The sequence below is a fragment of the Sorangium sp. So ce887 genome (genome assembly GCF_051521455.1).
Classification (GTDB): domain Bacteria; phylum Myxococcota_A; class Polyangia; order Polyangiales; family Polyangiaceae; genus Sorangium.
Genome location: NZ_CP150354.1, coordinates 12,592,965 through 12,650,441 on the forward strand (window position 1 = coordinate 12,592,965; position 57,477 = coordinate 12,650,441).

A 57,477-nucleotide genomic window follows, 5' to 3' on the forward strand; every position below is an offset into this window, starting at 1 on the left:
GCGCGCGGCCCGAGGCCGAGGCGGCGCTGCGCCGCGAGGCCGAGGCGTTCGGCGTCGCCGCGGAGGGCGGCGCGCACGAGATCGCCGGCGCGCTCTACGCGGCGTTCACCGCCGAGCGCTACCCGGAGGACCGGGCCTTCGCGATGATGGCCTGGGCCTTCGCGGGGTGGCGCGAGGACGAGCTCGCCGCCCTGGTCGACCGCGTGCTCGAGGAGAAGGGCCACGCAGGGCGGATCCGGCCGGCGCTCCTGCCGATCCTCGACTGGGCGCGGTCGCGCGGCGTCCCGGTGTACGTCGTGTCCGCCTCCCCGCGCGCCGTGATCGAGCGCGCCGTCCGGCGGCTCGGCATCGCGCCCGAGCGGATCGCCGCCATGACCCCGGCCGTCCGCGAGGGCCGGCTCGCCCCCGAGCTCGGCGCGGTCGCGACCTACGGCGACGGGAAGATCCGCGCCCTCGAGCGCATGTTCCCCGAGCTCGCGGTGCTTGCGGCCTTCGGCGACAGCGCGTACGACGCCGCCCTGCTGAGGACGGCGCGGGTGCCCGTCGCGGTCTCCCCGAGCCCGAAGCTGCTCGCGGTCGCGGACACGATCCCCGGGCTCGTCCTGCTCGCCACCTGAGCTGCCGCCATGGCCACCCTCTCGCTCCGCGGCCTGACCCGCCGCTTCCCCAACGCCGAGCGGCCCGCCCTCGCCGGTCTGGATCTCGAGGTCGAGGACGGCGAGCTGCTCGTCCTCGTCGGCCCCTCCGGCTGCGGCAAATCCACGGCGCTCCGGCTGATCGCGGGCCTCGACAGCCCCGACGGCGGCGCGGTCTCGATCGGCGGGCGCGACGTCAGCCGCGTCGCGCCGGAGGACCGCGACGTGGCCATGGTCTTCCAGGGCTATGCCCTGTACCCGCACATGATCGCGCGCGACATCCTGGGCTTCCCGCTCAGGATGCGCGGGGTCGCGCGCGCGGAGCGGGCGCGCCGCGTCGAGGAGGCGGCGGCGCTGCTCGGCATCGGCCACCTGCTCGACCGGCGCCCCGGCGAGCTCTCGGGCGGCGAGCGCCAGCGCGTGGCCATGGGCCGCGCGATCGTGCGCGCCCCCGCGGCGTTCCTCTTCGACGAGCCGCTCTCGAACCTCGACGCCGCGCTGCGCGCCGAGCTCCGGGTCGAGCTCGCGGCGCTCGTGCGCCGCCTCGGCACGACGTCGGTCTACGTGACCCACGACCAGATCGAGGCGATGACCCTGGGCGACCGCATCGCCGTGCTGCGCGCCGGCGAGCTCCAGCAGGTCGGCCCGCCGCGCGCCATCTACGAGGCGCCGGCGAACACCTTCGTGGCCGGGTTCCTGGGCACGCCGGCGATCAACCTGATCCCGCTCGAGCGCGCCGGCGATCGGTACGAGGGCGCGGCGCTCTCGCTGCCCGCCCCGCCGGGGATGGCGCTCCCCGACCGGGCCATCGCGGGCGTGCGGCCCGAGCACCTGCGCGTCGCGCCGGGGCCGGGAGACGCGGGGGCGTGGGGTGACGCCGGGGCCGCGGCGCGGGGCGAGGTGGAGGTCGAGGCGCGCGTCGTGATCGCCGAGCCGCTCGGCGCCGAGACGTACCTGTACCTCGACGCCGGCGGGACGCGGCTGCGCGCGAGGGCGCACGGCTTCGCGACGCCCGCGCCCGGCGAGGCGGTGCGCGCGCGGCTCGATCCGCGCGCCGTGCTCTGGTTCGACGCGGGCTCCGGCGCGCGGATCGCCCCGCCGCGGGCCGCGTCATGAGCGGACGAGGCCGCGCCGTGCGCGGGGAGGCCGCCTCGTGAGCGGGCGCGCGCGCGGCGCGGCGCGGTCCGGGGCGAGGGCCGCCTGCTCGCGGCGCGACGCGCTCCGGGCGCTCGCCGCGTCGATCGCCGTGGCCGCGTCCGGCGCGACCGGCTGCGCGCGGCGCGCGCCGGACGGGCGCATCGAGGCCTCGCTGTGGTTCGCCTACGGCGGCAAGAACCGCGAGGTGCTCCTGTCGCTCATCGACCAGTTCCACCGCGAGCAGGGCCGCTACCGCATCGACGCGGTGTACCAGGGCGACTACTTCGAGGCGCTCGCCAAGCTGCGGACCGCGCTCGCGGCGCGCGCGGCGCCCGCGCTGACGCACGTCGTCGGCGAGGTGGTGCCTTACCTGGCCGAGGCGGGCGTGCTCGAGCCGCTCGATCGGTTCCTCGGCGCGCCCGACGCCGGGCACGCCGACCTCGACGTGGTCGAGGCGCTCGGCCAGGCGGGGACGTTCGTCGGCGGGGGCGAGCGCCCGCTCGTGTGCCTGCCGTTCAACCGGTCGACGCCGATCGCCTATTACAACCGCGATGTGTTCCGCGAGCTCGGGCTGTCGCCGCCGTCGACCTGGGACGAGCTCCGCGCGGCGGCGGCGCGGCTCGTCGTGCGCGACGGCGTCGGCACGCGCCGGTGGGGGTTCGAGTGCCCGATCGACTGGTGGTTCTGGGCGGCGCTCGTGGGTCAGGCGGGCGGCGAGCTCCTCGGCCCGGACGGCGCGCCGGCGTTCGGCGGCGAGGCGGGCGTGCGCGCGCTCCGGTTCTGGCAGACGCTCGTGCACGAGGACCGCACGATGAAGCCGCCGCCGGGGCGCGACTACAACGCGTGGCAGGTGACGAACACCGACTTCCTCTCGGGCCGGGTCGCGATGATCTGGACCTCGACCGCGTTCCTCCGGTACCTGGAGGAGAACGCGGGCCAGGCGGGCGCGGGGAAGTTCGAGGTCGGCGCGGCCCCGCTGCCGCGCGACGTGCGCTCCTCGGTGCCCACGGGCGGGACGATGTTCGTGATGCCGCGGGGCGCGGCGCCGGCGGCGCAGGAGGCGGCGTTCGCGTTCCTGCGCTGGATGATGCAGCCGTCGCAGGCGAACGCGTGGGCGACGCGGACGGGCTACATGCCCGTCTCGCGGCGCGGCCTCGAGGAGCTCACGCGGGGCGGCTACTACGCCGCGCACCCGAACGACCGCGTCGCCGTGGACCAGCTCGCGCACGCGGCGCCCTGGCCCTGGTCTCCGGACCTGTTCCGCGTCCAGCGCGAGGCGGTGCAGCCTCGGCTCGAAGAGGCGGTGCTCGCCCAGCGCGACGCCGCCGAGACCCTCTCCGAGGCCGTCCGCGTGGCGCGCGAGCGATGAAGCCCAGGCACCCCTTCTCGCCTTATCTGCTCCTCCTGCCGACCGCGGCCTTCCTGGCCGTGTTCTTCCTGGTCCCGCTCCTGCTCGCGGCCAGGAACAGCTTCTACGCGTGGGACCTGCTCACGCCGCCGCGTTACGTCGGGCTGCGGAACTACGAGGTCCTCGCCGGGAGCGGCGAGCTCATGGGCACGCTCCTCCGCACGCTCGGCTACAGCGCCGTCGTGGTGACGCTCTCCGGCTCGCTCGGGCTCGCGCTGGCGGTGGCGCTCGATCGGCCGGGGCCTGTCTATGCCTTCGTGCGGGGCGCGGTGTTCAGCGCCTATGTCGTGTCGTGGGTCGCGGTGGCGCTCCTCTGGATGTGGATCCTCGACGCCGACGGGGTCTTCTCGGCGGCGCTCCGCGGGCTCGGTCTCCCGACGATGAGCTGGCTCGGCGACCCCCGGTCGGCGCTGCTCGCGCTGGCCGCGGTGAGCGTCTGGAAGATCACCGGGTATGCGATGGTCATCTTCCTGGCGGGCCTCCAGGACATCCCCCGCGCGCTGCACGAGGCGGCGGCGCTCGACGGCGCCGGCCCGTGGCGGCGGTTCCGCCACGTGACGTGGCCGCTGCTCCGCCCGAGCGCCGCCTTCGTGGCGACGACGAGCCTCATCCTCTCCTTCCAGGCGTTCGACGTGATCCGCGTGATGACGCAGGGGGGACCGGTCAAGTCGACGACCCTCTTCGTTTACGCCATCTACGAGCATGTCTTCGTGAACCTGCGGGTCGGCCGGGCGAGCGCGATGATCGTGATCTTCTTCGGGTTTTTGCTCCTCCTGACGGTCCTGCAGCTCTGGGCGCTCCGCGCGGGCGCGCCGCGCGAGGGGAGGCGGCCGTCATGACGGTGTTGCGCAGCGGCGGCGCGGCCGCGGGGCGCTCCGGTGCGCGCCGGCTCATCTCGGACGTCGTGCTCCTCGTGGTGGCCGTCGTGTGGCTCGGGCCGTACGCGTGGATGACGATCACCTCGCTGAAGACGCTGCCCGAGATCACCCGTGCTCCGGCGTACCCGCTGCCGCAAGCGATCCAGCTCGGCGCGTACCGCGAGGTGCTCCAGGCGGTGCCGGTGATGCGGTATTTCGTCAACACCGTGCTCATGGCGACGGCCATCGCGCTCCTTCAGATCGCGCTGGCGCTCCCGGCCGGCTATGCCCTCGCGAAGCTCCGGTTCGTCGGGCGGAACGCCGCGTTCGTCCTGGTGCTCTCGTGCCTGCTCATCCCGGCGCAGGTGACGTTCGTCCCCGTGTTCACGATGCTCGGCGCGGCCGGCCTCGTGAACACGTTCGCGGCGCTGATTCTCCCCTTCGGGGTCAGCGCGCTCGGGACGTTCCTTGTGCGCCAGGCGCTGCTCTCGGTCCCTGACGAGATCATCGAGGCGGCCAGGATGGATGGGGCGGGCGAGCTCAGGATCATCTATCTGATCCTCGGCCCGATGCTGCGGCCGACGCTCTCGGCGCTGTTCCTGTTCAGCTTCGTCTTTCACTACAACGATTACTTCTGGCCGCTCGTCATGACGACCGACGATCAGGTGCGCACGCTGCCGCTCGCGATTGCCCTCCTGCGGGAGCAGGGGACGGGGGTCCGCTGGCACCTCGTGATGGCCGGCAACGTCCTCCTGAGCCTGCCGGTGCTCCTCGTGTTCGCGGCGGCGCAACGGCAGCTCCTGCGCGCGGTGACGGCGCGGGTCTGAGCGGGTCTGGAGCGGACAGGCGCCCGGGCACGGCCGGCGCCGGAGGCCGTCGAGCGGCCGATGATAGCGCGGTTTGCCCGGCCGGCGTGTGCATCGACGTGGCAGTGAGCGGCCGGGCGCGATCGCACCTTTCATTGGCGCCGGCGATCGCCTCGCAGCGCAGCGCGCCTCGGCGCCGGATCGAGGGGAATCGCTGCGCTGTTTGTTCCCGTCCGGACGCCCTCGTTTCTGGCCCGGTCGTCGCACCGGCTCGCGGCGGCAAGCGCAGCGCCGGCCGGGCGCCGCGGAAGGAGATCCACGATGACGACGACCGAACCAATGATGAAAAAGGAAGAGGGCAGGGTCACGACGAAGATCGAGGAGAGGACCGGCAGGGTTCCGTCGGGCGCTTACCTCGGGCTGGCGATCGGCTCAATGCTCGTCTCCGCCGGCTTCATGCTGGCCGGCAAGAAGCAGATCGCGAACTTCGTCGGCCAGTGGGTGCCATCCCTGCTCGTGATCGGCCTGTACAACAAGCTGGTCAAGATCGAGCACGAGATGGGATTCGGCACCTACCGCTGACAGCGACCTCCGCAAGATCCGGAAGAAGACCGCCGAGACCGCCGGCGGCGCCGCCGCCGGGGGTGGCACGGGGAACGGCACCGCCGGCGACGGCGGCGCCGCGGCATGCCGCCGGACGAGGAGGATCCGCTCGAAGGCGACGACACGCCGATCTGAACCGAGAGCGCCCTCCGCCGGGAGCGCGCGCCGCTGCTCCCGGCACCGCCGGGTCGCACTCGGATCGCCCGCCGCCCGCGACGCAGCGCGCGCCCTCGTTCACACCACCCCCGAGAACACCCCTCCCGCTCCGGCCTCCGGCCTCCCGCTCCGGCCTCCGGCCTCCCGCTCCGGCCTCCGCGCAGCGCGCGCCGCCCGGTGCTTTCCGCCGTCGAAATCTCGACATATCCCTGGAATCCTTCTTGCTGAGCTCGCGCGCGCGACGAACGGAGGAACCCATGCGTCAGCCACGATCTCGTTCTCTTGTCCTGGTAGGGCTCGTGTCCACGAGCGCTTTCTCGTCATTCCTCGGGGCCTGCGGGTCGGAGGGCCCCGAACCGATGCCCAACTTCGGTATCGAGGGCTCTGATCCGCGGATCACGGTGACGGAGGTCCCGCCGCCGGCCATCAGCGGCGGGACGCTGCTCATCGCCCGCGACAGCCGCACGGCGGTGGCGGCGGACGCCGACCGCGACCGCGTCTGGATCGTCGATCTCGACGGCGGCGACGTGGCGGCGGTCGCGCTGGAGCGCGGCGACGAGCCGGGGCGGCTCGTCGAGGACGCGAGCGGCCGGGTCCACGTGGCGCTCCGGCGCGCCGGGGCCGTGGCGACCCTCGATATCGAGGCGCGGTCGGTCGTCGCGCGCAGGGAGGTCTGCCGCGCGCCCCGCGGGGTCGCCTTCGACGCCTCCCTCGACGCCGTCCACGTCGCCTGCGCCGGCGGTGAGCTCGTGACGCTCCCGGCCTCCGGCGGCCCCGCCGTCCGGAAGCTCCGCCCCGCCGCCGACCTGCGCGACGTCGTGGTCGACGGCGACCGGCTCCTCGTCAGCCGCTTCAAGTCCGCAGAGACGCTGGTCGTGGGCCCGGACGGCGAGGTGCTCTCGCGCCGCGCGCTCCCCGCCTTCCGCTCGACCGGGATCCGCTCCTCCGACTACGCGCCTTCCGTGGCCTGGCGCATGACGCCGCGCGCGGGCGGCGGCGCGATGATGGTGCACCAGCGCGCGATGTCGTCACAGGTCACCCTCGCGCCGGGCGGTTATTACCAGGCGGCCGACTGCGATGGGAACATCGTGCACGGCACGATCAGCAGCATCGACCCGGCGGACGCTCCCGACTCACCGACCACCGCGCCGCCCGCGGCCGCGATCCCGGGCGTCTCGCTGCCGGTCGATATCGCGGTCGCGCCCGACGGCGCGCGCCTCGCCATCGTGGGGGCCGGCAACAACGTTGTCGTGACCACGACGGTCGGCGACATGACGAACAGCTCCGCGACAGCCAACTGCAATCCCGAGGTCACCTCGCAGCCGCTGAGCGGGCAGCCGGTCGCCGTGGCGTTCGACGGCCGGGGCGCCGTCGTCGTGCAGCTGCGCGAGCCGGCCGCCCTGGAGGTGCTCGGCGGGCGCACCATCGCGCTGCCGGGCGAGAGCGTGAGAGACACCGGCCACGAGATGTTCCATCGCCCGCCGAACGGCTTCAGCGCCGTCGCGTGCGCGTCGTGCCACCCCGAGGGACACGAGGACGGGCAGACGTGGAACTTCGATCCCGTGGGCCTGCGGCGGACGCAGGCCATGGGCGGCGGCATCCTGAAGACGGCGCCCCTCCACTGGAGCGGCGATATGCAGGACCTCGCGGGCCTGATGGGCGAGGTGTTCGTCTCCCGCATGGGCGGCCCGAAGCCCGGCGCCCGGCGGCTCGACCTGATGGCCCGTTACATCGACAACCTGCCCGCCTTCCCGGCGTCGCCGCCCGAGGACGAGGCCGCCGTGTCACGCGGCGCGGCGCTCTTCCATGACAAGAAGGTGGCCTGCGCCGACTGCCACAGCGGCCCGATGCTCACCAACAACCGGAACGAGGATGTCGGGACCGGCGAGCTCCTCCAGGTGCCCTCGCTCATCGGCATCTCCGGGCGCGCCCCGTTCATGCACGACGGCTGCGCCGCGACGCTCCGCGATCGCTTCGATCCCGCGTGCGGAGGCGATGATCACGGCGACGTCTCCGGTCTGACCTCGGCGCAGGTCGACGATCTCGTCGCCTATCTCGAGTCCCTCTGAGCGCTCGCCCCGCCGCGCTCCCCGCGCGACACGATTGAGGCGTTCCTCATCACCCGGGGCCGATTGCCACGATCGCGCCCCGTGATCTTCCGACCAGCGCGACGCCAGCGCCGCAACCGACGGGAAATCCGGACGCGCGTCAGGGGACGTCGCGGCTCCCCCGGACGGCACAGCGGTTGCTCCGCCCTCGGGGCAGACACCGCGGTTCGATGGATCCGAGCCACAGGCACGGTCTTGTCTTCTGCTCACGACAGGGTGAGCCGGGGCTTCCAGCGGAGAAGCGGAACCGCGCGGAGGCGCGAGCTCGCAAGGAGGAGACCATGCCGAGAGGCGACAAATCCAGCTACACAGGCAAGCAGAAGCGACAGGCCGAGCACATCGAGGAGGGGTACGAGAAGCGCGGCGTGCCGGAAGAGGAGGCCGAGCGGCGGGCCTGGGCGACCGTCAACAAGATGACCGGCGGAGGGAAGAAGTCGGGCTCGGGGGTGGGCAAACCGGTGAACAAGGAGCCGGCGAAGAAGGGGGGCCGCAAAGGAGGCGCCGCGTCCAAGGCGCGGCCGGCCTCCGCGAGGAGCGCGGCGGCGAAGAAGGCGGCCGCGACCCGCAAGCGGAACGCCGCGGCGAGCGCCGGGCGGGGGACGGCCGCGAAGAAGGCGCCGAGGAGCGCGAGCGCGACGAGCGCGACGAGCGCGACGAGCGCGACGAGCGCGACGAAGAAGAGCGCCGCGACGAGCGCGCGCGCGGGCAGCGCATCGCGCAAGACGACGAGCCGCCGCGCCCGCGCGACGCAGGGCACGGCGCGCCGCAGCGGGGCAGGGGCCTCGCGCAAGACGACCTCGCGGCGGACCGGGACAGGCGCGCGGCGCGCCGCGAGCGGGTCCTGACCTCGGCGTGAGGAGGGGAGAGGGGACGAACATGCAGGAACTTCAGAGCAACGAGGCATCGGACGGCGAGGGCCGCGTGGAGGGCGACGAGTCCGGACCGCAGGAGGAGAGCCCGAGGGGGCGCACCTTCCTCGCAAACCTCGTCCGCGAGCTGTTCCAGACGGAGCGCTCGGCGAAGGCGCATCCGCTTGTCGAGGCGGAGCGTCTCGGCGATGTGCCGCCGGCGCACGCTCTCCGGGCGATCTCGGCCCACGCGGACGCCGTGCTGTCGGAGCTCCCCTCGCTCTTCGGCGAGCGCGGGCTGCCCGTCAGCGTGGGCGGGAGCGCGGTGGGCCAGGCCTTCTCGGTGCTGCGCGATCACATCGCCGATCAGCTGCTGAGCGCCGAGAGGTCCTACCGCGGCACGCTCCTCGGGATGCGCCACGGCGTCGACCTTGTCGAGCTGATCCAGTACGTCGCCGCGGCGGAGGGCGACACGCTCCTCGCGGCGTGGTGCGGGCGGTGGCTATCGACGCGCCGGCCCCTCGTCGAGGCGGCCGCGAGCGAGCTCGCGTGGTTCGCGGCGCGCCCGGCGCGCGCCACCCGGGCGGCGAAGGACTGCGCCGTCGCCCATCTGCTCCAGGGCCTCGTCCACGGCGCCGAGCTCGCGGCGCAGCAGCTCCGCCGCCTCGCCGCGCTCGCGAGGTGATCCCTGCCGGCCGCGCGAGCGCTACGTTCGGGCGCGGACAGCCTGTGCCCACGAGGTCCATCGAGAACATGCATTCGCAACAGACAAGGCGCGAGCCCGCCGAGCCGGTCTCGCCTTCGCTGGAGCCCGCGGCGGCAGAGCCCGCGCCGGTCCGGCGCACCGGGGCGGAGGACGCGCCGCTCGACCAGGAGCGCGACGCGCTGCGCGGGTCTCCTGCGGACTGCGCGCTGATCGACGCCTTCTTCCAGGCGACGACCGCCGGGCTCGGAGTGATCGACCGCGACCTCCGCGTCGTGCGGCTCAACCAGGCGCTGGCCGACATCAACGGGATCCCCCTCGAGGCGCACCTCGGCAGGACCCTGCCCGAGCTGCTCCCGGAGATGGGGGACGCGATCGTCGCCCCGCTCCGGCGCGCCCTGGAGACGGGGGAGGCGTTCACCGCCGAGGTGACGGGGAAGACGCGGGCGTCGGATCAGCCGCGCTCCTGGCTGGTCAATTACGCCCCTGTGCGAGCGAGGGACGGGCATGTCATCGGCGTCGGGACCGTCGTCCTCGACATCACCGAGCGCAAGCAGACCGAGGACCGGCTCCAGGAAGAGGGGGAGACGCTCGAGCTGCTCAATCGGGCGGGCAAGCAGCTCGCCGCCGAGCTGGATCTGGAGAAGCTCGTGCAGGCGGTGACCGACGCGGCCACGCGGCTGAGCGGCGCCCAGTTCGGCGCGTTCTTCTACAATGTCACGAGCGCCGAGGGGAAGAGCTACACGCTCTACACGATCTCCGGCGTGCCCCGGGAGCACTTCTCCGGGTTCCCGATGCCGCGGAACACGGACGTGTTCGCGCCGACCTTCAACGGAGAGGGCGTCGTGCGCCTCGACGATGTCACGCAGGATCCGCGCTACGGGAACAACCCCCCTTACAACGGCATGCCGAGAGGCCACTTGCCGGTCGTCAGCTACCTGGCCGTGCCGGTGGTCTCCCGTTCCGGGAGCGTCATCGGGGGGCTGTTCTTCGGGCACTCGGCGCGGGGCGTCTTCACCGAGCGGGCGGAGAGGCTGGTGGTCGGCCTCGCGGCTCAGGCCGGCATCGCGATGGACAACGCGCACCTGTTCCGGCGGGCGCAGGAGCTCATCCAGGCGCTGGAGCGGAGCAACAAGGAGCTCGACCGCTTCGCCTACGTGGCGAGCCACGATCTGAAGGCGCCGCTCCGCGCCATCGCGAACCTCTCGCAGTGGATCGAGGACGATCTCGTGGACAAGGCGTCGCCGGAGACGCGCCAGCACATGGAGCTGCTGCGCTCGCGCGTGGTCCGGTTCGAGGCGCTCATCGACGGGATCCTGCGCTACTCGCGCGCCGGACGCGTGCGCGACAGGCCCGAGAGCGTGGATGTCCGGAAGCTCCTCGACGACGTCCTCGCGCTGCTCACGGTCCCCGAGGGCGCCTCGATCGAGATCGCGGCGGGCATGCCGGCGCTCCTCGCGGAGCGGGTTCCCCTCGAGCAGGTCTTCCTGAACCTGATCGGCAACGCGCTGAAGTATGCCGATCGCCCCGACGCGCGCGTCGAGGTGCGGGGGCGGGATCTGGGCGAGCTATGGGAGTTCTCGGTGAAGGACAACGGGCCGGGGATCGCCCCGCAGTACCACCAGAAGGTCTGGGAGATCTTCCAGACCCTGAATCCGCGCGACAACATCGAGGGGACGGGGATCGGGCTCTCGATCGTCCAGAAGATCGTGCTCAGCAAGGGCGGCCGAGCGTGGGTCGAATCGGAGAAGGGCGCCGGAGCCACGTTCTTCTTCACCTGGCCGCGGAGCGAGCCGGACACCGGGAGCGGCGTACGCTGAGGAGGCCCGGCCGCAGCGCCGTGCGACCCAGCGGTGACCCGCGGCAGCCAGCGGCAGCCAGCGGCAGCCAGTGTGGCGATCTGCCACGCTCCGCGCCGCGTGAGGCGGCCTGGAGCGGCGCAGCCGGCCGGCGGCCGCATTCGCCGGCGCGATGAGCGGGGCGATGGGCGGGCAGGTCGGGCGCGCGGATTGCTTCGCAGCGGTGAACGTTGCGCGCGATCCGCTTCATCGAGGATCGGTGAGCGCGAGCGCTGGCCCTTTTGCTGGAAATGCGGTGGTGATGCCTCGATCCGTGGCTGTCCTGTTGAACTGTTCTTCCCGGTCGAACCGCGCGGCGGAGCAGCGCGTGCGGCTCGGGGAGCTCCTGAAAGAGAGCGGCTTTGACGCCGAGATGCTGTGCGCCGAGAAGGGCCAGCACATGGGGGAGCTCGCCCGCCGCGCGGCGCGGGGGCCTCATGACCTCGTCGTGGCGGGCGGCGGCGATGGCACGATGAACACGGTCGCCGCCGCGATCGCCGACACCGACAAGACGATGGGGGTCTTGCCGCTCGGGACGGTGAACCATTTCGCCAAGTACCTCGGCGTTCCGCTGACCCTCGAGGGCGCCGTGCGCACGCTGGCCGAGGGGCGGCGCGTCCGGGTCGACCTGGGCGAGGTCAACGGCCGTGTCTTCGTGAACAACTCGACGCTGGGCATCTATCCGAGCATCGTGCGCGACCGCGAGGCGCTCCGGAAACGGAGCGGGCTGAACAAGTGGCTCGCCCTGGCGCTGGCGACCGTCTCGGGGATCCGGCGGCACGAGGGCGTCCGTCTCCGGCTCCTCCTGGACGGGCAGGAGCTCCAGCTGGACACGCCGTTCGTGTTCGTGGCCAACAACGACTTCAAGCTCGGCGATGTCGATCTCGCCCGCCAGCGCCCGCCGAGCTCGGGCGAGCTCGGCGTGTGCGTCGCGCACGCGGACAGCCGCCTCTCCAGGGTCAAGCTCATCGCCAGCGCCCTCGCCGGGCGCATCCAGAAGGCGAGCGATTTCAGCGTCTTGCGCACGACGGAGCTCCGGGTGGAGGCGCCGCATCGGCGCCGCCTCCACGTGGCCGCGGACGGCGAGGTCCTCAAGATGACGCCGCCGCTGTGCTATCGCACGCGGCCTGAAGCGCTCAGTGTGATCGTGCCCCTGTCGTCCGACGTCAGCGCGGGCTCACGACGGCAGGGGGGATCATCGGATCATGTCGCCGCGCTGGGGGGATGATTCATCATGCGCACGCTCGTGCACCTGTCGGATCTGCACTTCGGCCGAGTCAACAAGGACATCCTCCGCCCGCTGATCCAGAGGATAGGGGGGCTCGAGCCGCACGTGGTCGTGATCTCGGGCGACCTGACCCAGCGGGCGCGCAGCGCCGAGTTCGCCGAGGCGCGCGCCTTCCTCGACGCGCTGCCCTCGCCGCAGATCGTGGTGCCTGGCAACCATGATGTCCCGCTCTACAACCTGTTCGACAGGTTCTTTCGCCCGCTGGACAGGTACCGGAGCCACATCACGGACGACCTCTCGCCGTTCCATCTCGACGCCGAGATCGCCGTCCTGGGCATCAACACCGCGCGCTCGCTGACCATCAAGGACGGGCGCATCAACGAACACCAGATCCAGGGGATCAAGGCGAGGATGTGCGATCTCGGCCCCGAGATCACGAAGATCGTGGTCACGCATCATCCGTTCGATCTGCCCGAGAGCTCGCCGCATGCGATCGTCGGGCGCGCGCGGCAGGCGATGGCGGCGATCGCGGGCTGCGGCGTCGACGTCATCCTGTCCGGTCATCTGCACCTGAGCCACACGGGGCACTCGGCGGAGCGCTTCGAGGCCGGCGGCCACTCGTCGCTCATCATCCAGGCCGGCACGGCGACCTCGACGCGCGGGCGCGGGGAGCAGAACGCGTTCAACGTGATCCGCATCGACGGGCGGAAGATCGCTATCGAGCGGAACTTCTGGCAGCCGGACAGCAGCGTCTTCGGGATCGCGAGCGCAGAGCATTTCGAGGAGACGCCGCGCGGCTGGGTGCGGGCGGCGTAGGCTTGGCGCGAGCGGCTCCTGCCGTGGAGCGGGCGGGATGCGCTTGCGACGTGAAATGGGCGATCTCTGAAGAATGCGCGCCGTCTCGTTCTTTGCGAGAGGGGTGAAGATGAGTTTTCCAAGCTGCCGGTTGTGCTGGGCGCAGATTGCAGTGCGAGCGTGGTAGCGCTGCCGAGCATTGACAGCGCACCGACCGCCAGCAAGATTCCTCTCGGACGGATGAACAGCGGGAACCGTCCAGAACGCGTGATGGCATCGCGTGCGCGTCGGTCGAGCGCAGGTGATCTGGGGGGAAGTCAAATCATGAAAAAGCTGGCGGTGGCCTGGCTGGTGATTTTCGTGCTCTTGCCGCCGGCCTGTGCGCAACCGACCGAGAGGGTCTCTCGCGAGGAGCGCGGGGAGGAGCGAGCCGCGATCATCGGCACTGGCGCCCGTGCCGACAATACGCACACGTCGGTCGTCGTGATGCGCGGGAAACGCGGCCAGGCGTGTAGCGGCACCATCGTTCACCGGAGCACTGAAGGTGGCAAGGTCCACGTGCTCACCGCAGCGCACTGCTGCAGGGACTCGTCTCCTCCCGAGCAAGTCCGGATTGGCTTCGATTACGACGATCCGTCGGTCATTCTCCCTGTCGACTCGTTCGAGCGTCATCCATGTTACGATGATCGCGCCGGAACGCTCTATGGCTATGATGTCTGTGTCGTGACGGCCAGAGGCTCTGGCGCGCTCAATGTCAGCCCGATTCCGCTCGCATCGGCGTCGGACGAGCTCACGGTCGGCAGCGCCGTCACTCTCGTAGGTTACGGCATCACCCCCGCGACGAACACGCTCCGCCGGAAGGTCGAAGCGCGGGTCAGCGAGATCGCGCCGCTCACGTTTCTCACCGATCAGGCGAACGATCGAGGCGGCCTGTGCTACGGCGACAGCGGCGGTCCAGCGCTGATCCCGCAAGGCGGCGTTGAGGTCGTCGCAGGTGTCATCACGTTGGTCGCCGGTGGCGAGCTCTGCAACGTCGCGGGCGGGTTCGCACGCGTCACCTTTCCTGGCATCCGCGACGAGTTCCTGGACAAGGTGCTTGCCGGCGAGAAATCGAGGCTAGAGGCCCGCTGGATCCAACGCAGTAGCGCCACCCCCGGCCCGGTCCGCGATACGTACATCGCGAGCGACCAGCCCGAGCAGAGCTTCGGCGAGCGCGCTGACCTGCTCGTTGGGACGCCGCCCAATACCGACGCGATTCGCAGCGCTCTGGTCCGCTTCGAGCTCGCCGCGGTCCCCCGAGGGGCCACGCTGCTCACGGTCCGCGTCGGGCTCAAGGTGGCGAGCACGAGCGGGCCGGGAACGATCAGCGTGCACCGCGTGGTGCGGGATTGGGAAGAGAGCGAGTCCTGGGCGTCCTTCGGACCGGACGGGTTCGACCCCACCCCGGTCGCGACCGCCGGCAACGAGACGGCCCGCGTGGAGGCTGAGGGGGGCCTCTCGTTCGATGTGACCGGGCTCGTGGCGAGCTGGCTCGGCGGCGAAACGGACGATCACGGGATCCTGCTCCGCGCGGACGACGGTGCGCAGACCCAGCTCCTCGCCAGCGATGCAGCCTTCTTATCTCACCGGAGCCGTCCGTGGATGCACCTCTGCTATCTGCCGGGGCCGCCCTGAGCGCTGTGCTGTGGCGGCCCCGAGGTCGTCACCCGATCAGGCGAGCTTCCCGAGCTCCCGGAACCGCCCGCGCAGGTCGTTGTAGAGCCCCCGGTACACCGCGTGGATCTCCCGGTACCGCGCCGCGCGCGCCGGATCCGGCGCGACGCGCGAGACGACATGGACGAACGCGTCCGCCGCCTCCTCGACCGACGAGAACAGCCCCGCGCCCGCCGCGCCGAGGAGCGCCGCGCCGTAGGCCGGCCCCTCGGTCGACGTGGTGATCGCCACCGGCGCCTCGAAGACGTCGGCCATCAGCTGGCGCCAGAACGCGCTGCGCGCCCCGCCGCCGGTCAGCCGGATCTCGTCGATCGTGACCGCCGCCGCGCCGTTCGTCTGCCCCACGCCGCGCATCAGATCCAGCGAGTCCGCGAGCCCGAACGTGATGCCCTCCAGCACCGCGCGCGAGACGTCGGCCTTCGTCGTCCGGGCGCTCAGCCCCACGAACGCGCCGCGCGCCGCCGCGTCGTTGTGCGGCGTGCGCTCGCCCATCAGGTACGGCAGGAAGACGACGCCGCCCGCGCCGGGGCGCGCCGTCGACGCCGTGTCGGCGATGATCTCGTACGGATCGACCTTGCGGATCTCGGCCGCCAGGCGCTCGCCGTCGCCGAGGACGTCGCGGTACCAGCGGAGCGCGCCGCCGGCGGCGAGCATCACCCCCATCAGGTAAAACCGGCCCGGGACCGCGTGGCAGAAGCTGTGGAGCCGCATCTCGGGCTCCACGATCCAGGAGTCGGTGTGCGCGAGGATCACGCCGCTCGTGCCGACCGACGCCATCGCCCGGCCGCTGCGCACGATGCCGAGCCCCACCGCGCCCGCCGCGTTGTCCGCGGCGCCTCGCACGACGAGCGTGCCCGCCGGCAGCCCCGTCGCGGTCGCGACCTCGGACGTGAGCTGGCCGAGCGGCGCGTTCGAGGGCGCAGACCGCGGGAACACCGCGCGCGGGACCCCGACCGCCCCGAGGAGCTCGGCGCTGAAGGAGCGATCCCCCGGCGAGAACGCCAGCGTGCCGCTCGCGTCGCTGTCGTCCGTCCCGAGCTCGCCCGTCAGCCGCAAGCCCACGAAATCCTTCGGCATCAGCACCGCGCGCACGCGGGCGAACGCCTCGGGCTCGTGCTCCCGCAGCCAGAGCAGCTTCGGCAGCGTGAACCCCTCGAGCGCGCGGTTGCCGACGAGGCGCGCGAGCCCCGCGTCGCCGACCTTCGGGTTCGCGCGGATCGCCTCGCACTCGGCCGTGGTGCGCGTGTCGCACCACAGGATCGCCGGCCGGATGACGGCCTGCTGCTCGTCCAGCAAGACCGCCGAGTGCATCTGCCCCGTCAGCCCGATCGCGCGCACCTCGTCCCGGCGCGGGCCGAGGGCGCGGGCGAGCTCGCCGAGGGCGCTCAGCGCCGCCGCGGCGAAGTCCTCGGGATCCTGCTCGGCCCACCCGGCGTGCGGCGTGGAGAGCGGGTATTCGCGGTGCGCCGACGCGACCGCCGCGCCGCGCTCCGTTTCGACTGCGATGGCCTTGAGGCCGCTGGTCCCGACGTCGATTCCGATCACGATGGCCATGAAGAGCGTCCTTTTTCGTAAAGTGAAAGTGAGCGGCTAGAACACGATCTGGAGCTTCATGGGCGCGGTGCCCTTCTTCATCATCTCCAGCCCGCGCTGGAGCTCCTCGACGGGCATCGCCTCGGAGAGGAGCCTCTTCACGTCGACGGCCCCGCGCTCCATCAGCTTGAATGCCCGGTCGTACGTCCTCCTGATCGCGAAGCTGCCGATGATCTCGAGATCGCGCCGGTACACCTCGAACGGCGAGATCTCGACCTTGTCGTGCGGCCCACACACGCCGAACACGAGGTACCGGCCGCCATTCTTGACGTACTGGAGCGAGTCGCCGAGGACCCGCGCGATGCCGGTCGCGTCGATCACGACGTCGAAGCCGTAGGGCGCGATCTTCTTGAGCTTCGCCGCGAGCGCGTTGTCGGCGAGGACCACCTCGGTCGCGCCGTGCTGGCGCGCCAGATCGAGCTTCGACTCGACGACGTCGACCACGGTGACCGCCGCCGCGCCGTTCGCGCGGCTCGCCTGGAGGTGGAGCTGGCCGATCGGGCCGGCGCCGAGGACCAGGACCTCCGAGCCGATCTCGATGCGCGCGCGATCCTGGCCGAAGACGACGCACGCGAGCGGCTCGCAGAACGCCGCCTCGGCGAACGAGACGCGCTCGAAGCGATAACAGTTCTTCGCGGGCACCCGGACGAGCTCGGCGAAGCCGCCGTCGCGGGTCACGCCCACGGCGTTCCACTTCAGGCAGTGGTTCTGCCGGTTGATCATGCAGAAATGGCACTCCTCGCAGGTCACCGTCGGGTCGACCATCACCCGATCGCCGGGCCGGAGGCCCTCGACCTCGTCGCCCACGGCGGCCACCTCGCCGGCGAGCTCGTGCCCCGGGATCAGCGGGAACGTCGGGAAGAAATCGCCCTCCCAGATGTGCACGTCGGTCCCGCAGATGCCGCACGCCTTCGCCCGGACGAGGACGTCGCGCGGGCCGATCTGCGGCGGCGCGACGTCGTTGCGTACGGCGATCTTCTTCACGGCTTCGAGCACGGCTGCCTTCATGCGAGACCCTCCTCGGGCCGTCGCGGAGGCAGCGCGCGGCTGCTCGCTGCGAGGCCCTCTCGTGGCCGTCGCATAGGCGCGCCGCGGCCGCGCGTCGAGATCCGTCGAGCGCCACCCCGCGCGCCGTCGCGCAGGGCGGGCTGACGCGGGATGTCAGGACTTCGCGGACTGCTTGGGCGGGGAGATCGTGCGCCAGAGGAACGCGTAGACGTCCATCAGATCGCGCGGGGCGAGGCTGCGCTCGCGCAGGCGCCGCTCGAGGTCGCGCGCGAGCGACTGCATCCGGGCATAGCCCTCGGCGGTCGGCACGCGATCGTAGGCGAGGTTGAAGCCGAGCACGACGGCCTGCTTCTCGAAGAAGGAGGGCTTCACGAAGACGTGCTCGCCCGGGTAGACGAGCGCGCTCAGGATCGTCGTGAGCGGCCACGTGGCGACCTTGGCCGCCGCGAGCACGCCGGCGAACCGGTCGAAGCGCACGGGGTAGTCGTCCGCGCCATAGAGGAGATCGACGACCGCCTCGGCATAGGCGCGGTGGTGCTCGGCCGGCATCTTGTTGAAGGGGATGAGGTCGCCGAGCGGGTGCAGGAGGCCGGTCGCCGCCTTGTGGACCTTGGTGATCCGCTCCATGAAATCGGTGAGGTTGCCCGCCGCGAGGAGCGCCTCGAGCTCGCCCTTGCTGAGGAGCGCGCGCGCGGTCTCGATGGCGCCCTGCTTGAAGGCCTTGCTCTTCTTCTTCCCGCCCTCGGGCGCGTGGGCCCCGACGGCGCCGCGCTCCTCGGCGACGAAGTGCGGGCCCCCGAACCCGCCCTCGAACTGCGACTCGAAGCTCGTGACCTGCTCGTCGAAGCTCGTGAGCGGCGGCGCGACCACGCGCGCGCGCTGCTTCCTGGCGGCGGAGGACGGCCGGTCGCGGAGACCGCGGATCCTGGCCTCGAGCGCGTTCGCTTCGTCGTCGCCGAGCTGCACCGGCTCGAGCTTCGACCAGAAAGCCTTGGCGATGGAGTGATTGTGGCCGTCTTCGAAATCGTAGAAGCGCTTTTCGTCGCGCTCCTCGACGAGGTATCCGAGTCCCCACTGGGGACACCCCGGGTGCTTGACGATGATCGGGGCTGAAGGTTCCGTTGAACGAGAGGTCGCCATAGGCGGCGCAGCCTACTCTATCTTGGGACGACCGCACCCCGCTCCGGAGCCGCTTCTGGACTCGTGTTCAGGTATGGCGCTCCGGCAGCGCGCAATCGGGCCCATCCGCGCCGGCCCCGGCCGCGGGGCGAGGCGCTAGTTGACGTCGCGCGCCGCCGAGGCGAGCGCGAGCTGCTGGAGCGCGAGCGCCTCGGTCACCCGGCGCACCCGCGCGACGACGTCGAGGGTCTCCAGCACCGCCTGCCGTTCCCGGGCGTCGAGGATCAGGTGGTGGGCGCAGAGGTCCGCGATGAGCGAGGTGGCCGCGTCGCGCGGCAGCCGGAACTCGAAATTGCGGTCCCGCTCGCGGACGAGCGAAGAGAACGAGGCCGCGGTGGAGATGAGCGCGGCGTGATCCGGGGCCGGGACCTCCCCGGGCTCGTCCTCGAGGACGGTCGCCGCGGCCGTGCGGTAGGGCGGCACGAACGGGCGCTCCGCCAGGCGGACGCGAACGCGGCCCCGCAGCACGATGTTGTAGCGGCCCCCCGGCAGCTCGGCGTGATCGATGATCTCGCCCGCGCCGGCCACCCCCGCGATCGCCGGGTGGCCGTGCGCGTCGACCGCGCGGGTGTCCGTGATGAGGACGACCGAGAGGATGCGGTGCGTCTCGAGCGCGTCGCGGACGAGCGCCCGATAGCGCGGCTCGAAAATGTGGAGCGGCAGGAGGGCGCCGGGGAAGAGCACCGTCTGCGGCAGCGGGAACAGCGGGAGATCGGGCAAGGCCGCGTTGAGGTCGCCCGGTCGCGGAGGCGTCGTTTCCACGAGTCGTAGGCTAGCACGCCGGGGGAGCGGGGGTGGCGGCCCCACGTACATCGGTCTCGACGGGCAGGCCGGGCCGCGTGCGCGGTCGGCCGGGGATCGACGACGCCGGGGCGCGCCAGCCGAGCCTCCTCGGCCGCGCCTCGTCAGCCGAACATCTCGAGCGCCGAGCCGGTCACGGCGTCGGGGGCGTCGAGCGCGGCGTACACGATGAGCTGCGCCACGTCGTCGGCGCTCATCTGCGGGGGGAAGCCGCTCCCGGCGAGCATGTCGGTGTCGACCGAGCCGGGGAGCACGGCGATGGACTGGAGCCCCGTCCCGCGCAGCTCCTCGGCCAGGCTCTTCGAGAGGCCGACGAGGCCCCACTTGGAGGCGGCGTACGAGGCGTTGCCCGGGGACGCGAGGGTCGAGGAGATGCTGCCGACGTGGACGAGCCGGCCGCGGCCCTGCGCCAGCATGGCCGGGAGGAAGGCGCGCGCGATGAGGAAGGGGCCGCGCAGGTTGACGGCGATCACCTCGTCCCAGGCGGCGGGCGCGGTCTCGTGGACCCGCGTCCCGCGGCGCACGACGCCCGCGTTGTTCACGACGACGCGGGGCGCGCCGAGCCACGCCACGACCTCGGCGGAGGCGCGCGCCACCTGCTCCTCGGAGGCGACGTCGCAGGGGACCGGCAGCGCGGCGACGTCGAGCCGGCGGACCTGGTCGGTGACCGCGTCGAGGCGCGGGCTCGGGCGGCCGAGCAGCGCGACGGACAGGCCGCGGCGCGCGAGCGCGAGCGCCGTCGCGCGGCCGATGCCGCGGCTCGGCCCCGTGACGACCGCGACGCCGCTCACGCCCGCCCCCCGGAGAGCGCGGCGGCAAAGGCGAGATCGCGCTCCGGGCCCGGCTCGGCGAACGCGCCGGCGACCGCGACGGTCTCGATGAGGGCGCCGGCCTTGCGCTCGCCGCGGGCGATGAGGCAGGTGTGGGTCAACGTGAGCTTGCACAGCGCGCCGCGCGCGCCGAGCTCGCCGACGAGCAGCTCGACGAGCTGCCCGCCGATGCGCTCCTGCAGGGTTAGCCGTCGCGCGAGCGCGTCGAGCACGTGCGCGATCGTGCCGATGCCGGCGACCCGCGCGCCCGGCAGGTAGGCGACGATCCCGGTGCCGTGCCCCGGCAGCAGGTGGTGCGGGCACATCGTGGTCACCGAGAGATCGCGCGCGACGACGAGGCCGCGCTCGAAGGGGCCCGTCTCCATGGCGCCCTCGCGGAGCACCGCGGCCGCGTCGATGGCCTCGCCCTCGATCAGATCGTCGGCCCATGCGTCGGCGACGCGCTCGCCCGTGCCCGCGAGCTCCCCCTCGAGGTCGCGCCCGAGGGCGCGGAGGAACTCCTCGATCGCCCGGGCTGCTCTCTGCCGATCGATCACCGGGGCCCCGTCAGTTGAGCAGCTGCCGGCGCGTGGCGGCGGTGATCGGCCTGCGCCCGGCGTAGCCGGCCTCGAGCCCGTGGTAGTGGTCGACCGCCGGCTCGCCGTAGCGCCAGCAGAGCCAGACGAGGGCGCCGTCGAGGCGGCCATAGAAGTCGCAGAGCCCGATCCGCTGGTCCTTCACGACGACCCCGAGCTCCTCGACCTCCTGCCACCCGGACTCGTACGCCGCGATCTTCTCCGAGAGCTCGCGCTCGCGCGCCCGCGCCTGCTCGCTGCCGCTGCGCGCCAGCTCGATGAGCTGGTCGGGCGTCACCGCCGGGCTCTCCACGGCGTGCACGAGCTCCTGCCAGCTGCGCTCGATATCGCTCGCCAGGGCGAGCTGCCGGCGGATCAGCGACGAGAGCTCCGGGACGAGCGCGTTCGCCTCTTCGATCGTCCAGATGCGGGGAGTGTTCACGGGACCTCACCTGAAAGGCGGCGCGACAACCCAGTCATGCAGGGCCGGTAAGCGGAGGAGAGTGCGGTGTCAAGGGCTTGTCCGGAAGGATGCGCCGCGCGGGCGGGTCCACGCGGCTGCGGCCGCTGCCGGGCCCGCCCACGCGCGGCCACGTCGCCTGCGCTGACCACGCGTCCGCGACGCGCGGGCCCGCCCTCGCGTCGCGGAGGTCGCGAAGAACGACAGCCAGGGTGGCATCGTTCCCCTCCGCCGTGTCCGCCCCTTCATCCGGCAATGTGTTGCAACCGGCGTTCCTCAGGCGATAAGCTCGCGCAGCGATCCTGTAAGATTGCGAGGCCGCCGCATGCGACTCCGGACGATGTCGGGCATCAAGCTGTCGAATCTGCTCCTCTGCGGCTGGAGCGGGCTCGTGCTCGTTTACCTGTATCTCCCGATCCTGCTCCTCGTCGTCTACTCGTTCAACGACTCGCGGATGAGCGTGGTGTGGGAGGGGTTCACCTTCAAGTGGTATGGGCAGCTCTTTGACGAGCTCGTCGCGCACCTCGGGGACGAGCGCCGGTCGCCGCTCATCGAATCGCTGAGCAACAGCGTGATCATCGCCGCGATCACCACGGCGTTCTCGGTCGTCCTCGGCACGGCGGGCGCCTTCCTGCTCTATCGGTACAGGTTCCCTGCGCTCCGGTCGATCACCGCGCTGATCTTCATTCCCATGATCATCCCGGAGATCATCATGGGGATCAGCCTGCTCATCTTCTTCAAGACGGTGGAGCTCGAGCTCGGCTTCACGACGGTCATCATCTCGCACGTCACCTTCTGTTTCCCGTTCGTGCTCATCGCCGTCCAGGCGCGGCTCGCGGGGCTCGACCCGTCCCTCGAGGAGGCCGCCCTGGACCTCGGGGCGACGCCGCTCAAGGCGTTCTTCCTGATCATGGTGCCTTACCTTCTGCCCGCGATCATCTCCGGTGCGCTGATGTCGTTCACGCTGTCGATGGACGAGCTCATCGTCACGTATTTCACGCGCGGGCCCAAGTCCGAGACCTTGCCGATCAAGGTGTTCGGCATGGCGAAGGTCGGTTTGAACCCGATGCTGAACACGATCTCGACCGTGTTCATCGTCGCGACCGCGATGCTCGTCGTGGTCGCCGAGTCGCTGAAGGGCACCGCGAGGCGGCTCCCCGACGAGAGCTGAAGGGGACCGACGCGCGGCGCGAGCGCCTGCGCCGGCGCAGGCAAGACAAGGAATAGGCCAATGAAACGCATCTCAGCGCTCCTCATCCTGATGTTCGTCCCCCTCGTGGCCCTGCTCGGCTGCGGGAAGAAGGAGGGCCCGGCGCCCCAGGCGACCGGCTCGGGCAGCGCCCCCGCGCCCGAGCCGAAGGCCGGCAGCGAGCTCAACCTCTTCGGGTGGTCCGAGTACATCCCGCAGGAGATCCTGGACGGCTTCACGAAGGAGACGGGGATCAAGGTCAACTACGAGACCTACGCCTCGAACGAGGAGATGCTGTCGAAGCTCCTCGCGGGGAGCACCCGGTACGACCTCATCCAGCCTTCGGAGTACGCGATCGAGGCGCTCGTCAAGCAGAAGAAGCTGAAGCCGCTCGATCAGGCGCGCATCCCGAACCTGAAGAACATCGCGCCCGCGTTCAGGAACCAGCCGCACGATCCGGAGCTCAAGTACACGGTCCCGTGGATGGGCACGACGGTCGGCATCGTCGTCAACACCGAGAAGGTGAAGGAGCCCGTGAAGGGCTACAAGGACGTGTTCCAGCCGAAGTACAAGGGGCGCATCGTGGCCCTGAACGACGCCCGCGAGATCGTGTCCTGGGTGATGGTGACGATGGGGATGAACGCCAACGACGTGACGCCCGAGAACCTCGCGAAGATCAAGCCGACCCTGGCGGAGTGGATCAAGCTCGTGAAGGTGTTCGACTCCGACAGCCCGAAGACGGCGCTGCTCAACGGCGACGTCGACATCGGCGTCATCTGGAGCGGGGAGGCGGCCCTGCTCTACCAGGAGAACAAGAACAAGTTCCAGTTCATCCTGCCGACCGAGGGGGCGCACAAGGCGATCGACAGCCTGGCGATCCCCGAGAACGCCGAGAACAAGATCGGCGCGGAGATGTTCATGAACTACATCCTCCGTCCGGAGGTCAGCAAGCTCATCTCGGACAAGTTCCCCTACACGAACCCGAACACGGAGGCGCGCAAGCTGCTCACGCCCGAGCAGCTCGCCAACCCGGCGAGCTACCCGCCCCTCGCGGGGATGGAGACCTTCCACGACATCGGGAAGGCGGCGGCGGACGTGGACAAGCTGGTGACGGACCTCAAGGCATCGCAGTGAGCGGCGGGGCGTCATGAACACGGCCACCGGGCAGGTCGTCGAGCTCCAGGGCGCGCGGCGCAGGCCGGGTGTCCGCGGGTGGCTGCTGCTCGCCCCGCTGTTGCTCTGGCTGTTCGCCTTCGTCGTGGCGCCCACCGCGATCATGCTCGTCTACAGCTTCTGCGAGCGGGACGAGCTCGGGCAGGTGGTCTTCGAGCTCTCGCTGTCGAGCTACGCGCGGGTCTTCGACGCGACCTACCTCAAGATCCTGCTGAGCTCGATGAAGTATGCCGCCATCACGACGGTGATCTGCCTCGTGGCGGGCTATCCGGTGGCGTACTTCATCGGGCGGGCCCGGGAGGGCGTCCGGAACAGGCTGCTCATGCTGGTGATGGTGCCGTTCTGGACCAGCTTCCTCATCCGGACGTATGCGTGGATGTCGATCCTCAAGTCGGAGGGGCTCCTCAACGGGCTCTTGCTCTACCTGCAGATCATCTCGGCGCCGCTCGACATCATGTACACGCCGACGGCGGTGGTCATCGGGCTCGTCTATTCCTATTTGCCGTTCATGATCCTGCCGATCTACGGGAGCGTCGAGAAGCTCGACAACGCGCTCATCGAGGCGGCGTTCGATCTGGGCGCGGGGCCCGTGTCCGCCTTCTCGCACGTCATCGTCCCGCTCACGCGCCCGGGGATCCTCGCGGGCGTCCTGCTCGTGTTCATCCCGGCGCTCGGGATGTTCGCGATCACGGATCTCATGGGCGGGTCGCGCGTGCCGATGATCGGCAATGTCATCCAGAACCAGTTCGGGCAGGCGCGCGACTGGCCGTTCGGCGCCGCGCTCGGGATGACGCTGCTGCTCCTGTTTTCGCTGTTTTTCCTGCTTGGCCTGCGCAAGGAGCAGGAACAGTGATGATCACGGTGATGATTTCGTCGCGGGTCTTCGGTGAGCCTCGTTCGGTCGTCGGCGCCGCCGAGTCGTCCTCCTTATTCCTCGAGGTGAATCGATGGACGTGATGGTCGAGCTCCGCGCGGTCACCAAGCGATTCGGCAGCTTCCACGCCGTGAGCGAGGTCGATCTCCAGATCAAGGCGGGCGAGTTCATCACCCTTCTCGGCCCCTCGGGGTGCGGGAAGACGACGCTGCTCCGGATGATCTCGGGCTTCGAGACGCCGACGAGCGGCGCCGTCCTGCTCGACGGGAAGGACGTCACGCACGAGCCGCCCTACCGGCGGGACGTCAACCAGGTGTTCCAGAGCTACGCGCTGTTTCCTCACATGACCGTGCAGGAGAACATCAGCTTCGGCTTGCGGATGAAGAAGGTCCCGAAGCAAGAGCTGGCCGAGCGGGTCCGCGCCGCGGTCGCGATGGTGTCGCTCGGGGGCATGGAGCAGCGCAAGCCGTCGCAGCTCTCCGGCGGGCAGCGGCAGCGGGTCGCGCTCGCGCGGGCCATCGTCTGCCGCCCGAAGGTGCTGCTCCTCGACGAGCCCCTCTCCGCGCTCGACGCGAAGCTCCGGCACGCCATGCAGGTGGAGCTCAAGGAGCTCCAGAAGAAGCTCGGGATCACGTTCGTGTTCGTGACCCACGACCAGGAAGAGGCGCTCACCATGAGCGACCGCATCGCCGTGATCAACAAGGGCCGGATCGAGCAGCTCGGCGATGCGTCGCAGATCTACCACCGCCCGAAGACGACGTTCGTCGCGAGCTTCATCGGCCAGGCGAACATCCTCCGGGCGACCGTCCTCTCGCGGAGCGGCGAGCGCGCGCGGGTCCGGCTCGACGGAGACATCGAGCTCCTCGTCAACGCCGAGCACCTCGCGGGCGGGGCCGAGAGCGCGCTCATCTCCATCCGGCCGGAGAAGATCGCGCTCCGCAAGGAGCGGCACGGCGACCTGGAGAACTGCTTCGAGGCGCACGTCGAGGACGAGCTGTTCAAGGGCGCCACCGACCAGCTGCGCCTCCGGACCGACTCCGGGCTCGCGCTCACGGCGGTGGTGGCCAACGAGAGCTCCGTCCAGGCCGCGCTGCACGCCGGCGACAGGGTGTTCTGCCACCTCCACCCCGACGACATCGTCATCGTCCACGAGGAGTGACCCGCCGCGGGCCGGCGCTCGCGCGAGCGCGCCGTGCGCCGGCCGCGCGCTCGGGAGGTACGCCGGCCGCCCGCCGTGCCCCGCCGGCCATTGCGCGCGCCGCCGCCGGGGGGAGCCGGTGTGGCGCCGGGGCGCCGTGAACTGCGGTTCTCATCCGGACGCGACAGCGTGGAAGTCGGGCTCGAATGCCGCGTACGATGAAGGGCATGCTGCTTGCCAATCGGCCTCGCATGCCCCGACGGTCGCTTGCGCTTGTGGTTCCTGCGGTCCTCTTCTCGTTCCCTGGCGACGTCCTCGCCGCGGGGGCGTGGCTGCCCGGCGCCGGACAGGCGTCCGTCGAGCAGCGCGTCGCCGTCGCGGCGGGGCCGGAGCGCACGACGCTCTGGACGAGCCTGCGGTTCGACGGGGCGCGCGGCCCCGTGGCGGTCGTCGTGCCGGTGCCGCCGCTGGCGGCGCTCGATGTGAGCTCGGACGCGTGGTTCGAGGCGCTCGAGGCGGCCACCGCGCCGCGCGTGCTCCCGCCCCAGGGCGTCGCCCCGCACTGCCCCGGGGAGGAGGGCGCGCCGGGCCCGTTCCACACGGTCGGGCAGCTCGCGCACGAGGCGACGCTCGAGCCGATCGAGGTGACGGTGCTCGAGGACGCGGTCGCGGTCGCGCGCTGGGCGGAGTCGGCGGGGCTCGCGCTCTCCTCCGAGACGGCCGCGCAGCTCGGTGAGCTGCAGGGGATGCGCTTCGCGGCGGCCCGGTTCGATGCGCCCGGCGGGCCGGCGATCACGCGGACGCTGCGCATCGCCATGGGCGGCGGCGAGCCGCGCCTGCCGCTGTCGCTGGCCAGGGCGGGCGAGGGCGACGTGCGCGTGACGGCGTGGTTCCTCGGCGACGGCCGGGGCGCGCTGACGGGCGCGGCGCCGGTGACGCTCCCGCCGGCCTCGCTGAGCTGGGACGCGGGCGCGCAGCGCAGCGATTACGAGGCGCTGCGCGCCGAGGCCCTCGGCCAGGCGGGGCTCCACGGGGCGCTCGTCGAGGGCGCGGGCCACGGGGCGTTGAGCCGCCGTATCGCCATCGGCAGCGACAGCGTGGACAGCGTGATCGCGGCCTATTTCGCGCGCGCGAGCGCGTACGGCGACGTCGGCGACGGCCCGGGAGCGTGCGCCGCGGTGGCCGCGGCCGCGCTGGAGTCGAGCCTCGCGGTCGCCGCGAGCTGCCCGCGCGCCGCGCTCGGCGTGGTCGACGGGTCGCTCGACTGCGCGGAGTCGCCCCGGAGGGACGAGACGGATCCCGATCTCCTGCGCTGCGGCCCGGTCGCCGACGATCTCGCGGTCGGGCTCTCCGGGCTCGCGCCGTCGTCGGTGTGGCTCACCCGCGTCTCGCTCCGGCTCGCTGCCGGGCAGGCCGGCGCGGACTGGCCGCTGACGTTCGGGGCCGGTGCGTCCGTCTCGCCGATCGTGAGGGCCGGCGCCGTCCGCCTGGACGCGTGCTCCAGCGAGACCGGCGCCGGCGGCGCGAGCGGCGCGAGCGGCGCGAGTGGCTCGTCGGGCGTGGGCGGACCCGGGGGCCTGGGCGGCGGGCCGAGCACCGGCGAATCGAGCACGACCGGCGGCTCGTCGGGTGGGGGTCTCGTCGACGACTATTACGACGACGAGCCGGTCGCCGACATGGGCTGCGGCTGCGCCGGCACCGCCGATACGGTCGTCGTGGACGACACCGAGCCGCAGGGCGAGGACGACTATTACGACGAGGAGTACGAGGACGACGGCTGCAGCGGCGACACGAGCGAGCCTGCGCCCGAGGACGAGTACTACGCGGAGGACGACGGCTGCAGCGGTGACACGAGCGAGTCCGAGGACGAGTATTACGCGGAGGACGACGGCTGCAGCGGCGACACGAGCGAGTCCGAGGACGAGTATTACGCGGAGGACGACGGCTGCAGCGGCGACACGAGCGAGTCCGAGGACGAGTATTACGCGGAGGACGACGGCTGCAGCGGGGGCTCCGACGACTCCGCCGAGTCGGAGGACTGCTCGATCGCGGGCGAGCGGCAGCCGAGCGCCCGGAAGAAGCGGGGGCCGAAGCTGTCGGTCATGGCGCTCGGGGTGTTCGCGCTGATCGCGCCGCTCCGGCGCGCGAGCCGGCCCCGGAGGAGCAGCCGGCGGTAAGCCGGCGTTAAGGCGCGGGCGGGCGGCGCCGCGGCGGGAGCTGGCGGTGCCGGAGGGGGGCTTCTCGTGGCATACTCCCGCGGGAGGCCATGACGTGAACGCACCCGCCCGCAAGCTCTCCTTCCCCTACGCCGAGTACCTCGAGCAGGAGCGGGCGAGCCCGACAAAGCACGAGTTTCTCGGCGGCGAGATCTTCGACATGGCCGGCGGCACGCCGGAGCACGCGCGGCTCGCGGCCCGGGTGACGGTGACGCTCGGCGCGCAGCTCCACCGGCGCCCCTGCGAGGTGTTCTCGTCCGACCTCCGCGTGCGCGTGCTCGCGACGGGCCTCGCGACCTACCCGGACGTGAGCGTCGTCTGCGGCCAGCTTGTGCGCGATCCGGAGGACAAGGACGCGGTGCTCAACCCGCTGGTGCTCGTCGAGGTGCTGTCGGACTCCTCGGAGGCGTACGACCGGGGAGAGAAGTTCGCGCACTACCGCCGCATCCCGTCGCTGAAGGAGTACGTGCTCGTCTCGCAGGCGCACCGGAGGATCGAGGTCTTCCGGCGCAACGAGGACGACTCGTGGACGCTCTACGAGGCCGGGCCGGGCGAGCGCGCGAGGCTCGCGTCGATCGACGGCGCGCTCGACGTCGACGAGGTCTACCGCGGCGCGCTCGAGACCTCCGCCGCGGGCTGAGGGGCCGTCGGTTCACGGAGCCCTGGTGCGCGACGTCCGGATGCGAGGTTTTCGCGAGCAGACGGCGGTCGCGCGGGCGATCGAGGTGCTGGAGCAGCGGATCCGGCGGCTCGGCGACGAGCCGGTGCCGATCGCCCGGTCGGCGGGGCGGGTCGCGGCCGAGCGCGTGCTGGCCCGGGTGAGCGTGCCGCACTTCGCCCGGGCGGCCATGGACGGCTACGCGCTCGCCGGCGAGGCGACCTCCGGCGCGGCCGCCGGCGCGCCGGTCGAGCTCGCGCTCGTGGGCGCGTCGTTCCCCGGGCGCCCTCACGCGGGGGCGATCCGCCGGGGCGAGGCGGTGCGGATCACGACCGGCGCGCCGGTGCCCGAGGGGGCCGACGCGGTGCTGATGGCGGAGCACGCGGAGGAGGCGGAGGGCCGGGACGGGGCGGCGGTCGTGCGGGTGCGCGCGCCCGTGCCGGCCGGCAAGCACGTCGCGTCGATCGGCGAGGACGTGCTGGAGGGCGCGGAGGTCGTGCCGGCCGGGCGCCGGCTGCGCCCGCAGGACGCCGGCGTGCTCGCCTCGACCGGGGTCGCCGAGGTGCGCGTGGTGCGGAGGCCGTCGGTGCGGATCCTGATCACGGGCGACGAGCTCCTGCCGCCGGGGAGCGTGCCGAGCGGGGCGTGCATCGTCGACACGAACAGCCTGGTGCTCACGGCGCTCGCGCGCCGCGACGGCGCCGAGGACGTCACCGTCGCGTACGTCCGTGACCGGCGCGAGGCCGTCCGGAGCGCCCTCGCGGCGGCCGGCGGGGATGTGGTGCTGGTCTCGGGCGGGTCGTCGGTCGGCTCGGAGGACCACGCGCCGCTCGTGCTCGCGGAGCTGGGCGAGGTGGCGGTCCACGGGGTCGCGATGCGCCCGGCGAAGCCCGCCGGGTTCGGCTTTCTGGCGGGCGAGCGCCCGGTGTTCCTGCTGCCGGGAAACCCGGTGTCGTGCCTCTGCGCCTACGAGTTCTTCGCCGGGCCCTCGATCCGCGCCCTGGGCGGCCTGTCGCGCGCGTGGCCGCACCGGCGGACGCGGTGCGTGGTGGCGAGCGAGATCGCCTCGCAGCCGGGGCGCGTCGATTACGTGAGGGTGCGTGTCGAGGGGGACCGGGTGTTTCCGATGGCGACGAGCGGCGCGTCCATCCTGTCGTCGACGACGCAGGCGGACGGCGTGGTCATCGTGCGAGCCGAGGATGCGGTGGTGGGAGAGGGCGCCGAGGTCGAGGTGCTGCTCTACGACGTGTGAGGCGAGGCGGGCGAGGGTCGGTCGAGGCCGGAACCTTGGACTCGGCGAGGTGCCGGCCGACGAACAACGTGCCACTCAGCATCAGGATCTTCATGGGTTGTCCGTGTGCACCGCGAACGCAGGCTGGCAAGCCGAAGCGTCGCTGACCGGCTCGGCCGGCGCCGGTGGCGCTTGGTGACGCCGCTGAACGGCAGTACCCTCGGGCAAGGCACATGACCCTCCGCCATCCCTTCTCCGTTCTGCTTATCCTCGTATCGGCCGGCTGCCTGGCGAGCTGCAGCGACGGCGAGCACGACGCGACCCCCGAAGGCTCCACCTCAGGCGGGGACGCCGGCGGAGGCGGCGCGAACGCCGGCGGCGCGACAGGAGCGACGATCCCCGCGACCACCGGCGCGGGCGGCGACACGGCCGCGAGCGGCACGACCACGAGCGCCACGACCTCCGGCGGCGGCGGCGCGGAAGCCGTCGCGCCCGGGATCGTCAAGCTCGCCGAGGGGAAGATCGCGGAGTCGGGGCTCACCGTGGTGTCTTATGGTGGTTACCTCAACGGCGAATCCTTCCAGCAGGACGCGATCGTGTCGTTCGGCGGCTATCAGTACACGGCCTTCTGGAACACCAGCCGCAACGTCGTCCTCGCGCGCCGGCAGCTGCCGGCCGGCCCGGGAGGGGACGCCGGGGCGTGGCAGAAGTTCGACTTCAAGGACCACCGGCTCAGCGCCGATGACGCCCACAACACGATCTCTCTCGGGATCGCGCCAGGGGACGGCACGCTTCACCTCGCCTTCGATCACCACGGCAGCACGCTGCACTACCGCCGCTCGGTCGCCGGCCTGCTGACCGACCCGGAGGGCACGGCCTGGGCCGCCGCGAGCTTCAGCGCCGTCTCGAGCGCGCTGGTCGGATCGACCCCCGTGCATCTCGTGACGTACCCGCGGTTCGTCACCGAGCCCGGCGGCAACAAGCTCCTCCTGAGCGCGCGGATCGGCGAGAGCGGGAGCGGCGACGAGCACCTGTGGGAGTACGACACGACGACGCACGCCTGGAGCGCGCTCGGCGAGTACATCGAGGGGACGGACGCCAGCATCAACGCCTACCTGCACGGCCTCGCGTACACGCGCGGCGGCTCGCGCCTGCACGCGGCCTGGTGCTGGCGCGACACGCCCAATGCGACAACGAACCACGGCCTCCTGTACATCTACAGCGATGATCACGGGCGCACCTGGCAGAACAACGCGGGTGACAAGGTCGCGACCACCGGCGCCTCCTTCGTCACCCGGAGCACGGCGGGCCTCTCCGTGTGGGCCATCGGCCAGAATCGAGGGCTCATCAACCAGGAGCACATGGCGGTCGACGCGAGCGGCCGGGTCCACGTGCTGCTCTCGCACCTCCCCGACGCCGAGGCCGACAACGCGAACTTCACGAATGCCCGGGCGCGCAGCGAGTTCTTCCACTACGTCCGGGAACCCGAGGGGACCTGGGCGCGACACGGCCTCGGCCTGCGCGTCATCGAGAACTTCCGGGGCAAGCTCGCGATCTCCTCCACCGAGAACGTCTACGCGATCCTCCCGGATCTGCGCATCGCCGGCGCCTCGCCGAGCGACGGCTATGCGACCTGGACGCTCCTCGACGCCTCCGACTCGGGCCGCTTCTTCTCCGATCCCCTGATCGACACAGCCCGGCTCGAGACCTCGGACGCGCTCACCGTGTACTATCCGGAGCGGGGCTCCGTGAACATCTGGGGCCTGGAGTACACCCTCCAGTGAGCCGCGCGAGCAACGCTCCTCCGCGCTGAGCGCGCGCCCGCCCGCCCGGGCCGGACTCCCGCCGGCACGCCGCGATCCACCCGTGAGCGGGCACGCTCGGTGCTCATCCTGACGCGCGGTGTTGCCGGTGGCGCGGGCGTGCACTGCCGCGACCGCCGCGGCGGCAAGGGACACGCGCGCTGCGAGCCCCGGCGCGCTCCCGCCAGGAGGAGCGTTACCAATGAGCCCCGACGCGTTCGTCAAGCGCGGATTCATATTCATCCTGGGAGGAATGGTCGCGGTCTCCGCGTATTATCAGGCCTCCGGGGTATCTCACCTCATCGCCCACCAGATCGCGCGGGACGGCGCCCCTCCCGCTCCCCGGGCGACAGCGCTCGTCGAGGAGCCGCTCTCCGAGGACCGCTCGCCGAGCGCGGCGCCGATCCTGGAGCGCAATCCGTTCGACTCGATCACAGGGCCGCTCGTGCCCCGGCCGAGCGAGGCGCTCGCCGGTCAGGCGGCTCTCTCCAGTCTCGATCCCTACCTCGCGCCTCCGTGCGACACAGGCCGCGTCGTGCTGATCGCGGTGTCCGAGGACCCGGAATGGTCGTTCGCGGCCGTCGAGGCGGAAGGCGGACGCACCGCGCTCGGGCGGCGCGGCGGGCAGATCGCCGGCAGGAAGGTCGAGCACATCGCCTGGGACCGGGTGTGGATGACGTCGGGGGGCGCGCGCTGCCAGATGCAGCTCGGCAAGAAGGGCGACAATGACGGCAAGAAGGCGCCCGAGTCGCAGCCCAGGGCGCCGGAACCGCCCCGCGAGCGCCCGTCCCGCGCGTCCGGCAGGAGCGACGTCCCACCCGAGATCGCCTCGCGCATGAAGCGCGTGAGCGAGACGGAGTTCGACATCGATCGATCGGCCGCCGCGAAGATCTTCGAGAATCCCGAGATCGTGACGAACACCTCGGCGGCGATCCCGGAGATGCGGGACAACCAGGTGGTCGGGCTGAAGATGCATATCAAGCCCGGCTCGGTGCTCGAGTCGTTCGGGCTGCAGAGCGGCGATCTCGTGAAGTCGATCAACAGCATCGACCTGACCGACCCGCAGAAGGCCATGATGGCCTACACGCGCATGCAGTCCGACAAGAGCCTGTCCGTCGTCGTCGAGCGCAACGGCCGCCCGGTGAGGCTCAAGGTCAACATTCGCTGACGCGAGGCGGCGGCCAGGTCCCCGGCGACCGCGTCGCGGCGTCCCTGGATCAGGGCGCACGTGGCGGTCGCCGCGCTGCTCGTGGCGGGCCTCGGCTGGCGACGAGCGGCGCGGCGGGCCTGTGCGCGATCTCTGCCGAACTTCGTTCTTCCGGCGCTGTCTAAGCGGAACTCCTCGGCGGCATCACGGCGGCGCCGTCCCGGGAGCGGAGCGACAGAACGGAAGCGGCGCTGGCCCGTCGGACCGAGCACCCGCTCGGCCCGCGGGGAGGGAGAAGCTCATGGGCGAACTCGGAATGGTGTGGGCGAAGCGCGCGCTCCTCGGCGCCGCGGGCGGCCTGGGGGAGCCGCTGGTGCTCGCGATGCTCCTCGAGACCGCCTTGCGGGCGCACCTCCGCTGAGGGCTGGGCGCATGGCCACGATGCCTCGAGCGCGGCGAGCCACCGGCACCTTGGAGGTGCGGACATGACGCAGACCTTCCCTCTCCGCCGCGACCGCGCGGCGCAGCACGTCGACGTGGCGCCGGGTGGCGAGATCGTCCTTCGCGGCAAGCTCGTTTGCTCGACGGACGCCTCGGTCATCGACGCGGCGACGACGACCTGGCCTGCGGGGGCGCCCGGCGGCGCCTCGGTCGACAGCGGCGGGCTTGTCGACTTCGCGCAGGGCGGCTTTCACGTGACGAGCCGCGACCCTGTGAGCCACGAGGTCCACGCCATCGCGACCGGCGATCCGGCGCCCGCGTGCGCGCTGGCGGGCGTGGAGGCGCCGTGCCTTCCGCTGCGGCTGCTGCCGCTCGCGCGCACGCGGCTCCAGACGGCGCAGGAGCTGAGCGGCTGCCTGCATGGGGGCATCACCGTCGAGGTGCCGGACGCGCTGGTCCCGCCCGTCCCGCCCGCGGTCGCCCCTTACGTGCAGGGCGCGGCCGTGCTCCTCGGGCTCGGCGTGCTCGCCTCGGTGGGGTGGGCGGTGCATCGCCGGCGCGCCCGCTCGCCGTTCGGCCAGCTGATCGATCTCGCGAACCGCACGCGGGCCAAGCTGAAGGCTGCTGACCCGGTCGTGGCCGCGCCGCTCGTGCCGGCTGTGGAGGCCGCGCTGGGCGCGCTGAAGCGGCGGCGTGTGGACGCCGCCTCGACCGAGGGCAAGCGGGTCGCGGAGGTGCTGCGGCGGGTGGAGCTGCGCCTCGACGCGTCGGCCGTGGAGGCGCGCGTCGACCGGGAGCAGCAGGCGGCGGACGAGCTCGTCCGCGAGATCGAGAGCGCGCTCGAGGCGGTCGACGAGGTGAACGGCGCACGGCGCGGGGGTGCCTTAGGAGGAAGGCAGACATGACGGCGCCCCCGCCCCGGGGCGGGCGGCATGCCGTGAACCCATCCGGGTCACCTGGCGCGTCCACGCGGGAGATGGGTGGCACCCGGGGAATCCCCTCAAATGACGCCGAAGATATCGCGGAAGACGGCGTGCTCCCGGACGATGCGGTCGAAGGCAATCATGAGGGGCCGAAGCCAGTCCTCGCGCAGGGTGGGAATGCAGTCGTACCCGTAGAGCCCCTGGCGATAGAGCGAGCGTGTGCGGCGCTTGACCGTGTCCCGCACCTCGTCGACGCGCTGCAGCGGGTGGATCGGGGCCAGCGAATTCGCGCCTTCGCCAGTGAGCGGTGTGCGAATGCAGGCGCTCTGGAGGAGGTGCGTCGCCGCGGCTGAGGACGTCGGGCTGCTAACCTTACACGTCGGGGCCTTGCGGTGGCCACCCCGCAGGGAGGACAATCGGGTGCGATGGTGACCTCCTCCGCGCCGGTGAAGGTCGAGCTGCTGGAGCGGACGGACGTATACGTGGTGGCAACCTGGCGGCGGCTCATGCTGCTCGTCTGGCGCGGGCAGGCCAGCGTCGCCGGCATCGAGCGCTCCCGGGCGCTCTTCCAGCCCTGGGCGGCGCGCCAGCCGGGAGGGGCAGCGTTCCTGATCGTGGTCCCCCGCCAGAATACCGGGCCGCCCGACGAGGAGACCCGGGCGGCGATGCAGCGGGCGGCGAGCGCTCCCGGGAAGTCCCTCAAGGGCATGGCCACGCTCATCGAGGCCGAGGGGTTCATCGCCGCCTCGGTCCGCGCCATCATGATGCGGCTGCAGGCCCGCGGGACGCAGGGGCCCGCGCCGAACGTCTTCCGGACGCCGGCCGAGGTCGCGGCCTGGGCGGCGGCGGTGCTGCAGGACTGGGAGGTCACGCCAGAGAGGCTGGCGGAGGCGATCCGCGTGGCGCGCGAGGGCTGAGCGCGCGCCCGCCGCCCGATCGCCATCGGGGCGGTCCGGTGTGCCCGGACCGCCTCGATCGCACCCGACAGAGCAGGCGTTCTTCGGCCTCGTCGGCGTGCCCCAAGCACATCCCCACCTTCGCTTCGCGGTCCATGAAGCTCAGGGTTTCGATGAATCCTGTCGCCGATGAACCTGCATATGCCGACCATGGAGCGGTTCTATGCGACCATCAATTTGCCAAATTTCGTCACGAAATGAGGGGATCTCTCAGCTTGCGGTCCTCTTCTCTTTCCCCCCTCATGCTGCCAACAAGGCATCGCACCCGTAGGGTTCAACCGGCCATAGAAGCCGGGCTGCAGGACCGCGACCCGCTCGTGCGCGGACAGGCCGAGGCGGCGGCCGAGGACGTCGAGTGGTATCTCGGGTGGGCGCTGGCGGGCCGGGAGCACAACCGCGGGCGGCCTGTCTGCCCACGATGAGCAACATGGACATGCTCAGCTATCTCCGGTATCGCTGAACCATGAGAGCCGCCCGACGGGAACGATATGGAACACCGGCAGTCATTCGGATCGAAGACGTGGCAGTGCCCACGCCGGCCGATGACGAAATCTTGGTTCGCGTCCACGCAGCTACGGTGAGCCGCACCGACTGCGCGTTGCTCTCGGCCAGCCCGTTCATCATGCGGTTCGCGACCGGTCTTCGCAGGCCCAGGACCGAGACGCTCGGCACCGACTTCGCGGGGCGGGTGGAGGCGATCGGCGCGCGAGTACGCAGCTTTGCGGTCGGCGACGATGTCTGGGGAATCAACGATCTCGGGGCCGGGTCTCACGCGGAGTACCTCGTCATCTCCGGGGATGCCTCGGTCGCGCGCATGCCCGCCGGCCTGAGCTTCGAGGAGGCTGCAGCCTGCATCGAGGGCGCCTGGTATGCTTACAGCATCATCGAGCGAGCGGGCCTCAAGAAGGAGCGGCGCGCGCTGATCAACGGGGCTACCGGGGCGATCGGATCCGCGCTTCTGCAGATGTCCGTGCACCTGGGCGCCACCGTGACCGCGGTGGGGAACACAAAGAACCTGGAGCTGTTGAGGTCGCTGGGGGCCGACAGGGTCATCAACTATGAGCAAGCGGACTTTACCCGCGACGACCAGGTCTATGACTACGTGTTCGACGCGGTCGGAACGAGCACGTTCGGCGCCTGCAAGCGCTTGTTGACGCCGAAGGGCGTGTACGTTTCCTCGGAGCTCGGGCCTGGCTGGCAGAATCCATTCCTGGCAGTCTTCACGCCCGCTCTCGGCGGAAAGCGGGTCGTGTTCCCGATACCCATCGATCGGAAGGCGTTTCTCGAGGTCATGCACCGGCTCGTTACCGAGCGCCATTTCCGGCCCATCATCGACCGTACCGTTACCCTGGATGCGGTCCAGGAGGCCTATGCCTACGTTGCGTCCGGACAAAAAACGGGCAACGTGGTGCTGAAGCTCACTCCGTGAGGGGTCTGCGCAGCCTCGCTCCGAGCGGCAAGGCATGCGCGACGGAGGGCCAGGGATCGCTCAGCGGATCGGGCCGGCGACCCTCGACGGCGAGGCGGGGGCCGCCTCCGCGGCGGGCTCGAGCGGCGCGCAGCCGTCGGCGGCGAAGGGGCCGATCGCCGGCTCGCCCTTGACGAACGCCGAGACGCGGCGCATCCGCTCGGCGAACGCCGCCTCGGTCTCGGCGCGCCGCGGGTCGGCGGCGAGCGGGACGGTCCCGAGGCCCTCGCTGCGCACCGGGCAGATCTCGGCGAGGGGCGGGGCGCCCCGCCGCAGGCGCAGGCGCGCGAGCATCGCGAGCTCGGGCGCGGGGCCGGTCCTCTTCACCTTCATGATGAAGTTGCCGAGGCTGTAGAAGATGGGCCGGCCGCGGCGGAGCTCGATGCCCTGGAGCACGTGCGGGTGATGGCCGACGAAGGCGTCGGCGCCCGCGTCGATGGCGGCGCCGGCGAGCGCGCGCGCCTGGGGCAGCGGGGTGTCCAGGTACTCGGTGCCGCCAGTAGGGTACAGCTATACGGTAGGATGCCTTCCGCTTGGTGCTACGTCGCGGTAATCCCAGGCGTTTCAGCCTGGCCCTCGGCTGTGGTCCCTCGGCGCCTTCTCCCGCCTTGCCTGCACCGGTTCCGCGGCCCTTTCGGACAGGCCTGCTCAGCAGCCGTGGACCTCCTCCAGCTTCGCCCGGGTGCCGTCGTCGACGCGCCCTGTCGTGGTCAGCCCGTGGCGGAGCTGGAACATCTGCACGGCGTGGATCGTGAGCTGGTTGTTGAGACCGTCGACCTCGCCGCCATAGAGGCCCAGGTTGCGCAGCCGGCCTTGGACGCCGCTCATTTCGCTGATCGGGTCGAGTCGTCGCATACCGACCTTCACCACCCACGCCGTGCCGTCCCGATCGACGGTGAGGCGCCCGTCGCCCTGGTCCGGCATCACCGGGAGGCTGACCATTCCGTTCGCGTCGGTGGTGCCCGTCTCGGTCAGTCCGCCCAGCTCCAGTCGATAAGGCCGATTCGCCAGCACCTCGTCGCCGTCGGCGTGCAGGTACATGATCAGCCGCGAGGGCACGCCGCGCCGCCGGAAGACGTGCCGCCGCTCGGTCACGGCTTCCACCTCGCGCGGCGTGATGGCGGGCACGAACAGCCGATCACCGGGAAAGAGGGTGTGCGGGGTCTTGCGCAGGCGCGCGAGCGAGCGGTTCTCCGGGTGATTCCACACCGTATCGACGAAGTGCCCGTGCTGGTAAGCAATGCTCTCCGCCGACTCGCCCTGCTTCACTTCAATCCACATGCCGGCCACGTCGTCTCCTTTCGCTTCGCCCGAGATCCGCCGGCGCCGGGAACGGCGCGAGCGCCCTTCGCCGGCGCGCAATACGCTACTTCAACCGGATGGAAGGCGGATATCCCTTGTTGGTCGCGATCTGCGTTTTCAGCCTCCCGGAGGGCGGCCCTTCGCCCCAGAGGAAGTCTTGCAGCTCCCCCGCGACCGCCTCCAGGAGGTCGGCGCGTTGCCCGCGTTCGTTCGCGGCGCCGCGATTGCGATAGCCGTGGGCCAGGTCGACCATGTCCGTGCGGATGCCTTCGACCGTGTCGACGTAACCGTCAATGTAGATGGCCGAGATCTCCTCGGCCTTGGCGTTGATCTTGTCCTGCTCGTCCTCGAACGGCTTCGCCGCGAGCTCGAGGCCCTTCTTCTGCTCGACGCGAACCAGGCGCTGTTTGGTGAGCTCCTGTCCCTCTTTCTCGAGCTCGGCCTTCTTGGCGGCGCGGATTTGCGTGGAGAGCTTGGCGTTGTCCTTCACGGGGTCGTGGTAACCGGGCGGGGTGTTGGCGAGGACCAGGTTCCGGGCCTGGTCACCGGGCGCGGCGGCATAAGCGTCGGACAGGTTGAGCAGCGTGATGTGCTCTTTGCGCTTGTTCAGCTCCCGGTCGATCTTGGCGATCTCCTCCTGCAGATCGAACAGCGGATCCTCCCGCTTGGTCAGCTCCGTCAGCTTGGCCTCTTTTGCCCGCTCGACTTCCGAGACTTTCATCTCCAACTGATGGATCTGTGCGACGGTCTTCTCGACCACCTTCCAGTTCTTGCTGATCGCCTGGACTGTCTTCTTGTAAAGCGCGAGAGCTTCGTTGTAGCTCTCGTCCAGATCGCGGGTATCCGGCGCGCCCTCGCGATCGATCTGGTTCTCGGCGGCGGCGCGAGCCTGCTCCGCGAGGGTGACCCACGGCTGGAGCGGGAGCTGGATGGCGCGGTTGACGAAGACCCGCTGCGGCTGCTGTTGCGCCACGTTGAGCGTGGCCTCCACCAGAACGAGCTCCTTGTTCCACTCGACGAGCGCGTCGATGGCCAGGGAGGAGTATTCGGCGACGCTTCGCACCGCGATGCCGAGGGCGAGCTGGGCCGCTTTCCACGGGCCTTCCTGGGGATACTGGAACGAGAAAATGGTCTTCGCCGCGTCGGCCTTCATCACCCCGCCGCCGCTCGCGGCCAGCACGAAGAGCGCGCGCAGGCGGAGCAGGTGGGCCGCGCGCGCCTGCACGAGACGCGGGCGGTTGAGGCCGACGATCTCGATGGTCCGATTGGCCCGAGCTTGATTGTTCTGCTGGTTTCCGCTGCCGCCGGCGATCGCCCCGACCCGCGCCGTGGCCGGATCGAAGCGCAACACCTCCCGCGGGTTCGGGACGCTGCCGCTCCCGGGATCGAGCAGCATGGCCACTTCGGCCCCTGCGCCGGGGAGAAACCGCGGGAGCACGAACACGTTCGGTTGCTGTGGGTGCGGCACGGGCGCGACGTCGAAGCGGTTGCCCTTGTAGGTCTGGTTGCACTGCTTGCAGCTCAGGAACAGGTTGGCCCAGGTCTGGGAGAGCCAGAAGTAACCGGGGTGATCGTCGACGTCGCGCACGACCTCGGTGTTCAGTGGATTGGCCTCCTTGACGGCGGCCTTGGGCCGGTAGTGCTCGACGTCCCCGACGTCGGTGTCGAGAATGAAGCTCTCGCAGAAGGCGCACTTGCCGAAGTGCGAGCGGATGAGCGCGCGTTTGACGGCAGGGTCGGAGTAGTAGCTGTGGACCGAGAAGAGCTTGCTCTCGAACCCCGCGCAGGCACCGTTGTCGGCGATTCGGGCGTGTTTGGCGAAGGTGTCCGCGAGCTCGCTGCCGGCGTCCACCTTCTTCTTGCTGCGTCGCTTCTTCTTCGCCCCCGGGTCACCGCCGTAGGCCTTGGGGTCCTTCCAGTACTTGACCGCCTCCGTCTGGAAACGTGCGCCGTCTGCGGTGAGGACGTTCGGGGCTGCGCCCTTGTCGATCGGAATCACGCGGCGACGTTACCACCATTGTGTCGGCGCGGCGTGCAAACAGGCCGTCGCCCGCCCTCGACGATGCCGTGCGGCTCCTTCGCTCGGGCGAAACCGCGGCGAAAGCATGCGGCGCCTTCGCGCCGAGGTGCCAGCGATGCGCCGCGGGGACCCAAGGAAGGGAGACCGCGCCGGGGATGCACGAACGTGTACCATGCCCCCCTGCTCAACCGGCGTCGCTCGTCAATGCCACCAGCCTGCGCGACCAGCCCGCGCCACCGCTCCCCCCCGAAACCACACGCCGCTGGACACTCCGACCCCGCCGTCGAGACTGCCTCTCAGGAAAACCATGCGAGCTGACCTTCTCCGTCGTCCCTCCAACATCGAGCGTCTCTCGTGATGGGTTGCCTCAGCGGGCCGCCTGACAAGGTCATCGACCTGTCGCTCTCCGAAGTCCTGTTCGTGACGTCCGCGGACCTCCGTTTCCGTAACGAGCTTCTATTCGTGACGTTCGCGGGTCCGCGTTTCCGTAATGAGGTGGCGAAGGAGATGCTGGCGCTGTTCGCGGGCAATGAGAGACCGAACCGTGGTGGATGGCGCTGGCGCAATGACGGGTGAGGGGAATGGCCCAGATCGGGGAGGGGATCCAGGATACACGTTCCTGGCGTGCCCGGGACGCCCGGGATGGTGTTGGCGACAGGCCCGGGCTTTGCGAGCCACGCCTGAAACGCCTGGGATTACCGCGACGTAGCACCAAGCGGAAGGCATCCTACCGTATAGCTGTACCCTGCTGGTTGCTCTTGTGATAGTTCGATTTCCATAACCTACCTCCGTTGGGGGTGGTGGCCAGTGGGGGCATCGTGGCCAATGGGCGGTCGTCGCACGACAGCAGAGCTCGGCGCGCACCAGCAGCGCCCGACGCACCGGAAAGCACGGTTGCGTCACCGGGGAGCTGCACCAGCGCTTCCGGGACGCGGCCCGGCGGAGCTGGGGAGCGGGATCAGCGGATCGGGGAGCGCGGCTAGCAGCGCAGGAAAACTGCACCAGCGGGTCGGAGGAGCGATATCAGCGCGAAGGGGCAGGTGCACCAGCGGGTCGGAGGAGTGACACCAGCAGCTCGGGGAGCGCGGCCAGCAGCTCGGGGGAGCTGCACCAGCGGGTGCTGGCAAGGGCTCCGGACCTGCTGGCGAGCGTCCATGACCTGCTGGCACGGTCCCCCGGGCCACTGGGACGCGTCCTCGTGAGCTGCCGCAACAGAGACGTGGTGTAACGAGGAAGGAAATTCTGTAGTTTTCTGTGACGCTTATCACGACCAGACGGAGGATTGCATTGGACACTCGACGGCGCTCTCGCATCGACGGGAGCAGGGCTGTATCAGGTCGAGGTGCGGGTCGAGCGCTGTTCGCGCGGATGCTCGTCGCCCTCGTCGCTCTCGTCACCGTGGCGTGCGGCGACGAGCCAGACGACACCAGCACGAGCAGCGGCTACCCGAGCGGGACCGGCGGCAGCGCGGCAGCCAGCACGAGCGGTCCGGGCGGCGCGGGCGGGACCGGCGGCGCGGGCGGGACCGGCGGCGCGGGCGGGACCGGCGGCGCGGGCGGGACCGGCGGCGCGGGCGGGACCGGCGGCGCGGGCGGGACCGGCGGTACAGGCAGCGCGGGCGGCGCAGGCGGCGCGGGCGGCAGCGGCGGAGGCCCCGGCTGCGCCGCGGGCGCGTCGCAGATCGTGCCGTGTGGCCTCAATGGAAACGGGGAGCAGACGCAGGTCTGCACCGACGGTGTCTGGGTCGACGAGGGCGCGTGCGACGATCCGGACGAGTGCGTCAACGACGCCCAGCAGAGCGAGCCTTGCGGCCACAACGGCGCCGGGACGGCGACCTCGGTCTGCACGGGCGGCGTCTGGCAGCCGGGCGCCTGCGTCGATCCGGACATCTGCACGAACGGCACGACGCAGGAAGCAGCCTGTGGCCTGAACGGGGCCGGAACCAAGCCCCAGGTATGCACATCAGGGCAATGGCAGGACAACGGCGCCTGCGTCGATCCCGACGTCTGTACGAACCGCGCGACGCAGCAGCTCGCCTGCGGGCTCAACGGTGCCGGCGCGCAGCGCCAGATCTGCACCGCGGGCCAGTGGCAGGACGATGGCGCCTGCGCCGATCCCGACGTCTGCACGAACGGCGCGACGCAAGAGGTGGGCTGCGGATACAACGGCGCGGGCACGAGGCTGCAGCGTTGCGCAGATGGCCAGTGGCAGGACGATGGCGCCTGCGTCGACCCCGACGTCTGCACGAACGGCGCGACGCAGGACGTTCCGTGCGGGCTCAACGGTCGCGGCGATCAGCAGCAGACCTGCACGCAGGGCGCGTGGGCGGACACCGGCGCGTGCATCGATCCCGACGAGTGCGTCGACGGCGAGGTGGCGCTCGCGACGTGTCCCGGCGGGGTCCAGTCGGCGACGTGCGTCGAGGGGCTCTGGGACGAGGACGGGGCGTGTGAGACGAGCCCGATCAGCGCGAACGAGTACAACACGTGCGCCGTCGTGGGTGGGAAGGTCTATTGCTGGGGCGACAACGCGAACGGACAGATCGGCAATGGCACCACGATCTCGGCGGCCACGCCGACGCCGGTCTCGAACCTGAACGACGCCGTGAGCGTCGGGATTGGCTGGTCCCATGGGTGCGCGCTGCGCGCGACCGGCGCCGTCGTCTGCTGGGGGTCGGGCAGCAACGGTCGGCTCGGGAACGGGGCCACCGCGAGTACGACGATGCCCGTCACCGTGTCCGGTCTCAGCGACGCCGTGGCCCTCGACGTCGGGGGCGATCACGCGTGCGCGCGGCGCGCGACCGGTGCCGTCGTGTGCTGGGGTCGTGGCGGCTCGGGCCGGCTCGGCAATGGCTCTACGGCGGATGCGACGACGCCAGTCACGGTCTCGGACCTCACCGACGCCGTCGACATCGACGCGGGCGGCGCACATACCTGCGCGCTGCGCGCTACCGGCGCCGTCGTGTGCTGGGGAGATGGCCACAACGGCCAGCTCGGCAATGGCCTCACGGCGGACCAGTCGACGCCCCTGCCCGTGTTCGGCCTGAACGACGCGATCTCGATCTCGGCCGGCACGGGGCACAGCTGCGCCGTGCGAGCGAACGGCGGCGCCGTTTGCTGGGGGAACGGGCTCACTGGCCAGCTCGGCAACGGCTCTGCGATCACCATGTTCACGCCCGTCGCGGTATTGAACCTCTCGGATGCGGTCGCGCTCGAGACGAGCAATGCGCGCGGCGGCTGGGACGCGGGCCACTCGTGCGCGCTGCGCCGGAACGGCGCCGTCGTGTGCTGGGGGAATGGCGCCGATGGCCAGCTCGGGATTGGAAGGTTCTTGTCGTCGAACCGGGGCGGCACTGCGGTGCTGGACCTGAGCGACGCGCGCGCCTTGGCGGCGGGCCTAACTCACACGTGCGCCGTGCGAAGCACCGGTGAGCTCCGCTGCTGGGGGGCGGCAGGCTATGGGCAGCTCGGGATTGGAACGATCGATACCGCACCGTTGCCGGTCCCCGTGGTGGACCTCGATGACGCGGTGGAGATCACCGCGGGCGCATCCCACACGTGCGCGCTGCGCTGGAACGGCCAGGTCCAGTGCTGGGGCGAGGGGGCCTACGGTCGACTCGGCAACGGCTCCGAGGTGGACCAGACGACCCCCACTCCTGTGTCTGACCTCACCGACGCCGTTCAAGTCACCGCGGGCGCATCCCACACGTGCGCCCTGCTTCAGAGCGGGCAGGTCCAGTGCTGGGGGGAGGGCGCCAATGGCCGGCTCGGGAACGGCTCGCTGGATGACCGCCGCACGCCCGTCGCGGTGTCGGTCCTGTCGGACGTCGTCGCGATCAGCGCAGGCGCTCTCCACACGTGCGCCGTGCGCCAGAACGGGCAAGTGTCCTGCTGGGGGGCGGGCTGGGACGGTCGGCTCGGGAACGGGGCCACAACCTCCCAGACCAGGCCCGTCACCGTGCTCAACATCGCCGACGCTGTCGACGTCGCGGCCGGTGGCGAGCACACGTGCGCCTTGCACGCGTCAGGCGCTGTTTCATGCTGGGGCAAAGGGGGGCTTGGAAACGCCACGTTGTCGAGCTCGCCGACGCCGGTCTCGGTGGTGGGCCTGGGCGACGCCGTCGGGCTCGCTGCGGGGAGGGTTCACACGTGTGCGGTCCACAGCACGGGTTCGGTGAGCTGCTGGGGCGCCGGTTCTGGTGGACAGCTGGGCAACGGCACGACGACGGGCGCCACCATTCCGATGCCGGTCTCGAACCTCGGCGATGTCGTGCACCTGAGCGCGGGCTCCTCGCACACCTGCGCGGTCACGGCCCTCGGGGGAGCGTTCTGCTGGGGTCGCGGTGACAGCGCGCAGCTCGGAGGCGGCTCGGTGGTCGATGCGCTGACGCCGGTGCCGGTCTCGAACGTCGCCGATGCGGTGAGCATCAGCGCTGGAACGAACCACACCGCCGTGCTCCGCCGGACAGGCTCGATCGCGGCGTGGGGCGCGGTGGGCGTGGGTCAACTCGGCAATGGCAGCCCGAAGGTGAGCTTTCCCGTCGCCGTCGCCGGGCTCTGAGCTTCGCACGCGAGCGCGCCTCCGCACGTCGAGGCGCGCTCGCGGTGGCGAAAGCAGGTCGATGGCTCCGACCAGTCCAGGCAAGGAGTGCGTCGACGGGGGGCAATCACCTTCCCGCCGCAGATCGACGTCGCGGAGCGGCACATCAAGGATCCACCCGCGTCACGGCCTGTCCGCGAGGACAGCAGACTGCCGGACCGCCGTCGGCGCGCGCGTACTCCTTGAGCGCGATCGAGTCGTGCAGCCGGACCCCGTGGCTGCTCAGCTTGGCCAGCGCGCGCGACACCCCGCGCGGCGCCACGCTGACCAGGCGGCCGATCTGCGCCAGCGCCCACAGCTTGAACCGGCTGCCCGGGACCAGGCGCCTGGCGGCGTTCAGCGCGAACACCCGGCTGCGGCGCACGTAGTCGGCCAGCTTGCGCTCGCAGGCCTGGAACGCGCGCGCGTGGTCGCCGCCGGCCGCGGCCAGCTCGCCGGCGAGGATATAGGCGCCGACCACCGCGAGGCTGGTGCTGCCGCCGACCGCCGGCCCCGGCGAATAGCCGGCGTCCCCGGTCAGGGTGACGCGCCCGCGTGACCACGAGTCCATGCGCAGCTGCGTGATCGAGTCGAAGTAGAACGCCGGGGTCCGATCGAGCTCGGCCATCAGCCGCGGCACCTCCCAGCCGGCCCCGGCGAACGCCTCGCGCAGCAATTGCTTCTGCCGCGCGACGTCCCGGTGGTGGACATCGAGCTCGCGCGGGCTGCGGAACAGGAACACCGCGCGCGCGTCGTCGATCGGGAGGGATCTGGCTTGACACTACGTTCCATAGAAGGACAAGCAAACGCGTTCCGCAAAGTCAAGATTCTCGGAGCCGTTCCTGACTCGTGCAGTCCGACGGTGCGAGCTCATTGACAGAACGGGCCTTGTGCGATCAGGCAGGTCTTCCACGCCTGAAACGCCTGGGATTACCGCGACGTAGCACCAAGCGGAAGGCATCCTACCGTATAGCTGTACCCTACTGGCAGAGGGATGAGCGCCGTCAATGCCGCTCAGGCGACCACGAGCCCGGCGCGCGCCAGCCGCCCGGTCAGGGCGGCGAGTCCGCCTTCGTACTCCCAGTGCAGCGCTCGGCCGTGGGACGAGGTCACCAGCACGTACCTCTCGGAGTCCGACTGGATGCGCTCGACGGCGATCAGCTTGTCGACGAACGGCTCGTCCTGGATCTGCTCGACGCCTTCCGTGTTGTCGGCGTCGTAGCCGTGCATGACCAGGGCGTTGCGAACGTGGAGTGCGATGAACTTGGGCATGGCGCGAGAGGATTCGAGAAGGCGGGCGCGCTCTCAACGCCGCCGAGCGTGCTGCACGTTTGCCAGCTCGATTCGGCCGTTCGGCTCGCTCATGGACGGGCGTGAGCCCCTTGCGCCGCGCCGCTGCGGACGGTCGAACGCCTCCCGGATGCGGCGCAGGAGCTCGATGGGCGCGATGGGCTGACTGACCAGGTCGACGTCCTCGTCGAGCTCGCCAGTGTGGCTGTACGGTGGGTGAGACGGCCGCTATGAGTAGCTTGACTTTCGGATCACGTTTGGATTTCCTGCCCCCGAGCGAGCGGGCGGCGCCGGGGACGCAGGGCAGAGCGCCATCGGGGAGAGGGGTGTTCGCGGTACCCATGGCGCGAGCCGCCCGTGGCGGGACGGGACCGTCACTGGACGCCGGAGAACGGACTGCCGGCCCGGTGGTCATCGCCCATGGTATCCGGGGCTCGTCCGCGGCGGGGACCCCGATCTCGAGGAGAACACGCCAACCGGTCTGTCTTGACGTCGCGTCGCGGTGGTGGGATCAACGATTTTCTTTCTGATGAAAGGAGTCGTCGAACATGAAGCACGTTTTCATGCTGTTTGTTCTCCTGGGGATGATGGCCGGGTGCGCGGTCCAGGCGGACGGATCCACCGTGGAGGAGGATGGTGATTCGGTGACGGCGGGTGAAGCCGCAGACGCCGAGGTCGGCGAGGCTCGGGAGGCGGCCAGTAGCGATAATTGCACCTGCGATGCGGACATCTGTGTCTGTATGTGCGGCGCGGGAGGCGACTGCGAACGCGAGGGCAATGTGTGGTACTGCGGCTGCTGATTCCGCCGCTGGAGCCAGGAGATCCCCGCGTCAACCGGCCGCCGTCGCGCCGCTGCGCGCGGCCTCGCCCTACCCATGGTCCGGGCGGACGCGGGCGGACACGCTGGGGCCGGCGAGGTGCTCGTCCCCCGGCACGAAGATCGAGGTCCGCCTGGTTCAGGGCGCGTCTGCGTCGCCAGCGGCCGGAGCCGCGAGCGACGCTCTAGCAAGTGCGCGACCTGATTGTTGCGATGACGCAGAATGGCCGGATGATCTACGCCTCGCTCGGCGTCACGCTCTGACGGACGACGGCTCGGCCGCGCCGCGCACCGCATCGCGGAACCACTGCTGCGCCAAATCGCGGTGGTGGCGCTCGTGCCAGTACATGCGCACCTCGAAGCGGGGGAGCTTCACCGGCGGGACGAGCCGCTCGCGCCCCTCGTCGTCGTAGCCCTCGATGCGCACCGCCGCCTCGACGTTGAAACCATCGAGCTCCACCGTGAGCGGCCCACGGCGCTTCGGCTCGAACCGCGCTTCGCCTCCATCGTCCGGCGGCACGACGGTCTCGTCCTCAATCCTCACGAACTCGCCCCCGCGGAGCGCGACCTCAGCGCAAGCGTCAAGCGCACTCCGTTCCGGCGCTTCGTTCGAGCGCTCTTCGTTCGGACGCTCGTCGAGCAGGCCGCACTTTCGCAGCCAGCGGAGCGTGCGCTCTCGGATGCGCTGCACGATGTCCTCGAGCTCCTCGTGTGATGGCGCGCCGATCTCGCGGAAGGCCTGGCTGGCAGAATCCATTCCTGGCAGTCCTCACGCCCGCTCTCGGCGGAAAGCGGGTCGTGTTCCCGATACCCATCGACCGGAAGGTGTTTCTCGAGGTGATGCACCGGCTCGTCACCGAGCGCCATCTTCGGCCCATCATCGACAGTACCGTTACCCTGGACGCGGTCCAGGAGGCCTATGCCTACGTTGCGTCCGGACAGAAGACGGGCAACGTGGTGCTGAAGCTCACTCCGTGAGGGGCCTGTGCTCCCCCATATCTCCATGGAGCCTTATCGCTCGACGAATCGCGACGACGGGGAGGCATAGCGGCAGGCGGGCCGCGAAGAAGGCTGACATGACCGCCAATCTCCTCTTTCCCTTGCGTCCATCGCGCCCTTTCGGTCCGCTTTTCTTTCTCCCCAGGCTGCCCAGCGCCAGGGCGCCGGTGGCCGCAGCGGCGGCCGGCACCCGCCGACCTCAAGGGGGCCGGCGCCACGCCCGCAGACGGCGGGGGCCATCGACGCCGCCCAGGCTCGCGTGTGCTGGCGTCGCCGGCCCTTTCTGGTGCAGGATCCGACCATGGGCAAGCCTGCGCTCGACCTCTCCAAGCTCACCGCCGACGAGAAGCTCGACCTGATCGATGACCTCTGGCGAAGCCTCGCTTCGGACGATCTTCCCCTGAGCTCCGAGCTTCGCGCTGAGCTCGATCGCCGCCTGGATCGCCTCGAGCTCGAAGGCCCCATCGGTGCCTCCTGGGAGGACGTCCGTGCCGAGATGACCACCGGCGAGTCGTGAGCCGCGTTGTCTTCCTCGCCGAAGCTCGCACCGAAGCCATCGAGACCTTCCGCTGGTACGAGGAGCAGCGGTCTGGGCTCGGCGCCGCCCAACAACCGGCGCCGACCGACGGTGCCGCGCGATTCGCGCGCGTGCCCGCGGCAGGGCCGCAAAGCGTCGCTCAGCGGATCGGGCCGGCGACCCTCGGGGGCGAGGCGGGGGCCGCTTCAGCGGCCGGCTCGAGCGGGGCGCAGCCGTCGGCGGCGAAGGGGCCGATCGCCGGCGCGCCCTTGACGAACGCCGAGAGGCGGCGCATCCGCTCGGCGAACGCCGCCTCGGTGTCGGCGCGCCGCGGGTCGGCGGCGAGCGGGACGGTCCCGAGGCCCTCGCTGCGCACGGGGCAGATCTCGGCGAGGGGCGCCGCGCCCCGCCGCAGGCGCAGGCGCGCGAGCATCGCGAGCTCGACAGCGGGGCCGGTCCTCTTCACCTTCATGAGGAAGTTGCCGAGGCTGTAGAAGATGGGCCGGCCGCGGCGGAGCTCGATGCCCTGGAGCACGTGCGGGTGATGGCCGACGAAGGCGTCGGCGCCCGCGTCGATGGCGGCGCCGGCGAGCGCGCGCGCCTGGGGCAGCGGAGTGTCCAGGTACTCGGTGCCGCCGTGGTAGCTCACGATGACCGCGTCCACGCCGGGCTGCTTGCGCGCGGCGCGCACCGCGGCGGCGAGCCCGTCCCGCTCCGCGGCCGCGACGAACTCCCGCCCCGGGTGCTGCCAGAGCGAGCCCTGGTTCCAGATGCCGGTCACGGCGAGCAGCGCCACGCGGAAGCCGCGGCGCTCGATGATCGCCGGCGCGTACGCCTGGAGCCGCGTCCGGCCGGCGCCCACGTAGGCGACGCCCACGCGCTCCAGGTGGCCGAGCGTCTCGAGGAACGCGCTCTTGCCGTAGTCCCACATGTGGTTGTTCGCGAGCGACACCACGCTGATGCCGGCGCGCGCGAGCACGTCCGCGCCGGCCGGCGGGCCCGTGAACACGAGCGGCTGGAGCCGGTGCTGGGTCTCCCCGCCCTGGTCGCTGAGCTGGTTCTCGAGGTTGACGAAGCGCACGTCGGCGGAGGCGAGCAGCGCCGCGACCGGGGCGAACGGATCGTGCGCCGGATTGCGGAGCAGCTCCTGGCCGAGCGCCTTGCCGAGGCAGACATCGCCGCCCGCGAGGAGCGTGATCGCGTCGGCCGGCGCGGGCGGCGCGGCGGGGACGGCGGGCGATGCGGCGGCGGCGGGCGTGTCGCGGGGCGCCGCGGAGGCGTCGCGGCGCGCAGCCGGCGCGACGGCGGGCGGTGGGGCGAGCCCGGCGCCGACGTTCGCGGGCTGCTCGCAGCCGATCTGCGCGGCCGCGGCGCACATCGCGAGGAAGAAAGGGGCGGGGCGCATCTCGAGCGGCTTCTCGGCGCGCATTATCCACCGGGGCATGACCGCGTCCAAGAATCCCGATCGGGCAGACCTGTCCGCTCATCCAGCGGTGTTGACCGCCGCACCCGAGCGCCGCCTGTCGCTCGACGTGAATGCCTTGAGCGCCAGGAGGACCGAGGCGACGCGGCCGCGCGCGGGGCGCGGCGCGGCCGGGAGAGCTGCCCGAGGCGCTAGAAGAGCTTCTTCGCGAGCCCGAGCGCGCCCTGCTTCCAGGGGACGCGGTGCGTGATCCCCGACTGGGACGCGAAGCTGTCACGGTGGCTGCTGTACCAGTCGAGGTTCCGGAGCAACGCGTCCTTGTTGGAGTACTTCGGCGTGAAGCCGAGCTTCTCCTCCGCCTTGTCGATCGACACGAACGAATCCTTCGAGGCGGTCTCGTAAACCCACTTGTACAGCGGCGACACCTTGAGCGCCTCCAGCGCCCGGAGGGACAGGATCGCGGGCGCGGCGGGCAGCGGGATGATCCGCTTCCCGAAGCCTGCCCGATCGAGCACGGCCTGGTAGTCCTCCTTCATCGTGGTGAACTCCTTCGCGCCGATGTTGAACGTGTCGTTCACCGCGGACGCGTCGAGCGTCAGGCAACGGTAGATCGCCTCGCAGAGATCCTCGACGTCGAGGAGCTGATAGCGGTTGTTGCCGTCGCCGATCATCGGGAAGTTGTGCCCGTCGAGCGCCCAGTCGTAGAGCAGCGCAAAGACGCCGAGCCGCTCTGGCCCGATGAACGACTTCGGTCGAAGGATGGAGGTCACGAGCCCCCGGGCGCGCGCCTCGAGGCACACCATCTCCGCCTGGATCTTCGCCTGCCCGTACGGCCCCACGCCCACGAGGCGATCGGTCTCCACGAGGGGGTGATGATCGGGGATGCCATAGACCGCCGTCGAGGAGATATGGACCGCCCGCTTCACGCCGAGCCGGAGGGCCGTATCCATGACCGTCCGGGTCCCCTCCACGTCCGTCGTGTAGATCTCGTCGGGCGTGTAGAGCGGCAGGGCCGCGGCCGTATGGACGACGAGGTCGGCGCCCGTCATCGCCGCTTCCACCGCTCGACCGTCGCGGATATCCCCCAGCGCGGCGACCACCCGGTCCTTCTCCGGATAGTCGAAGGGGAGGACGTCGAACGACACGACCCCGTACCCGCGATCGAGCAGGTAGCGTACGAGGTTGATCCCCAAGAAGCCCGAACCGCCCGTGATGAAGACCTTCTGCTGTGCCATCGAGGACTGTAACTCCCTTCAATGCGTGTGTTTCACGAGGCTCCGGCGCGTCCGGCGCTCCGGATCATGATCGTTGACGAGCGCGCGGCGCCGGCGCCGTGATCGCCGGCGCCGAGCTCGCCGTGTGCATGGGTCTGCGTCGCGCTACAACCCGAGCACGTAGGCGAAGATGAGCGGCGCCACGATGGTGGCGTCGCTCTCGATGATGTGCTTGGGGGTGTCGATGCCGAGCTTTCCCCAGGTGATCTTCTCGTTGGGAACGGCGCCGCTGTACGAGCCGTAGGACGTCGTCGAGTCGCTGATCTGGCAGAAATAGGACCAGAAGGGGACGTCTTTCCAGCCGAGATCCTGGTACATCATGGGCACGACGCAGATGGGGAAGTCGCCCGCGATGCCGCCGCCGATCTGGAAGAAGCCGACGCCCTTGCCGCCGGAGCTCGCGCGGTACCAGGCGGCGAGCGAGGTCATGTACTCGATGCCGCTCTTCATCGTCGTCGCCTTGAGCTCTCCCTTCACGACGTAGCTGGCGAAGATGTTGCCCATCGTCGAGTCCTCCCAGCCGGGCACCACGATCGGGAGGTTACGCTCGGCGGCCGCGATCATCCAGGAGTCCTTGGGATCGATCTCGTAGTCGCCCGCCATCACGCCGCTCTGGAGCAGCTTGTACATGAACTCGTGGGGAAAGCAGCGCTCGCCCCGGGCGTCGGCGTCCTTCCAGAGCTCGACCACCCTGTGCTGGATCTTCCGGAAAGCCTCCTCCTCGGGGATGCAGGTGTCCGTGACGCGGTTGAGCCCGCTCTCGAGGAGCTCCCACTCCTGCGCCGGCGTGAGGTCGCGCCAGCCGGGGATTCGCTTGTAATGCTTGTGCGCCACGAGGTTCATGATGTCCTCCTCGAGGTTGGCGCCGGTGCACGAGATGATGTCCACCTTCCCCTTGCGGATCATCTCGGCGAGGGAGACCCCCAGCTCGGCGGTGCTCATCGCGCCTGCGAGCGACACGAGCATCTTGCCCCCGTCCGCGAGGTGGCGCTCGTATCCGGCTGCGGCATCGACCAGCGCGGCGGCGTTGAAGTGCCGATAGTGGTGTCGAATGAACTCGGATACGGGGCCCCTGGTCTGGCTCATGGCTTCATTACTCTGTAGGTTCGGAGGGATCGCCTGAAAAGGCGAGGTGCCCCATAGCACGCACCTCGATCTGTGGCACGACCTGTCTGTGTCGTGACACAGGACATCCGGTGGCGATGACGGGCCGGGCGAGCCGGCGGCAGTGGCCGGCGCTGGGGCGCGGGGCCATGCTCCGGGCCGGGTTCCATGACACAGGAGCAGACCGTGACAGCGCCCGCGGAGGATGGCGAGCGAGCGGGCCGCGTCGCCGGGCTCGCGGGCGTGGTGCTGTGCGGCGGGCAGAGCCGCCGGATGGGGCGCCCCAAGGCGTGGCTGCCGTTCGGGGGCGAGGCGCTCCTCCAGCGGGTCGTGCGGCGCCTCGGCGAGGCGGCCTGGCCGATCGCGGTGGTCGCGGCGCCGGGGCAGGCGCTGCCGCCGCTGCCGGACGGGGTGCTGCTCGTGCGCGATCCGGTGGAGGGCCGCGGGCCGATGCAGGGCATCGCGGTCGGGCTCGAGGCGGTCGCGCCGCTGGCCGAGCGGGCGGTCGTCACCTCGACCGACGCCCCCTTCCTGCACCCCGCGCTCGTGCGGCGCCTCGCGGAGCTCCAGGCAGGCGGCCCTGCCATCGCCGTGCCGCGGGCGGACGGCCGCCATCACCCGCTCTGCGCGGTGTACGCCTGCTCGGTGCGCGGCGAGGCGGCGGCCCTGCTCGCCGAGGGCCAGCTGCGGCTGACCACCCTGTTCGAGCGGGCGCGCACGCGGGTCGCGGGGCCGGAGCTGCTGCTCGAGGATCCGGAGCTCCGCGCCGCCGATCCGGACCTGCGATCGCTGCGCAACGTCAACACGCCCGAGGAGTACGCGGCGGCGCTGCGCGAGCTCTACGGCGCGCCGCCGGGCTGATCCCTCGCGATCAGGATCCGCTGCTCACCGTGCCTGGGCAGGACCACCTGATCCGGCCCGAGCCCGCGCGCCGCCATGACGCGCCGGAGCTCGCGCGGCGCCTCGCCGAGCGTGTCGGTGCTGTTGATGAAGGTGTCGAAATGGATGGCCATCATCCGCCGCGCCCCGAGATCGAGGTAGGCCTGGACCGCCTCCGCCGGATCGACATGCTTGGTCTCCATGAACTCGCGCGGCCCGACCGGCGCGATCGGCATGAGGGCCAGATCGATCGCGGGGAATCGCGCGCGCGTCTTCACGAAGAGATCGCGATCATAGGCGGTATCGCCGCCGAAGTAGACCGTGATCCCGTGGTACTCGACGACATAGCCCGTGAAGCTCTCCGTCATCCAGTCCCGGTCCAGCCCGTAGCGATAACCGGAGTGCCGCACCGGAACCGCCGTGATCTTCAGATCGCCTTGCCGCCACGTCGTCCAGGTCGGGACCTCGACCGAATCGAAGCGGTAATTGGGCACGTAGACGAGCCCGCCCCGGGGCACGAGCAGCGTCCGGACCTTCGGCTCGATCAGGGACAGCGAGCCGAGCGAGAGGTGGTCGAAGTGCATGTGCGAGATGAGGACGGCGTCGATGGGCGGCAGGTCCTCCGGATCGAGCCCCGGCTCGACGAGCCGCTTCACGATGAGCCCCACGGTGTCTGTGAAGACGGGGTCCGTCAGGATGAGCTTGTCGTCGATCTGCACGAGCACGGTCGCGTGCCCGACCCAGAGGACCGCGAGCCGCGCCTCGGGCCGGTAAGGCGCGCGCACCTTGCCCGGCACGGCCCGCGGGCTCGCGAACAGCCTCGCCACGTTGCCCTCGAGGATGCGCGCGGGCACGCTGCACGACAGGCCCGCGAGCGCGAGGAGCGCCGCGGCGAGCAGTCGAGCAGGCGGCGAGGAGGGGCGCGGGGCCATGCGCGGCGTCAGAAATATCGAATGCTGAGCGTGAACGTGGTCGATCGCAAGGCGGCTGTCGGCGTATGGGTCACCTGGACGCCCAGGGCGCCGAAGAGGGTATAGACCCCCGCCTCGTACGAGGCGCCCAGCCCCTCGCGCGCGTAGACCGCCGAGCCGCCGAGCGAGCAGGACATGTAGTCTCCCCGGTGGAGGAGCGGAAAATAGGCGCGGACACCGCCCCGGAGCATCCAGCGCTCGCCGAGCGCGCCCGGACGGGCGATGTACTCGGGAGAGCCGAAGAGCTCGATCGAGCCGGCGTGGCGCGTGAGCGGCTCCACGACGAACGCGCGCCACGGCGAGAGCTTGCGGTTGATCCCGAACGAGTAGAGCAGCGGCGTCACCTGCCAGCGGATCCCGAGGTGCGCCTCGCCCGGTCCGATCCACAGCGCGGGGCTCGGCGCGAGCTGGACGAGGAGCCAGGGCAGCGTGAGGCGGATGCCGGGCTCGGTGGCGGCGGCGGTCGCGGCGGCCTGACGCGGCCCTTCAGGCGCCGCGTCCGCGCGTGCGAGCGGCCAGCCGAGGACGGCGGCGCAGGCGGCCAGCGCGGGGGCGCGGCGTCGGGCGATGCGGCGCGCTCGGGGCATGTCGCGGCTTACGGCGCTGCGCCGAACACCCTGCCGAGCTGCTTGTACAGGAACCGCGCCGCGTGCTCTCCATAGGGCGTCTGCGGGGCGTACACGTCGGGCGAGGCGATCGGCGCGTTCGCCGCCAGCGCGCCCGGCCGGCCGAGCCGGCCGAGATCCTCGCAGAGCGCCTCCATCGAGGGATACCGGTTCTCCGGCCGCTTGCGCAGGCATTTCATGATCACCGCCTCGAGCGCGCTCGCCACCGGGCCCCCACCCAGGTTGGGCGGCGGGGGCGGCGTCGTGAGCTGATGGGCCAGCACCATGGCATCTTCCATGGCCGGCGCCGGCGCCAGCGCCGGGGACGAGCTCCGCGTGACGCTGAAGGGGAGCCGGCCGGAGGACATCCGGTACATGAGCATGCCGAAGCCGTAGACGTCCGTGCGCGCGTCGGGCGGATCGCTGATGGTCTGTTCCGGCGCCATGTACTCCAGGGTGCCGACCGTCACCCCGGCCTGGGTGAGCCCCGAGTGCTCGTACAGCTTGGCAAACCCGAAGTCGACGACCTTGGCCGTCCAGGCGTCCCCCTTCTCGCCCACGAGGAACACGTTGGCAGGCTTCACGTCGCGGTGGACGATCCCCGCGCGGTGGGCCGCGCCGAGCCCGGCGGCGGCCTGCAGGAGGATGGGGACGCCGGCCTCCGGCGACAGCCGCCTCTCGCGCACGAGCAGCGAGCTCAGCGACTCTCCGAAGAGGAACTCCATCACGAGGTACGGCGACTCTTCATGAAGACCGACGTCGAGGACCGCGACGATGTTCGGGTGCTCGACCGTGGCCGCGGCCTTGGCCTCGAGGAGGAACCGCGCCTTCAGCTTGGGCACGCGGCGAAGCCTCGGCTCCAGCAGCTTCAGCGCGACGGGCGCGCCGCTCTGCGTGTCCTCCGCCAGGAACACCTGCGCCATGGCGCCGCTGCCGATCAGGCCCCGCACCCGGTACCGCCCGGCGACGACGGTGCCCACTTGCTCGGTGGGCCTCGACCGGATCCGCCGGATGTCGAGGCTCTGGACCAGCTTCTCCCCGTCGTGCGGGCAGAAGCGGTGGTCTTCCGCGTACCGCCGGTGGCAACGAGGGCACAGCATGGAGGTCCCGTTCCGGGCATAGCCCCTCCACCGCCCTCTTTGCAAGGCCCCACCTCCCGCGCCGCGGGGCAACGGGGGTTACAGCACGTCACCGCGCGCTCACGACGCGCGCGGCGTCTCCGACGCGAGCTTCGCCGCGGGCTCGTTGATCCGGACCGTCTCGACGAGGCTGAAGTCGTCCAGATTGTGCGTGGCGCCCGAGACGCGCCAGCCCCGGCACCGCCGGGGCAGCCCGTCGAGCTGGTCGGCGAACGAGCTCGCCCACGCCTCGATGTCGCCCGGTCGCTCGTCGGGCGACAGGGCGAGCGCCGTGGTGAACGCGCCGTCGACCGCCGGCGGCGTCCCCGGGAGGAGCGACGAGACAGGCGGCGGGACAGCGCGCGAGAGGCTCGACAGGAGGGTGGAGTGCTCGTCTCCGGTCACGACGCGCCGCCCGGTGAGCGCCTGATAGGCGACCGCCGCGAAGGAGTAGATATCGCAGCGCGCGTCCACCGGCTTGCCGCTCGCCTGCTCGGGGGCCATGTACAGCGGCGTCCCCAGGAACAGGCCCACGGACGTCACGCCGGCGTCGGCCGACATCTCCTTGGCGATGCCGAAATCGAGGATTTTGACGCGGAAACCGCCCGGGGACGTCGACGGGACCAGGTGGATGTTCTCCGGCTTCACGTCGCGATGCACGAGCCCCGCCGCGTGCGCGGCCCCGAGCGCCGACGCGCCCTCGCGCAGCAGCAGCGCGACCTGGGGCGGCGTCCCGGGCCCGTTGTGCTGCATGGCGTGCGCCAGATTGCAGCCGTCCAGCCACTCCATCACGATATAGAGCGAGCCGTCCTCGATCTCGCCCGAGTCGTACACCTCGACGACCGACGGGTGCTGGATGCGCGCGACGAGGCGCGCCTCGCGCTCGAAGCGCGCGCGCACATCGTCGTTGTGGAAGAGCTCTGTCCGGATGGCCTTGACGGCGACCTTGCGCCCGAGCCGCTCGTCCTGGGCCTGGAACACCCGGCCCATACCGCCCTCCGCGACGACCCGGGTCAGGCGATATCGCCCCGCGATGCGGTAAGGGAACGGCCGCGGCATGGTCAGCGGGGCGCCGTCGTCGCTGCACTGCGGCGTGTTCTGGTCGTAGCAGCGGTGGCAGCGCGGGCACATGTGCAGGACGTCGATCCCGCGGCCCACCATGTCCTCGAGCGTCGCTCTCCGGCGCTCCGCCGCGCCGGCGAGCTCCTTGCGCAGGCGCGACAGCTCGAGCGCGCTGCCGAGGTGGTGAGCGAACGAGTCGACGAGCCGCTTCGTCGTGTCGCTCCACACAAGGCGGCTCCCGACGACGACCAGGGCGCCGTGGATGTCGCCCGACAGGCCGACGACGGGGACCACGACATCCGACGACCGCAGGAACGACTGCCTGGCGAGCGCGGCGCTGCGGACCGACTCGGTCGACGGGGCCTCGGTGGTCGTCTCGGTGAGGCTGACCATCCGCTGCTCCTCGGCCTTCCACACCGCGACCTCGAGCGCCCCGATGGCCTCGGCGACCTGCGTCGCCGCGGCGGACGACCACGTCGCCACGTCGTCGAGCGCCTGCGCCGAGGAGGCGGCGAGCTCCGCGAGCTTCTCCTGCTCCTCCGCGAGCTGGCGCGCGAAGTACTGCACCGCGGCGTAGGCGATGGCCGACACCGTGAGGATGTTCATCGCGAAGAAGCAGGCGATGAGGGCCGGGGGCGTCGCCGGCGCGTGCGCCGAGAGCAGGGGATCGACGGCGCCGGCGATCACCACGAGGAGCGCGTAGGCGGTGAACCAGGGGATGGACGCCCGCGACCCGTGAAACAGCAAGAAGGTCAGCGGCGCGAGGAGCGCCCACAGGACGACGCCGCTCGAGGCGACGAACCCTCCACGGCTCGCGTGCATGAGGAACGGCAGCGCGAAGATGAGCAGCGCCTGGCGGAAGCGGAACCCGGAGAACGCCTTGGTCCGGCCGAAGTGGACGAGGCTCAGGACAGTGCAAATCACGTAGCCGAGCGGAATCGCCGCCGAGCGAACATCCCCGCTCGCCGCATAGGCGATCACCCAGACGGGACACGCGCCCGCCTTGAGCACGGCCGTGAGCGTGAGAATCCGTTTGTGCTGG

Annotated in this window: 50 protein-coding genes and 2 pseudogenes (2 of these 52 running past the window's edge); 31 read left to right on the forward strand and 21 right to left on the reverse strand. The window is 71.1% G+C overall.

From position 1 onward, the window contains the following. The 13 genes and pseudogenes from WMF36_RS47155 to WMF36_RS47215 form a co-directional block, all read left to right on the forward strand. A protein-coding gene (locus WMF36_RS47155; RefSeq protein WP_437577430.1) for an HAD family hydrolase crosses the window boundary here: on the forward strand, nt 1–617 show its 3' portion. The gene continues 208 nt to the left of window position 1, outside the view; the window shows 617 of its 825 coding nt (coding positions 209–825); its start codon lies off the left edge, out of view; its stop codon occupies nt 615–617. A gap of 9 nt (nt 618–626) precedes the next feature. After that, nucleotides 627–1,751 (forward strand): ABC transporter ATP-binding protein, encoded by a 1,125-nt coding sequence (locus WMF36_RS47160; RefSeq protein ID WP_437577431.1) that lies wholly within the window; start codon nt 627–629, stop codon nt 1,749–1,751. 37 nt (nt 1,752–1,788) lie between these two features. Then, nucleotides 1,789–3,141, forward strand: a complete 1,353-nt coding sequence (locus tag WMF36_RS47165; RefSeq protein ID WP_437577432.1) for an ABC transporter substrate-binding protein — start codon at nt 1,789–1,791, stop codon at nt 3,139–3,141. Next, entirely contained in the window at nt 3,138–4,019 is an 882-nt protein-coding gene (locus tag WMF36_RS47170) for a carbohydrate ABC transporter permease (protein WP_437577433.1), read from the forward strand. Before WMF36_RS47165 ends, WMF36_RS47170 begins: the two co-directional genes overlap by 4 nt. Continuing rightward, on the forward strand, nt 4,016–4,864 hold the full coding sequence (locus WMF36_RS47175) for a carbohydrate ABC transporter permease (protein WP_437577434.1): 849 nt from the start codon (nt 4,016–4,018) through the stop codon (nt 4,862–4,864). The genes WMF36_RS47170 and WMF36_RS47175 overlap by 4 nt, the downstream gene beginning before the upstream one ends. A 300-nt stretch (nt 4,865–5,164) precedes the next feature. After that, nucleotides 5,165–5,425, forward strand: coding sequence for a hypothetical protein (locus WMF36_RS47180; RefSeq protein WP_437577435.1), 261 nt, complete (start codon nt 5,165–5,167; stop codon nt 5,423–5,425). 536 nt (nt 5,426–5,961) lie between these two features. Next, nucleotides 5,962–7,671, forward strand: a complete 1,710-nt coding sequence (locus WMF36_RS47185) for a cytochrome-c peroxidase (RefSeq protein WP_437577436.1) — start codon at nt 5,962–5,964, stop codon at nt 7,669–7,671. A gap of 320 nt (nt 7,672–7,991) precedes the next feature. Next, nucleotides 7,992–8,294 (forward strand): annotated as a pseudogene (locus WMF36_RS47190) (hypothetical protein); the annotation flags it as partial. Nucleotides 8,295–8,586: 292 nt separating this feature from the next. Then, on the forward strand, nt 8,587–9,243 hold the full coding sequence (locus tag WMF36_RS47195; RefSeq protein ID WP_437577437.1) for a hypothetical protein: 657 nt from the start codon (nt 8,587–8,589) through the stop codon (nt 9,241–9,243). A 68-nt stretch (nt 9,244–9,311) separates the two neighbouring features. Beyond that, nucleotides 9,312–11,081: a sensor histidine kinase gene (locus WMF36_RS47200; RefSeq protein WP_437577438.1), complete on the forward strand. Its 1,770-nt coding sequence runs from the start codon at nt 9,312–9,314 to the stop codon at nt 11,079–11,081. 292 nt (nt 11,082–11,373) lie between these two features. Continuing rightward, nucleotides 11,374–12,327 (forward strand): diacylglycerol/lipid kinase family protein, encoded by a 954-nt coding sequence (locus tag WMF36_RS47205; RefSeq protein ID WP_437577439.1) that lies wholly within the window; start codon nt 11,374–11,376, stop codon nt 12,325–12,327. A 6-nt stretch (nt 12,328–12,333) separates the two neighbouring features. Continuing rightward, complete coding sequence (locus WMF36_RS47210) at nt 12,334–13,143, forward strand: metallophosphoesterase family protein (RefSeq protein WP_437577440.1); 810 nt, start codon at nt 12,334–12,336, stop codon at nt 13,141–13,143. Between the two features lie 159 nt (nt 13,144–13,302). Continuing rightward, nucleotides 13,303–14,796, forward strand: a complete 1,494-nt coding sequence (locus WMF36_RS47215) for a DNRLRE domain-containing protein (protein ID WP_437577441.1) — start codon at nt 13,303–13,305, stop codon at nt 14,794–14,796. Nucleotides 14,797–14,832: 36 nt separating this feature from the next. Here WMF36_RS47215 and xylB read toward each other — a convergent pair whose 3' ends face one another. From xylB to WMF36_RS47250, 7 genes are all read right to left on the reverse strand, one after another. Then, nucleotides 14,833–16,389, reverse strand: a complete 1,557-nt coding sequence (gene xylB / locus WMF36_RS47220) for a xylulokinase (protein WP_437577442.1) — start codon at nt 16,387–16,389, stop codon at nt 14,833–14,835. 36 nt (nt 16,390–16,425) lie between these two features. Further along, nucleotides 16,426–17,436 (reverse strand): zinc-dependent alcohol dehydrogenase family protein, encoded by a 1,011-nt coding sequence (locus WMF36_RS47225; RefSeq protein ID WP_437484993.1) that lies wholly within the window; start codon nt 17,434–17,436, stop codon nt 16,426–16,428. Nucleotides 17,437–17,589: 153 nt separating this feature from the next. Next, a complete protein-coding gene (locus WMF36_RS47230; protein ID WP_437577443.1) occupies nt 17,590–18,576 on the reverse strand; it encodes a hypothetical protein in 987 nt (328 codons plus the stop codon). A 135-nt stretch (nt 18,577–18,711) separates the two neighbouring features. After that, nucleotides 18,712–19,377, reverse strand: coding sequence for an LON peptidase substrate-binding domain-containing protein (locus tag WMF36_RS47235; RefSeq protein ID WP_437577444.1), 666 nt, complete (start codon nt 19,375–19,377; stop codon nt 18,712–18,714). A gap of 143 nt (nt 19,378–19,520) precedes the next feature. After that, complete coding sequence (locus WMF36_RS47240) at nt 19,521–20,207, reverse strand: SDR family NAD(P)-dependent oxidoreductase (protein WP_437577445.1); 687 nt, start codon at nt 20,205–20,207, stop codon at nt 19,521–19,523. Then, nucleotides 20,204–20,782, reverse strand: coding sequence for a GTP cyclohydrolase I (gene folE / locus WMF36_RS47245; protein ID WP_437577446.1), 579 nt, complete (start codon nt 20,780–20,782; stop codon nt 20,204–20,206). Before folE ends, WMF36_RS47240 begins: the two co-directional genes overlap by 4 nt. A gap of 10 nt (nt 20,783–20,792) precedes the next feature. Further along, entirely contained in the window at nt 20,793–21,242 is a 450-nt protein-coding gene (locus tag WMF36_RS47250; protein ID WP_437577447.1) for a DUF2203 domain-containing protein, read from the reverse strand. A gap of 343 nt (nt 21,243–21,585) precedes the next feature. On the opposite strand from WMF36_RS47250, the gene WMF36_RS47255 reads away from it, so the two are divergent. The 10 genes from WMF36_RS47255 (at nt 21,586) to WMF36_RS47300 (ending at nt 34,034) form a co-directional block, all read left to right on the forward strand. Continuing rightward, a complete protein-coding gene (locus tag WMF36_RS47255; RefSeq protein WP_437577448.1) occupies nt 21,586–22,431 on the forward strand; it encodes an ABC transporter permease in 846 nt (281 codons plus the stop codon). A 60-nt stretch (nt 22,432–22,491) separates the two neighbouring features. Then, nucleotides 22,492–23,583 carry a polyamine ABC transporter substrate-binding protein gene (locus WMF36_RS47260; RefSeq protein ID WP_437577449.1) on the forward strand — a complete coding sequence of 364 codons (1,092 nt, stop codon included), beginning with the start codon at nt 22,492–22,494 and terminating at the stop codon, nt 23,581–23,583. A gap of 13 nt (nt 23,584–23,596) precedes the next feature. Then, nucleotides 23,597–24,475, forward strand: coding sequence for an ABC transporter permease (locus WMF36_RS47265; RefSeq protein WP_437577450.1), 879 nt, complete (start codon nt 23,597–23,599; stop codon nt 24,473–24,475). Between the two features lie 94 nt (nt 24,476–24,569). After that, nucleotides 24,570–25,655 (forward strand): ABC transporter ATP-binding protein, encoded by a 1,086-nt coding sequence (locus WMF36_RS47270; RefSeq protein ID WP_437577451.1) that lies wholly within the window; start codon nt 24,570–24,572, stop codon nt 25,653–25,655. Nucleotides 25,656–25,909: 254 nt separating this feature from the next. Beyond that, complete coding sequence (locus WMF36_RS47275) at nt 25,910–27,811, forward strand: DUF2330 domain-containing protein (protein WP_437577452.1); 1,902 nt, start codon at nt 25,910–25,912, stop codon at nt 27,809–27,811. Between the two features lie 94 nt (nt 27,812–27,905). Continuing rightward, entirely contained in the window at nt 27,906–28,490 is a 585-nt protein-coding gene (locus tag WMF36_RS47280) for a Uma2 family endonuclease (protein WP_437577453.1), read from the forward strand. A gap of 40 nt (nt 28,491–28,530) precedes the next feature. Continuing rightward, on the forward strand, nt 28,531–29,760 hold the full coding sequence (locus WMF36_RS47285; RefSeq protein WP_437577454.1) for a molybdopterin molybdotransferase MoeA: 1,230 nt from the start codon (nt 28,531–28,533) through the stop codon (nt 29,758–29,760). Between the two features lie 212 nt (nt 29,761–29,972). Further along, nucleotides 29,973–31,523 carry a BNR repeat-containing protein gene (locus WMF36_RS47290; protein WP_437577455.1) on the forward strand — a complete coding sequence of 517 codons (1,551 nt, stop codon included), beginning with the start codon at nt 29,973–29,975 and terminating at the stop codon, nt 31,521–31,523. 220 nt (nt 31,524–31,743) lie between these two features. Then, entirely contained in the window at nt 31,744–32,709 is a 966-nt protein-coding gene (gspC, locus tag WMF36_RS47295) for a type II secretion system protein GspC (RefSeq protein WP_437577456.1), read from the forward strand. 464 nt (nt 32,710–33,173) lie between these two features. Continuing rightward, a complete protein-coding gene (locus WMF36_RS47300; protein ID WP_437577457.1) occupies nt 33,174–34,034 on the forward strand; it encodes a hypothetical protein in 861 nt (286 codons plus the stop codon). A 95-nt stretch (nt 34,035–34,129) separates the two neighbouring features. On the opposite strand, the gene WMF36_RS47305 is transcribed toward WMF36_RS47300, so the two are convergent. Then, nucleotides 34,130–34,468, reverse strand: coding sequence for a hypothetical protein (locus tag WMF36_RS47305; RefSeq protein ID WP_437577458.1), 339 nt, complete (start codon nt 34,466–34,468; stop codon nt 34,130–34,132). A 9-nt stretch (nt 34,469–34,477) separates the two neighbouring features. Between WMF36_RS47305 and WMF36_RS47310 the strand changes: the two genes are divergently transcribed. After that, entirely contained in the window at nt 34,478–34,969 is a 492-nt protein-coding gene (locus WMF36_RS47310) for a hypothetical protein (protein WP_437577459.1), read from the forward strand. A 502-nt stretch (nt 34,970–35,471) separates the two neighbouring features. Beyond that, nucleotides 35,472–36,437 (forward strand): NAD(P)-dependent alcohol dehydrogenase, encoded by a 966-nt coding sequence (locus WMF36_RS47315; protein WP_437577460.1) that lies wholly within the window; start codon nt 35,472–35,474, stop codon nt 36,435–36,437. Nucleotides 36,438–36,497: 60 nt separating this feature from the next. On the opposite strand, the gene WMF36_RS47320 is transcribed toward WMF36_RS47315, so the two are convergent. The 3 genes from WMF36_RS47320 to WMF36_RS47330 all read right to left on the reverse strand — a co-directional run bounded on the left by WMF36_RS47320 (nt 36,498) and on the right by WMF36_RS47330 (nt 39,630). Further along, nucleotides 36,498–36,986 carry a CapA family protein gene (locus WMF36_RS47320; RefSeq protein ID WP_437582055.1) on the reverse strand — a complete coding sequence of 163 codons (489 nt, stop codon included), beginning with the start codon at nt 36,984–36,986 and terminating at the stop codon, nt 36,498–36,500. A 138-nt stretch (nt 36,987–37,124) separates the two neighbouring features. After that, a complete protein-coding gene (locus WMF36_RS47325) occupies nt 37,125–37,838 on the reverse strand; it encodes a peptidoglycan-binding domain-containing protein (protein WP_437577461.1) in 714 nt (237 codons plus the stop codon). A gap of 4 nt (nt 37,839–37,842) precedes the next feature. Further along, entirely contained in the window at nt 37,843–39,630 is a 1,788-nt protein-coding gene (locus WMF36_RS47330; protein ID WP_437577462.1) for a hypothetical protein, read from the reverse strand. A 522-nt stretch (nt 39,631–40,152) separates the two neighbouring features. Here WMF36_RS47330 and WMF36_RS47335 point away from each other — a divergent pair. Together WMF36_RS47335 and WMF36_RS47340 are read left to right on the forward strand one after the other, a co-directional pair. Further along, complete coding sequence (locus WMF36_RS47335) at nt 40,153–40,374, forward strand: hypothetical protein (protein ID WP_437577463.1); 222 nt, start codon at nt 40,153–40,155, stop codon at nt 40,372–40,374. 792 nt (nt 40,375–41,166) lie between these two features. Further along, entirely contained in the window at nt 41,167–44,358 is a 3,192-nt protein-coding gene (locus WMF36_RS47340) for a hypothetical protein (RefSeq protein WP_437577464.1), read from the forward strand. A gap of 145 nt (nt 44,359–44,503) precedes the next feature. Here WMF36_RS47340 and WMF36_RS47345 read toward each other — a convergent pair. Beyond that, nucleotides 44,504–45,136, reverse strand: a pseudogene (locus WMF36_RS47345) (FAD-dependent oxidoreductase); the annotation flags it as partial. A 254-nt stretch (nt 45,137–45,390) separates the two neighbouring features. Beyond that, nucleotides 45,391–45,648 (reverse strand): hypothetical protein, encoded by a 258-nt coding sequence (locus WMF36_RS47350; RefSeq protein WP_437577465.1) that lies wholly within the window; start codon nt 45,646–45,648, stop codon nt 45,391–45,393. Nucleotides 45,649–46,214: 566 nt separating this feature from the next. On the opposite strand from WMF36_RS47350, the gene WMF36_RS47355 reads away from it, so the two are divergent. Then, complete coding sequence (locus WMF36_RS47355; protein WP_437577466.1) at nt 46,215–46,466, forward strand: hypothetical protein; 252 nt, start codon at nt 46,215–46,217, stop codon at nt 46,464–46,466. Between the two features lie 270 nt (nt 46,467–46,736). Here WMF36_RS47355 and WMF36_RS47360 read toward each other — a convergent pair whose 3' ends face one another. Continuing rightward, the gene (locus WMF36_RS47360; protein WP_437577467.1) at nt 46,737–47,240 is read right to left on the reverse strand and encodes a hypothetical protein; all 504 of its coding nucleotides are present in this window, start codon (nt 47,238–47,240) and stop codon (nt 46,737–46,739) included. A gap of 41 nt (nt 47,241–47,281) precedes the next feature. Here WMF36_RS47360 and WMF36_RS47365 point away from each other — a divergent pair, with 41 nt between their 5' ends. Beyond that, nucleotides 47,282–47,461 carry a zinc-binding dehydrogenase gene (locus WMF36_RS47365; RefSeq protein ID WP_437577468.1) on the forward strand — a complete coding sequence of 60 codons (180 nt, stop codon included), beginning with the start codon at nt 47,282–47,284 and terminating at the stop codon, nt 47,459–47,461. Between the two features lie 322 nt (nt 47,462–47,783). Further along, entirely contained in the window at nt 47,784–47,999 is a 216-nt protein-coding gene (locus WMF36_RS47370) for an addiction module protein (RefSeq protein ID WP_437577469.1), read from the forward strand. Nucleotides 48,000–48,159: 160 nt separating this feature from the next. Here WMF36_RS47370 and WMF36_RS47375 read toward each other — a convergent pair whose 3' ends face one another. The 3 genes from WMF36_RS47375 to WMF36_RS47385 all read right to left on the reverse strand — a co-directional run bounded on the left by WMF36_RS47375 (nt 48,160) and on the right by WMF36_RS47385 (nt 51,782). Further along, complete coding sequence (locus WMF36_RS47375) at nt 48,160–49,443, reverse strand: CapA family protein (protein ID WP_437577470.1); 1,284 nt, start codon at nt 49,441–49,443, stop codon at nt 48,160–48,162. 170 nt (nt 49,444–49,613) lie between these two features. Then, entirely contained in the window at nt 49,614–50,657 is a 1,044-nt protein-coding gene (locus tag WMF36_RS47380) for an NAD-dependent epimerase/dehydratase family protein (protein ID WP_437577471.1), read from the reverse strand. 144 nt (nt 50,658–50,801) lie between these two features. Further along, complete coding sequence (locus tag WMF36_RS47385; protein WP_437577472.1) at nt 50,802–51,782, reverse strand: deoxyhypusine synthase family protein; 981 nt, start codon at nt 51,780–51,782, stop codon at nt 50,802–50,804. A 204-nt stretch (nt 51,783–51,986) separates the two neighbouring features. Between WMF36_RS47385 and mobA the strand changes: the two genes are divergently transcribed. Continuing rightward, complete coding sequence (gene mobA, locus WMF36_RS47390; protein ID WP_437577473.1) at nt 51,987–52,661, forward strand: molybdenum cofactor guanylyltransferase; 675 nt, start codon at nt 51,987–51,989, stop codon at nt 52,659–52,661. Here mobA and WMF36_RS47395 read toward each other — a convergent pair. The 4 genes from WMF36_RS47395 to WMF36_RS47410 all read right to left on the reverse strand — a co-directional run. Continuing rightward, nucleotides 52,640–53,611, reverse strand: a complete 972-nt coding sequence (locus WMF36_RS47395; protein ID WP_437577474.1) for an MBL fold metallo-hydrolase — start codon at nt 53,609–53,611, stop codon at nt 52,640–52,642. The genes mobA and WMF36_RS47395 overlap by 22 nt on opposite strands. Before the next feature lie 8 nt (nt 53,612–53,619). Then, a complete protein-coding gene (locus tag WMF36_RS47400) occupies nt 53,620–54,237 on the reverse strand; it encodes a hypothetical protein (RefSeq protein WP_437577475.1) in 618 nt (205 codons plus the stop codon). A gap of 8 nt (nt 54,238–54,245) precedes the next feature. After that, complete coding sequence (locus WMF36_RS47405; protein WP_437577476.1) at nt 54,246–55,355, reverse strand: serine/threonine-protein kinase; 1,110 nt, start codon at nt 55,353–55,355, stop codon at nt 54,246–54,248. A gap of 99 nt (nt 55,356–55,454) precedes the next feature. Further along, nucleotides 55,455–57,477, reverse strand: the 3' portion of a protein-coding gene (locus tag WMF36_RS47410) for a serine/threonine-protein kinase (protein WP_437577477.1). 62 nt of this gene lie beyond the right edge of the window; only the last 2,023 of its 2,085 coding nucleotides appear in the window; its start codon lies beyond the right edge, outside the window — the gene reads right to left on this strand; the stop codon is at nt 55,455–55,457.

Coding starts and splice junctions, on each gene's coding strand:
- WMF36_RS47160 (WP_437577431.1), top strand. CDS start 627: ATGGCCACCCTCTCGCTCCGCGGCCTGACCCGCCGCTTCCCCAACGCC.
- WMF36_RS47170 (WP_437577433.1), top strand. CDS start 3,138: ATGAAGCCCAGGCACCCCTTCTCGCCTTATCTGCTCCTCCTGCCGACC.
- WMF36_RS47175 (WP_437577434.1), top strand. CDS start 4,016: ATGACGGTGTTGCGCAGCGGCGGCGCGGCCGCGGGGCGCTCCGGTGCG.
- WMF36_RS47180 (WP_437577435.1), top strand. CDS start 5,165: ATGACGACGACCGAACCAATGATGAAAAAGGAAGAGGGCAGGGTCACG.
- WMF36_RS47185 (WP_437577436.1), top strand. CDS start 5,962: ATGCCCAACTTCGGTATCGAGGGCTCTGATCCGCGGATCACGGTGACG.
- WMF36_RS47195 (WP_437577437.1), top strand. CDS start 8,587: ATGCAGGAACTTCAGAGCAACGAGGCATCGGACGGCGAGGGCCGCGTG.
- WMF36_RS47200 (WP_437577438.1), top strand. CDS start 9,312: ATGCATTCGCAACAGACAAGGCGCGAGCCCGCCGAGCCGGTCTCGCCT.
- WMF36_RS47210 (WP_437577440.1), top strand. CDS start 12,334: ATGCGCACGCTCGTGCACCTGTCGGATCTGCACTTCGGCCGAGTCAAC.
- xylB (WP_437577442.1), bottom strand. CDS start 16,389: ATGGCCATCGTGATCGGAATCGACGTCGGGACCAGCGGCCTCAAGGCC.
- WMF36_RS47225 (WP_437484993.1), bottom strand. CDS start 17,436: ATGAAGGCAGCCGTGCTCGAAGCCGTGAAGAAGATCGCCGTACGCAAC.
- WMF36_RS47230 (WP_437577443.1), bottom strand. CDS start 18,576: ATGGCGACCTCTCGTTCAACGGAACCTTCAGCCCCGATCATCGTCAAG.
- WMF36_RS47255 (WP_437577448.1), top strand. CDS start 21,586: ATGCGACTCCGGACGATGTCGGGCATCAAGCTGTCGAATCTGCTCCTC.
- WMF36_RS47260 (WP_437577449.1), top strand. CDS start 22,492: ATGAAACGCATCTCAGCGCTCCTCATCCTGATGTTCGTCCCCCTCGTG.
- WMF36_RS47265 (WP_437577450.1), top strand. CDS start 23,597: ATGAACACGGCCACCGGGCAGGTCGTCGAGCTCCAGGGCGCGCGGCGC.
- WMF36_RS47270 (WP_437577451.1), top strand. CDS start 24,570: ATGGACGTGATGGTCGAGCTCCGCGCGGTCACCAAGCGATTCGGCAGC.
- WMF36_RS47285 (WP_437577454.1), top strand. CDS start 28,531: ATGCGAGGTTTTCGCGAGCAGACGGCGGTCGCGCGGGCGATCGAGGTG.
- WMF36_RS47290 (WP_437577455.1), top strand. CDS start 29,973: ATGACCCTCCGCCATCCCTTCTCCGTTCTGCTTATCCTCGTATCGGCC.
- gspC (WP_437577456.1), top strand. CDS start 31,744: ATGAGCCCCGACGCGTTCGTCAAGCGCGGATTCATATTCATCCTGGGA.
- WMF36_RS47300 (WP_437577457.1), top strand. CDS start 33,174: ATGACGCAGACCTTCCCTCTCCGCCGCGACCGCGCGGCGCAGCACGTC.
- WMF36_RS47310 (WP_437577459.1), top strand. CDS start 34,478: ATGGTGACCTCCTCCGCGCCGGTGAAGGTCGAGCTGCTGGAGCGGACG.
- WMF36_RS47315 (WP_437577460.1), top strand. CDS start 35,472: ATGAGAGCCGCCCGACGGGAACGATATGGAACACCGGCAGTCATTCGG.
- WMF36_RS47340 (WP_437577464.1), top strand. CDS start 41,167: ATGCTCGTCGCCCTCGTCGCTCTCGTCACCGTGGCGTGCGGCGACGAG.
- WMF36_RS47350 (WP_437577465.1), bottom strand. CDS start 45,648: ATGCCCAAGTTCATCGCACTCCACGTTCGCAACGCCCTGGTCATGCAC.
- WMF36_RS47355 (WP_437577466.1), top strand. CDS start 46,215: ATGAAGCACGTTTTCATGCTGTTTGTTCTCCTGGGGATGATGGCCGGG.
- WMF36_RS47360 (WP_437577467.1), bottom strand. CDS start 47,240: ATGGATTCTGCCAGCCAGGCCTTCCGCGAGATCGGCGCGCCATCACAC.
- WMF36_RS47370 (WP_437577469.1), top strand. CDS start 47,784: ATGGGCAAGCCTGCGCTCGACCTCTCCAAGCTCACCGCCGACGAGAAG.
- WMF36_RS47375 (WP_437577470.1), bottom strand. CDS start 49,443: ATGCCCCGGTGGATAATGCGCGCCGAGAAGCCGCTCGAGATGCGCCCC.
- WMF36_RS47380 (WP_437577471.1), bottom strand. CDS start 50,657: ATGGCACAGCAGAAGGTCTTCATCACGGGCGGTTCGGGCTTCTTGGGG.
- WMF36_RS47385 (WP_437577472.1), bottom strand. CDS start 51,782: ATGAGCCAGACCAGGGGCCCCGTATCCGAGTTCATTCGACACCACTAT.
- WMF36_RS47395 (WP_437577474.1), bottom strand. CDS start 53,611: ATGGCCCCGCGCCCCTCCTCGCCGCCTGCTCGACTGCTCGCCGCGGCG.
- WMF36_RS47400 (WP_437577475.1), bottom strand. CDS start 54,237: ATGCCCCGAGCGCGCCGCATCGCCCGACGCCGCGCCCCCGCGCTGGCC.
- WMF36_RS47405 (WP_437577476.1), bottom strand. CDS start 55,355: ATGCTGTGCCCTCGTTGCCACCGGCGGTACGCGGAAGACCACCGCTTC.